Origin of the sequence: Flavihumibacter stibioxidans (assembly GCF_014332695.1) — a bacterium.
Classification (GTDB): Bacteria; Bacteroidota; Bacteroidia; order Chitinophagales; family Chitinophagaceae; genus Flavihumibacter; species Flavihumibacter stibioxidans.
The window spans coordinates 634,571-692,241 of record NZ_MBUA01000012.1 but is presented as its reverse complement, the minus strand read 5'-3'; the positions used below and the strand labels follow the sequence as shown (position 1 = coordinate 692,241).

The 57,671-nt window shown below is 46.4% G+C and carries 59 protein-coding genes, 1 tRNA gene and 1 pseudogene (2 of these 61 running past the window's edge); 27 read left to right on the top strand and 34 right to left on the bottom strand.

The genetic code is table 11. The features are described from left to right. On the top strand, window positions 1-807 hold the 3' portion of the coding sequence (gene uxuA, locus BC349_RS10170) for a mannonate dehydratase (RefSeq protein ID WP_343063679.1). 363 nt of this gene lie to the left of the window's left edge; 807 of the gene's 1,170 nt are visible here — the last part of the coding sequence; the start codon falls outside the window, past its left edge; the stop codon is at window positions 805-807. 371 nt (window positions 808-1,178) lie between these two features. After that, window positions 1,179-2,960, top strand: a complete 1,782-nt coding sequence (locus BC349_RS10165; RefSeq protein ID WP_187256618.1) for a WG repeat-containing protein — start codon at window positions 1,179-1,181, stop codon at window positions 2,958-2,960. 5 nt (window positions 2,961-2,965) lie between these two features. Here BC349_RS10165 and BC349_RS10160 read toward each other — a convergent pair whose 3' ends face one another. From BC349_RS10160 to BC349_RS10080, 17 genes are all read right to left on the bottom strand, one after another. Continuing rightward, entirely contained in the window at window positions 2,966-3,739 is a 774-nt protein-coding gene (locus BC349_RS10160) for a metallophosphoesterase family protein (protein ID WP_187256617.1), read from the bottom strand. Between the two features lie 7 nt (window positions 3,740-3,746). After that, window positions 3,747-4,838, bottom strand: a complete 1,092-nt coding sequence (gene arsB / locus BC349_RS10155) for an ACR3 family arsenite efflux transporter (protein WP_281384567.1) — start codon at window positions 4,836-4,838, stop codon at window positions 3,747-3,749. Between the two features lie 48 nt (window positions 4,839-4,886). Then, a complete protein-coding gene (locus BC349_RS10150) occupies window positions 4,887-5,198 on the bottom strand; it encodes an ArsR/SmtB family transcription factor (RefSeq protein ID WP_187256616.1) in 312 nt (103 codons plus the stop codon). Window positions 5,199-5,300: 102 nt separating this feature from the next. Beyond that, the gene (locus BC349_RS10145) at window positions 5,301-5,882 is read right to left on the bottom strand and encodes a formylmethanofuran dehydrogenase subunit E family protein (protein ID WP_187256615.1); all 582 of its coding nucleotides are present in this window, start codon (window positions 5,880-5,882) and stop codon (window positions 5,301-5,303) included. Continuing rightward, on the bottom strand, window positions 5,879-6,331 hold the full coding sequence (locus BC349_RS10140; RefSeq protein WP_187256614.1) for a DinB family protein: 453 nt from the start codon (window positions 6,329-6,331) through the stop codon (window positions 5,879-5,881). Before BC349_RS10140 ends, BC349_RS10145 begins: the two co-directional genes overlap by 4 nt. Window positions 6,332-6,339: 8 nt before the next feature. After that, on the bottom strand, window positions 6,340-7,314 hold the full coding sequence (locus BC349_RS10135) for a permease (RefSeq protein WP_187256613.1): 975 nt from the start codon (window positions 7,312-7,314) through the stop codon (window positions 6,340-6,342). Between the two features lie 32 nt (window positions 7,315-7,346). Then, entirely contained in the window at window positions 7,347-7,580 is a 234-nt protein-coding gene (locus BC349_RS10130; protein WP_187256612.1) for a thioredoxin family protein, read from the bottom strand. Window positions 7,581-7,585: 5 nt separating this feature from the next. Further along, the gene (locus BC349_RS10125; RefSeq protein ID WP_187256611.1) at window positions 7,586-8,302 is read right to left on the bottom strand and encodes a hypothetical protein; all 717 of its coding nucleotides are present in this window, start codon (window positions 8,300-8,302) and stop codon (window positions 7,586-7,588) included. 54 nt (window positions 8,303-8,356) lie between these two features. After that, on the bottom strand, window positions 8,357-8,662 hold the full coding sequence (locus BC349_RS10120) for an ArsR/SmtB family transcription factor (protein WP_187256610.1): 306 nt from the start codon (window positions 8,660-8,662) through the stop codon (window positions 8,357-8,359). A 147-nt stretch (window positions 8,663-8,809) separates the two neighbouring features. Continuing rightward, a complete protein-coding gene (locus BC349_RS10115; protein ID WP_187256609.1) occupies window positions 8,810-9,709 on the bottom strand; it encodes a cation diffusion facilitator family transporter in 900 nt (299 codons plus the stop codon). A 109-nt stretch (window positions 9,710-9,818) separates the two neighbouring features. Beyond that, complete coding sequence (locus BC349_RS10110; RefSeq protein WP_187256608.1) at window positions 9,819-10,004, bottom strand: hypothetical protein; 186 nt, start codon at window positions 10,002-10,004, stop codon at window positions 9,819-9,821. Between the two features lie 26 nt (window positions 10,005-10,030). Further along, window positions 10,031-11,113, bottom strand: a complete 1,083-nt coding sequence (locus BC349_RS10105; protein WP_187256607.1) for an FAD-binding oxidoreductase — start codon at window positions 11,111-11,113, stop codon at window positions 10,031-10,033. A gap of 463 nt (window positions 11,114-11,576) precedes the next feature. Further along, window positions 11,577-12,011 (bottom strand): rhodanese-like domain-containing protein, encoded by a 435-nt coding sequence (locus BC349_RS10100; protein ID WP_187256606.1) that lies wholly within the window; start codon window positions 12,009-12,011, stop codon window positions 11,577-11,579. Window positions 12,012-12,025: 14 nt separating this feature from the next. Further along, window positions 12,026-12,490 (bottom strand): rhodanese-like domain-containing protein, encoded by a 465-nt coding sequence (locus tag BC349_RS10095; protein WP_187256605.1) that lies wholly within the window; start codon window positions 12,488-12,490, stop codon window positions 12,026-12,028. Window positions 12,491-12,585: 95 nt separating this feature from the next. Next, window positions 12,586-12,894, bottom strand: coding sequence for an ArsR/SmtB family transcription factor (locus BC349_RS10090; RefSeq protein WP_222840135.1), 309 nt, complete (start codon window positions 12,892-12,894; stop codon window positions 12,586-12,588). Between the two features lie 441 nt (window positions 12,895-13,335). Next, on the bottom strand, window positions 13,336-15,747 hold the full coding sequence (locus BC349_RS10085; RefSeq protein ID WP_187256604.1) for a TonB-dependent receptor domain-containing protein: 2,412 nt from the start codon (window positions 15,745-15,747) through the stop codon (window positions 13,336-13,338). Between the two features lie 8 nt (window positions 15,748-15,755). Then, window positions 15,756-16,415, bottom strand: a complete 660-nt coding sequence (locus BC349_RS10080) for a DUF2911 domain-containing protein (RefSeq protein WP_187256603.1) — start codon at window positions 16,413-16,415, stop codon at window positions 15,756-15,758. 75 nt (window positions 16,416-16,490) lie between these two features. Between BC349_RS10080 and BC349_RS10075 the strand changes: the two genes are divergently transcribed. From BC349_RS10075 to BC349_RS10035, 9 genes are all read left to right on the top strand, one after another. Then, window positions 16,491-16,736, top strand: coding sequence for a hypothetical protein (locus BC349_RS10075; protein ID WP_187256602.1), 246 nt, complete (start codon window positions 16,491-16,493; stop codon window positions 16,734-16,736). A gap of 73 nt (window positions 16,737-16,809) precedes the next feature. Further along, window positions 16,810-17,379, top strand: coding sequence for a hypothetical protein (locus BC349_RS10070; RefSeq protein WP_187256601.1), 570 nt, complete (start codon window positions 16,810-16,812; stop codon window positions 17,377-17,379). Between the two features lie 158 nt (window positions 17,380-17,537). Then, window positions 17,538-18,116 carry a Crp/Fnr family transcriptional regulator gene (locus BC349_RS10065; RefSeq protein ID WP_187256600.1) on the top strand — a complete coding sequence of 193 codons (579 nt, stop codon included), beginning with the start codon at window positions 17,538-17,540 and terminating at the stop codon, window positions 18,114-18,116. 112 nt (window positions 18,117-18,228) lie between these two features. After that, window positions 18,229-18,891: an NADPH-dependent F420 reductase gene (locus tag BC349_RS10060; RefSeq protein ID WP_187256599.1), complete on the top strand. Its 663-nt coding sequence runs from the start codon at window positions 18,229-18,231 to the stop codon at window positions 18,889-18,891. A gap of 30 nt (window positions 18,892-18,921) precedes the next feature. After that, entirely contained in the window at window positions 18,922-19,494 is a 573-nt protein-coding gene (locus tag BC349_RS10055; RefSeq protein WP_187256598.1) for a YceI family protein, read from the top strand. Window positions 19,495-19,527: 33 nt separating this feature from the next. Continuing rightward, window positions 19,528-19,971, top strand: coding sequence for a DoxX family protein (locus BC349_RS10050; protein WP_187256597.1), 444 nt, complete (start codon window positions 19,528-19,530; stop codon window positions 19,969-19,971). A gap of 99 nt (window positions 19,972-20,070) precedes the next feature. Then, on the top strand, window positions 20,071-20,982 hold the full coding sequence (locus BC349_RS10045) for a ClpXP adapter SpxH family protein (RefSeq protein WP_187256596.1): 912 nt from the start codon (window positions 20,071-20,073) through the stop codon (window positions 20,980-20,982). A 9-nt stretch (window positions 20,983-20,991) separates the two neighbouring features. Then, window positions 20,992-21,873, top strand: coding sequence for a 4,5-DOPA-extradiol-dioxygenase (gene ygiD, locus BC349_RS10040; RefSeq protein ID WP_246456885.1), 882 nt, complete (start codon window positions 20,992-20,994; stop codon window positions 21,871-21,873). A 28-nt stretch (window positions 21,874-21,901) separates the two neighbouring features. Next, entirely contained in the window at window positions 21,902-22,693 is a 792-nt protein-coding gene (locus BC349_RS10035) for an SDR family oxidoreductase (RefSeq protein WP_187256595.1), read from the top strand. On the opposite strand, the gene BC349_RS10030 is transcribed toward BC349_RS10035, so the two are convergent. Further along, window positions 22,690-23,043, bottom strand: coding sequence for a winged helix-turn-helix transcriptional regulator (locus BC349_RS10030; RefSeq protein ID WP_187256594.1), 354 nt, complete (start codon window positions 23,041-23,043; stop codon window positions 22,690-22,692). The two genes, BC349_RS10035 and BC349_RS10030, sit on opposite strands and share 4 nt — an antisense overlap. 145 nt (window positions 23,044-23,188) lie before the next feature. Here BC349_RS10030 and BC349_RS10025 point away from each other — a divergent pair, with 145 nt between their 5' ends. Then, window positions 23,189-24,262, top strand: a complete 1,074-nt coding sequence (locus tag BC349_RS10025) for an alkene reductase (protein ID WP_187256593.1) — start codon at window positions 23,189-23,191, stop codon at window positions 24,260-24,262. A gap of 294 nt (window positions 24,263-24,556) precedes the next feature. Then, entirely contained in the window at window positions 24,557-25,840 is a 1,284-nt protein-coding gene (locus BC349_RS10020; RefSeq protein ID WP_187256592.1) for an NAD(P)/FAD-dependent oxidoreductase, read from the top strand. A gap of 43 nt (window positions 25,841-25,883) precedes the next feature. Here the strand turns inward: BC349_RS10020 and BC349_RS10015 are convergent, their stop codons facing one another. The 7 genes from BC349_RS10015 to BC349_RS09985 form a co-directional block, all read right to left on the bottom strand. Beyond that, window positions 25,884-26,255, bottom strand: a complete 372-nt coding sequence (locus BC349_RS10015) for an ASCH domain-containing protein (RefSeq protein WP_187256591.1) — start codon at window positions 26,253-26,255, stop codon at window positions 25,884-25,886. Window positions 26,256-26,337: 82 nt separating this feature from the next. Further along, the gene (locus tag BC349_RS10010; RefSeq protein WP_187256590.1) at window positions 26,338-26,985 is read right to left on the bottom strand and encodes a HEPN domain-containing protein; all 648 of its coding nucleotides are present in this window, start codon (window positions 26,983-26,985) and stop codon (window positions 26,338-26,340) included. A gap of 17 nt (window positions 26,986-27,002) precedes the next feature. Then, on the bottom strand, window positions 27,003-30,155 hold the full coding sequence (locus tag BC349_RS10005; protein WP_187256589.1) for a type I restriction endonuclease subunit R: 3,153 nt from the start codon (window positions 30,153-30,155) through the stop codon (window positions 27,003-27,005). Window positions 30,156-30,157: 2 nt separating this feature from the next. Further along, window positions 30,158-30,928, bottom strand: a complete 771-nt coding sequence (locus BC349_RS10000; protein WP_187256588.1) for an abortive infection family protein — start codon at window positions 30,926-30,928, stop codon at window positions 30,158-30,160. Then, entirely contained in the window at window positions 30,925-32,049 is a 1,125-nt protein-coding gene (locus BC349_RS09995; RefSeq protein ID WP_222840134.1) for a restriction endonuclease subunit S, read from the bottom strand. Before BC349_RS09995 ends, BC349_RS10000 begins: the two co-directional genes overlap by 4 nt. Next, window positions 32,042-32,515: a hypothetical protein gene (locus BC349_RS09990; RefSeq protein ID WP_187256586.1), complete on the bottom strand. Its 474-nt coding sequence runs from the start codon at window positions 32,513-32,515 to the stop codon at window positions 32,042-32,044. The genes BC349_RS09995 and BC349_RS09990 overlap by 8 nt, the downstream gene beginning before the upstream one ends. Then, entirely contained in the window at window positions 32,508-34,049 is a 1,542-nt protein-coding gene (locus BC349_RS09985; protein ID WP_187256585.1) for a type I restriction-modification system subunit M, read from the bottom strand. Before BC349_RS09985 ends, BC349_RS09990 begins: the two co-directional genes overlap by 8 nt. A gap of 1,093 nt (window positions 34,050-35,142) precedes the next feature. On the opposite strand from BC349_RS09985, the gene BC349_RS09980 reads away from it, so the two are divergent. Together BC349_RS09980 and BC349_RS09975 are read left to right on the top strand one after the other, a co-directional pair. Then, window positions 35,143-36,105 carry an AAA family ATPase gene (locus BC349_RS09980; protein ID WP_187256584.1) on the top strand — a complete coding sequence of 321 codons (963 nt, stop codon included), beginning with the start codon at window positions 35,143-35,145 and terminating at the stop codon, window positions 36,103-36,105. Between the two features lie 2 nt (window positions 36,106-36,107). Then, window positions 36,108-38,600 carry a S8 family peptidase gene (locus BC349_RS09975; protein WP_187256583.1) on the top strand — a complete coding sequence of 831 codons (2,493 nt, stop codon included), beginning with the start codon at window positions 36,108-36,110 and terminating at the stop codon, window positions 38,598-38,600. Window positions 38,601-38,788: 188 nt separating this feature from the next. Here BC349_RS09975 and BC349_RS09970 read toward each other — a convergent pair. The 9 genes from BC349_RS09970 to BC349_RS09930 form a co-directional block, all read right to left on the bottom strand. Beyond that, window positions 38,789-38,862: transfer RNA gene (locus tag BC349_RS09970), tRNA-Asn, on the bottom strand. A 274-nt stretch (window positions 38,863-39,136) separates the two neighbouring features. Then, window positions 39,137-40,810 (bottom strand): glycosyltransferase family 39 protein, encoded by a 1,674-nt coding sequence (locus tag BC349_RS09965; protein WP_187256582.1) that lies wholly within the window; start codon window positions 40,808-40,810, stop codon window positions 39,137-39,139. Window positions 40,811-40,815: 5 nt separating this feature from the next. Then, complete coding sequence (locus BC349_RS09960; RefSeq protein ID WP_187256581.1) at window positions 40,816-41,421, bottom strand: phosphatase PAP2 family protein; 606 nt, start codon at window positions 41,419-41,421, stop codon at window positions 40,816-40,818. Window positions 41,422-41,541: 120 nt separating this feature from the next. Beyond that, window positions 41,542-41,901, bottom strand: a complete 360-nt coding sequence (locus BC349_RS09955; protein ID WP_187256580.1) for a Rieske (2Fe-2S) protein — start codon at window positions 41,899-41,901, stop codon at window positions 41,542-41,544. A gap of 16 nt (window positions 41,902-41,917) precedes the next feature. Next, window positions 41,918-43,141: a GTPase HflX gene (hflX, locus tag BC349_RS09950; protein WP_187256579.1), complete on the bottom strand. Its 1,224-nt coding sequence runs from the start codon at window positions 43,139-43,141 to the stop codon at window positions 41,918-41,920. 144 nt (window positions 43,142-43,285) lie between these two features. Beyond that, on the bottom strand, window positions 43,286-44,065 hold the full coding sequence (locus BC349_RS09945) for an outer membrane beta-barrel protein (protein WP_187256578.1): 780 nt from the start codon (window positions 44,063-44,065) through the stop codon (window positions 43,286-43,288). 218 nt (window positions 44,066-44,283) lie between these two features. Next, complete coding sequence (locus BC349_RS09940; protein WP_187256577.1) at window positions 44,284-45,585, bottom strand: voltage-gated chloride channel family protein; 1,302 nt, start codon at window positions 45,583-45,585, stop codon at window positions 44,284-44,286. Window positions 45,586-45,598: 13 nt separating this feature from the next. Further along, window positions 45,599-46,654 (bottom strand): Gfo/Idh/MocA family oxidoreductase, encoded by a 1,056-nt coding sequence (locus BC349_RS09935; RefSeq protein WP_187256576.1) that lies wholly within the window; start codon window positions 46,652-46,654, stop codon window positions 45,599-45,601. Between the two features lie 14 nt (window positions 46,655-46,668). Beyond that, window positions 46,669-49,107 carry a penicillin acylase family protein gene (locus BC349_RS09930; RefSeq protein WP_187256575.1) on the bottom strand — a complete coding sequence of 813 codons (2,439 nt, stop codon included), beginning with the start codon at window positions 49,105-49,107 and terminating at the stop codon, window positions 46,669-46,671. A gap of 155 nt (window positions 49,108-49,262) precedes the next feature. Between BC349_RS09930 and BC349_RS20230 the strand changes: the two are divergent. From BC349_RS20230 to nuoK, 12 genes and pseudogenes are all read left to right on the top strand, one after another. Continuing rightward, window positions 49,263-49,307: pseudogene (locus BC349_RS20230) on the top strand (ferredoxin); the annotation flags it as partial. 24 nt (window positions 49,308-49,331) lie between these two features. Continuing rightward, window positions 49,332-49,610, top strand: a complete 279-nt coding sequence (locus BC349_RS09925; protein ID WP_379802393.1) for a 4Fe-4S dicluster domain-containing protein — start codon at window positions 49,332-49,334, stop codon at window positions 49,608-49,610. A gap of 21 nt (window positions 49,611-49,631) precedes the next feature. Continuing rightward, window positions 49,632-51,509 carry a 2-oxoacid:acceptor oxidoreductase subunit alpha gene (locus BC349_RS09920; protein WP_187256573.1) on the top strand — a complete coding sequence of 626 codons (1,878 nt, stop codon included), beginning with the start codon at window positions 49,632-49,634 and terminating at the stop codon, window positions 51,507-51,509. Between the two features lie 3 nt (window positions 51,510-51,512). Next, window positions 51,513-52,553 carry a 2-oxoacid:ferredoxin oxidoreductase subunit beta gene (locus BC349_RS09915; protein WP_187256572.1) on the top strand — a complete coding sequence of 347 codons (1,041 nt, stop codon included), beginning with the start codon at window positions 51,513-51,515 and terminating at the stop codon, window positions 52,551-52,553. Window positions 52,554-52,610: 57 nt separating this feature from the next. Further along, entirely contained in the window at window positions 52,611-52,961 is a 351-nt protein-coding gene (locus tag BC349_RS09910) for an NADH-quinone oxidoreductase subunit A (RefSeq protein ID WP_187256571.1), read from the top strand. Further along, entirely contained in the window at window positions 52,952-53,503 is a 552-nt protein-coding gene (locus tag BC349_RS09905) for an NADH-quinone oxidoreductase subunit B (RefSeq protein ID WP_187256570.1), read from the top strand. Before BC349_RS09910 ends, BC349_RS09905 begins: the two co-directional genes overlap by 10 nt. Continuing rightward, window positions 53,500-53,952: an NADH-quinone oxidoreductase subunit C gene (locus BC349_RS19835; protein WP_222840133.1), complete on the top strand. Its 453-nt coding sequence runs from the start codon at window positions 53,500-53,502 to the stop codon at window positions 53,950-53,952. Before BC349_RS09905 ends, BC349_RS19835 begins: the two co-directional genes overlap by 4 nt. A 9-nt stretch (window positions 53,953-53,961) precedes the next feature. Then, window positions 53,962-55,116 carry an NADH-quinone oxidoreductase subunit D gene (locus BC349_RS09900; RefSeq protein ID WP_222840132.1) on the top strand — a complete coding sequence of 385 codons (1,155 nt, stop codon included), beginning with the start codon at window positions 53,962-53,964 and terminating at the stop codon, window positions 55,114-55,116. Window positions 55,117-55,134: 18 nt separating this feature from the next. Continuing rightward, window positions 55,135-56,211 carry an NADH-quinone oxidoreductase subunit NuoH gene (gene nuoH / locus BC349_RS09895; protein ID WP_187256569.1) on the top strand — a complete coding sequence of 359 codons (1,077 nt, stop codon included), beginning with the start codon at window positions 55,135-55,137 and terminating at the stop codon, window positions 56,209-56,211. 16 nt (window positions 56,212-56,227) lie between these two features. Next, window positions 56,228-56,704 carry a 4Fe-4S binding protein gene (locus tag BC349_RS09890; RefSeq protein WP_187256568.1) on the top strand — a complete coding sequence of 159 codons (477 nt, stop codon included), beginning with the start codon at window positions 56,228-56,230 and terminating at the stop codon, window positions 56,702-56,704. Beyond that, window positions 56,701-57,447 (top strand): NADH-quinone oxidoreductase subunit J family protein, encoded by a 747-nt coding sequence (locus BC349_RS09885; protein WP_187256567.1) that lies wholly within the window; start codon window positions 56,701-56,703, stop codon window positions 57,445-57,447. Before BC349_RS09890 ends, BC349_RS09885 begins: the two co-directional genes overlap by 4 nt. Then, window positions 57,444-57,671: the 5' portion of an NADH-quinone oxidoreductase subunit NuoK gene (gene nuoK / locus BC349_RS09880; protein WP_187256566.1), read on the top strand. 87 nt of this gene lie beyond the right edge of the window; only the first 228 of its 315 coding nucleotides appear in the window; its start codon is at window positions 57,444-57,446; its stop codon lies off the right edge, out of view. Before BC349_RS09885 ends, nuoK begins: the two co-directional genes overlap by 4 nt.

Below are 57,671 nucleotides of genomic sequence, written 5' to 3'. Positions count from 1 at the left end.
CCCGATGGCAGCACCATGCTTTATTTCAACCGGCTCGATTTCCTGGTGTTCGACCTCTTCCTGCTCAAGCGCCCGGGCGCCGAATCTGAATACCCGGCCGATGCGGTGAACAAAGCCCGCACCCGATACGAGTCCATGTCAGAAGCAGCACAACGCTATCTGTTTACCAATATGATGCTGGGATTGCCGGGCAGCGACGATGCTTTCACGGCCGCACAGGTGCTGTCGGAGCTGGATAAATACCAGGGCATCGACGCAAAAAAACTGAAGGACCACCTGTTTTATTTCCTGCGGGAAGTAGTGCCGGTGGCGGAAGCAGCCGGCGTAAAAATGGCCATCCATCCCGATGACCCTCCTTACCCGGTACTGGGCCTGCCCCGGATCATGAGCACGGAGGCGGATGCGGCCGACTTATTACAAGCCGTTCCGTCACCCGCCAATGGTCTCTGTTTCTGTACCGGCTCCTTTGGCGCCAGGCCCGATAACGATATACCTGCCATGCTTAAACGATTTGGCGATTCGATCCATTTTCTCCACCTCCGCAATACCAGAAGGGATGCGGAAGGAAATTTTTACGAGGCCGATCACCTTGATGGGGATACCGATATGGTTGCCGTTATCAGGGAAGTGCTCGCCATCCAGAAAAGACGCGGCATCTCCCTGCCTATGCGACCCGATCATGGTCACCAGATGCTCGACGACCTGAAGAAGAAAACCTATCCGGGTTATTCCGCCATCGGCCGGTTAAAGGGACTCGCGGAACTCAGGGGAGTGGAGTACGCCATCCACCGCGCCGCTATTTATTGATGCCTTTCATGGTTCGGTTGGGCTGCACCTGAATTCAACCAAAGAGGAGTTGTTCGGATATTTGTGCCTGGGTTCCGCCATTTCCATGCCTGCAGGATGATGATAAGCAGTAAAATGGTTTCATTTTTTTTGGACAGGTTGCTGGGATTTCGGCCAATAATCTTGTGCTGCTTTTTGCAGGAAGCATATTCCTGGAAGCCGCGGTATACAGATACAAAAAGAGACCGTGAATCAGGGGGAAAAGGAGCTGGTAATCCCAATACCAAATGAATATTATTTTCGTTAACTGTTTGTAATAACCCTGTGGCAGGGCTTATCAGCCCGAAGCTCAGCTAAATATTGTACATTGTTTCATCAAAATGGTTAAGTAAATGATGGTAGCAAATCGGTCGGCTTTTGGTGCCCTCCTGTTTTTATTTTCCTTCCTCTTTGTTAGTACTATTCCCTCCTATGCGCAGGACCCCGATCCGGATGATTTTGCGGATATAGATAATATGTTCAGCGATTTGCTGGATGCACAGTATTTCACCAAGGCGGAAGAAAAGGGGTATGCTTATTTTGGTCCGCCTACAGGTTTAAAACTGAAAATCCGCCACCAGGGGAAATACGCCTTTATGAATATAGATGGTTCCATCGCAGGTACTTTCTACGACTTCGTGGTGGATTTTAAGAATGGCTTTGCAGGCGTTTCCCGCAATAAAAAATGGGGCTTTGTTGACATGAATGGCGAAGAGATCGTCCAGCCCCGTTATGATATGGCAGACGATTTTTATGGCGGACTTGCCCGGGTGATTCTGAATGGAAAGTTTGGTTATGTCGATGACAAAGGAAATGAAATCACCCCTATGGTCTATGAGTACGCCGGTAATTTCAGTGATGGTTACGCCTGGGTGAAAAAGAACGATGAATGGGTTATACTGGATAAAAAGGGAAAGGAAATAAAATCGCTGAAGGTGGATGGGGTAAAGGCTTTTTCCGATGGAGTGGCCGTGGTGTCCAAATCCGGGAAAGAAGGCCTGGTTGATGCTGCCGGAAAGGCTTTGACGCGAATAAAATATGATAGGATTTATTCCTTCAGGAATAATATGCTGGCCCTGGTGAAAACAGAAAAAAAACTATGGGGCTTTATCGACAAAAGGGGAGAAGAGGTTATCAGGCCGGAGTATGAGGATGCATTTTCTTTTGAAGAGGGACTGGCACGTATCAAAAAAGACGGTAAATGGGGATATATCGATTCCACAGGAAAGCTGATGATAGCGCCGCAGTTTGACTATGTGTTTGATTTCGATAAAAAAACAGGCATAGCCATTGCCGCCCGGAACATGGAATATCTTTTCATCGACCGTACGGGAAAACCTGTTTCCAATTTCAGGTGGATGGTAAAAAATAATGCACTGGATGAACCCGATTATATAGAACCTGTTTTCTCGAAAGGAATAGCCATCGTTTCCAACGGCGCTTCTCTTTATCGGATCCAGTCCAATGGTCTCGGTGCAAAGCCGCTGCCCTACCCGGTTGCGGGAAATTATCACAACGGACTGGCCGTGGTGGGCGATGGAAAGAAATATGGTTTTATTGATATGAATGGCCAGATCGCCATCCCATTGAAATACGATGAGGTCAGTGTTTTTGATAATGATGTAGCACTGGTGGAGGAGGGCAATACCAAAAAATTCATTGACCGGTCGGGGAATGTGGTGGGGGTTATGCCTTCCACCATAGAAAAGTCCTCCGCTGTGATTAAGCACAACCGGGTGGCCGTTAAATCCGGCGGCAAATGGGGTTATATGGATGCCAGCGGTGAGCTGGTCATACCCTGTCAGTTTGAAGAAGCATCCAATTTTGCAGAAGAACTTGCTATGGTAAAAAAGGACGGCAAGTATGGATTTATCACCGATAAGGGAAGGCTGGCGATACCCTTCGCCTTTTCCGATGCGGGTCCTTTTTACAATGGTTTTGCTGCCGTGAAATTACAAAGCGGCTGGGGGTTCATAGATAAAACAGGCAGACTCCGGATTCCGGCAAGGTTTAATTTTCCCGGCAAGTTTTACGACAACGAAATAGAGCTGGAAGTGGCGTCTGGAAAGAATTCCCTTTTTCCTGTTAAGGCAAGATTGAACAAACGCAGTATGCCGGTGCTGGAGGAAGATTAAGGGTATCAATACCCCCTCCTTAACATATCGGCATATTCATTGGGCAGGGGGCTTTCTTCCACCGCCCTTGCCGCTTTCTCTACGTCGTAGTCAAACCGTATGAACTCCGCCTGTATGGCTTCCTTATTGGAAATGCTGCTGTCGGAATTGATTGTTAAGATTACATAACAACCCCTGGGTGTGCCGTCCTTGGGTTTTCCCACAGAACCGATATTGATGGCATGACGGTAATGTGGCTGGTCTCCGGCTTCGGTGGGTAATATCCTGTGATAAGGCTTGTGTGTATGTCCGAAACACATGATGTCGGCATCGGCCTGCTCCATGATGCGCAACAGGCTTTTCTCCTCGCGGTCTTCGAAGAGGTATTCATTGATCTTCCTGGGACTTCCATGCACCAGCAGGAGATTGAGTTTGTCGTTGTTCAGTTGAAACTCCACCCGTATATGCGACGGCAGGGTTCTCAGGTATTTTCTTTCATCGGGCAACACCAGGGAGTTGGTATAGGAGATGGAAATTTTTCCCATGTCCTTTTCCGTGTCGGTCTTATATGCGCAGCCGCATTCATCTGTCATCAACCCGATGCCCTGGTCGTAATTGCCCGCAATGGTAGGAATGCCTCTTTTCCTGATTTCATTGATCACTTCATTGGGCCAGATATTATAACCCACCAGGTCACCCAGACAGTAAATGGCATCCGGCTTTTGTTCTTCCATACTTGTAAAGCAGGCTTCCAGCGCCGGCAGGTTGGCGTGGATGTCGGAAAACAGGGCAATTTTCATACAATGATTATTTAGCAGTGATGGTTGTTGGATAATATTTTTTTCGCAGCCAGAATGCCACATTTACCAGCGCAATCAGTGCCGGCACTTCCACCAACGGCCCGATGACCCCGGCAAATGCCTGTCCGCTGTTGATGCCGAAAACCCCGATGGCCACCGCAATGGCCAGTTCAAAATTGTTGCCGGCAGCCGTAAAGGCAATAGAAGTATTGGTCGAATAATCCGCTCCCAATTTTTTGCCGATAAAGAAACTGACCAGGAACATGATGGCAAAATAGATCACCAGGGGCAGGGCAATGCGCAGCACATCCAGCGGTATCTGAACGATCAGTTCCCCTTTTAAACTAAACATGATCACAATGGTAAACAGCAGGGCAATCAGGGTAATGGGCGATACGAAAGGAATGAATGCTGACTGGTACCATTCATCTCCCTTTAAACGGCGCAACACATACCTGGTGAGGAAACCAGCCACAAAGGGAATGCCGAGGTAGATGGCTACGCTTTCTGCAATCTGTCCGATGGTGATGTTTACTTCCGTTCCCTTCAATCCGATCAGGGGCGGTAAAACGGTAATGAAAAAATAGGCATACACACTGAACATGATCACCTGGAAGATGCTGTTCAGCGCTACGAGTCCGGCTGCATATTCCCTGCTGCCTTCTGCCAGTTCATTCCATACGATCACCATGGCAATGCAGCGCGCGAGGCCAATCAGGATTAACCCCACCATGTATTCCGGGTATCCCTGCAGGAAGGTAACTGCGAGAACAAACATCAGCACCGGGCCAATGACCCAGTTCAGCAGCAGTGATATGCCGAGTATTCTGGTGTTTTTAAATACTTCTTTCAGGTTCTCATACCTGACCTTGGTAAAGGGAGGATACATCATCAGGATCAGCCCGATGGCCAGGGGTATATTGGTGGTGCCCGAGGATAAGGAGTTGATGAATGCTGCCGAGGAGGGAACGAAATAGCCATAAGCCACACCCACCGCCATCGCCAGGAAGATCCACAGTGTCAGGTATCGGTCCAGGAATCCCAGTTTCTTTCTTTCGTGGGCGGGTGCGCAGTTATTGGCGGACATATTTTTCGACATTGTATTATTGCAATATTACGATACGAATAAATAAAAAAAGTTTTTCAATCAGCTTTTTACTGCAAACAGGGAATCAAATTCTTTTTTTACCTGCTTCCATACTTTTTCATCTATACAATAGCTGATGCTCTTGCCATCTGCGCAGCCTTTGATGATGCCGATGTTTTTTAATTCCTTCAGGTGCTGGGATATGGTGGGCTGTGCTAAACCTAATTCCTCCACCAGGTCGCCGCAAATACAGTGTTCTGCCCTGGACAGGTGCTGGATGATGGCAATACGGGCCGGGTGCGCCAGTGCTTTGAGCATGGTGGCGATTTTATTCTGCCTGTCAGTAAATATTTCCGATTTGGTGATACCCATACTTATCGCAATATTACGATGTTAGTTCCGGATCGGATCACATTTTTTTAAGTTTTTATTGACGATGTCAGTTTTCAGGAATGAATTACGTAAAATGGGGTTTCAGTTAAAAATTTTTATTTCATCCACGCTGAATGAAGATGTTGGATTAGTTGCCAGTATTTGCGCAAGAAATTTATTTTCCAGTCTTTGTAAGCTGTCGATACTGCAGGCATCCAATTTCCCTGAATTGGCAAGGCTGCCTAAACTATCAATAGCGGGTGGCTTAATACCTGGTTTTAATTTTACTGCCATGGACTTTCCGTTGTCTATCCGCTGGACAATAAACATATAGGGAATGCTGTCTGAAACATAGAAGCTGTTGAACTGGTAGCGGCCACCAGTCAGGTAAAGGGCTATGTCTGTGAGGCAGGGTGATGATTTGCTTACTATTCTGGTATTTGTCCGGTCAATTGTGCTGTCTGGGTACAGGCGATATAATGCTTCCCTCAGTCCAATGAAGCCTACCGCCAAACCATCACATAGATGGCCGTGCAATTTAGTTACATCGTTTAAGGAAATGGTCTGCCTGTTAGTTAGTCTGCCTTTGGAGAAGTCGGTATCAATTACAAATATTCTAGGGTTTTGTGCCTCAGCTGAAAATTTCAGCACAATAAGCAACAGTAATGTTAACCAGTGTCTCATGAAACATATTTTAAAGTAAGGGCCAATTGTCCTGCATGATAGGCCGTATGGGAAATGATCCGGCCAATGGCTTCTGCCTTGGTTTTGGTGCCAAATTCCCGGGTGCTGATGGTTGCCTGCCAATCTTCCTCTGTCTGTTGCCGGATGATGGCTTTCAGGCTGTCACAGGCATATTGCTGGTACTCCAGCAATTCGGCAAGATTGGTCCATTCTCCCGTATCCTGCTGTGCGATAACAGTTTTGGCCTGGACTTTCACATCTGCTCCGCCAAATACATTTTTGGCGAAGAGCAGTTCCACATCCGCAATGTGCCTGATCAGGAATCCTGCACTGTTTCGGGTGTTGATGAGTTTTTTGGCAAGGTCTTCCGGTTTTACCTGGGGTAATAAATTGGTGAACCTGGTGCGGGCTTCCATCCATGATTGCAGGTAGGCTTCGGTGGTATTCATGGTTTTGTTTATAGAATGATATTAAATAAATACCCTGACAGCATAATGAAGAAAGTAACCACCGCGAAAAAGATGGCAATCATTTTCCAGGTCATTACTTTTTTCAGCAGGGTGGCTTCCGGAATGGACAGTCCCACTACCGCCATCATAAAAGCGATGGCCGTGCCGATGGGTATTCCTTTTTGTACAAAAACCTGGATAATCGGCAGCACTCCGGCAGCATTGCTGTACATGGGCACGCCCAGTATAACGGCAATGGGTACCGCAAATGGGTTGTCTTTGCTGATATAGCGTTCAAAGAATCCGGTGGGAATAAAGCCATGCATGGCGGCGCCAATTCCGATACCAATGATGATATACCAGAACACGCCTTTGATGATGCCCAGGGCCTCCTTGAAAATTCCCGGTAGACGTTGCCAAAGGGTTTGTTTTTCTTCCTCCAGTTCCTCTTCGGCTTGCGCATTGGCCAGGATATTCTGTACCCAGGGTGTCAGGTGTTTTTCGAGTTTGAGTCTGCCGAGTACGATTCCGCCTATAGTACCCAGGAGAATACCACTGGTGGCATATATGATGGTTGCTTTCAGTCCGAACATGCCCACAAACATGGCCAGGGCTACTTCGTTTACGAGGGGTGAGGTAATCAGAAAGGCAAAGGTTACTCCCAGGGGAATGCCACCTTTTACGAATCCGATAAACAGGGGTACGGAGGAACAGGAACAGAAGGGCGTGATGGCCCCGAAGGTGGAGGCCAGGAAATATTCCAGTCCGTATAATTTATTGCGGGATAAATAATTACGGATGCGGTCCACCGGGAAATAGGAGTTCACCACCCCCATGATGGAGGTGATCAGGAACAGCAGCAGCAGGATTTTCAGGGTGTCGTACACAAAGAAGTTAAGGGCATCGCCCCACTTGCTGTGCAATGGCAGGCCTGCTACTGTGTATATAAGCCAGTCTGCGAATGATTGTATCCAGTCAAACATCAGGAATGTTTTAAGATCAGCAAATGAAGTGGTTACGACAGGAGTTCCTTTATTTCCTTAACATCTGCCACCCGTCCTTTCACTTTTGCCACTTCATCAATCATCAATACCGGAGTGGTCAGTACATTGTATTTCATCATCTCCTCTATGTCTTCAATTTTGGTTACCTCTGCTTCGATGCCCAATTGTTTTACGGCTTCCAATACATTGTTGTAAGTGGTTTTGCATTTGGGGCAACCCGGACCGAGTACTTTAATCTTTTTCATTTTATTTATTGTTTATGTGGAAGTAATAGTTTTATGGGTGTGGATACATCAAAGGACACGGCATCCAGGTGTCCGGCCTGGTATTTATTGCGCAGCCGGTAGTGGATGTGCAGAAAGCTGTTTGGGCTGGTAAATATTCGCTGGTGGTGCTGCGAATAAAACCCCAGCATCTGTGCCTCCTGGTGCTGGAATGCCTGGCCGTGATTCGCTGCTTTTATAACGTCTGGATTGATTTGCCTAACAGCGGTATCCCTGTACATGATATGTCCCTTCCCTTCCTGTATTTTTCCATACAGCAGGAAGGGGAAGGCCGATGCGGTGTCTATACCTGCCTGGTGGGCTGCCTTGGTGATGGCATCCTGCAGCGCATTCATGGTAGGAATGTTGGTTGTTAGCAACACCGTATCCCATTTGGGGACATCTGCATACACCAGGAAGATGGCTTTCAGGTCTTTCACCTTTTTCCTTAAAAATGGTTTCTTTTCAGCTGTAACGGCTGCTACAAAGGGCTGGCTGTTCCATACGATGATTTCACCGCGCAGACCTTCTACGGGGCCCAGTGCATAAAGATTTTTGGCCCGGATGCTGTCCACCAGGATTTCGGCGTCAACCCGGTTTTCCTGTCCGATCTTGCTCATTTTACCGCGGTGTTGAACCAGTGGTTGGGCCAATGCGAATTGACCCCAGAGGGTAAACACTACTATATTTAATATAGCTTTCATATTGCTTGGTAAGAGGATATTGTTATTAGTTAATATGCTCATGGTTTTGATGAATCAGGCAAAAAAAAGGGCAAAGTAATTTTTAGCATCTTTCCAGGCCTGCTGGTTGATGCAGTATTTAACCCTTGGCGGCATCACATCCCCCTGGATGAATCCCGCCTCCTTTAATTCCTTGAGGTGCTGGGAAATGGTGGATTGTGCCAGCGGGATTTCCTCTGCCAGGTCACCCGTAAAGCAACAGGCCTTTTCACCCAGTAGCTGAAGAATGCGAACCCTGATCGGGTGCGACAGGGCTTTGGCATACCTGGCAAGGGTTTCCTCCTGTTCAGTATAAAGGATGGCGGTGCAGCTGCGTTGCATAATTTGTATTTGTTCATCGCAAATGAACGATGATTCATGAATTGTTTTTGTGCTTTTAGTCACATTTCAGGATGATTTATATCAGATAATTTAGCGGTAATCAACTGCTGCTTTTATATATCAGCAGCTTAATGATCCAAACGATATTTAAATACCTTCCATACAACTGCCATCGTTAATTTCAAACTCAAGTGTGCTATGTTCAATATTCAGGTGTTCAAGCCTGTGACGGATTTCTTTTTTTATTGCTGTAAGATCTGGCATACTGCTTTTATCCGAAATCACAACATGAGCCGTCATTGCATTATAGGTGGTGCTTATAGCCCATATATGCAAATGATGCACACTGACTACACCAATAACAGATTCTATTTTCTTTTTAACTTCCGGCAGGCTGATGCCTTTGGGAACAGCGTCCATTGATAAAATAATACTATCTCTTAATAAACTAATTGTACTGAGTAAAATCATTAAGGCAATTAAAATTCCGATGGCTCCATCCAGCCAATACCAACCCGTGAAAGCAATAAGTATTCCAGCTATAACAACGCCCGCTGAGACCAAAGCATCGGCGGCCATATGCAGGTAAGCTCCTTTAATGTTTAAATCCTTTTTTCGTCCTTTTAAAAATAGCAATGCTGTAATAGTATTAATTACAATTCCTACGCCCGCAACGATTGCCATGTTTTTACCATTGATTATTTCAGGGTTATTTAAACGTGATATACTTTCCCAAAGAATACTACCTACCGCTATTAATAATACAATGGCATTAATCAACGAAACCAAAACAGTAGATTTCCTGTAACCATAGGTGAAGGTTGAAGTTGTTTTAGTTTTTGCAAGCCTGTAAGCAAATAATGCCAACAGTAAACTGGCAACATCGCTCAGGTTGTGGCCTGCATCAGAGAGCAGGGCTACAGAGTGATAATATAATCCGCTTATGGCCTCTACGATTACAAATAATGTATTAAGAATTATACCGATAATAAATGCTCTGTTAAGATTTTTTATTTCAGTGGTATGAGAATGATTGTGTTCGGCCATGTCTAATTAAATAAATTCCCAATGATTGTTTTGATAATGCTTTTATATATGCTGCTTTCGCCAATATGGTTAACCCGGGCAATTAAATCCAAATAGCCGATAGTTACCATTATTGTGCCCAGTGGGTTTTTGTTTGGTTTTCTATTCTGTCTATTTTTTCTTCCAGAATTTGAAGTTTTTGAAGTATTATAGCCAGCACTTCCTGCTGGTTGTTTTGAATTGCAGCGAAAGAGTTTTTCGGGATATTTTCAATTTCTTCCTTAAGGTGATTTTGTGTTGCCCCATCCTGTTTCATGATGTTTAATTTTATTAGTTATAGTATTACAAGCCAAACGAATCTACATGTATGTTCTCCGATCCAATTCCTTTATTCATCAGCGTTTGCATGATGCCCGGCATCATCACAGGTGGACCGGCTACATATGCGTCTGTTTCCGGTAAACCTTTGCTGTTATCGGAAATAACATTAGCCAGTCTTCCAGGATAAACCAGGATTCCTTCTGGTAGTACAGGTAAATTTCCATGGTCTATTGCCAGGATGCAGTTGAAGTTAGGTGCAACATTTTTCCATCGGATGAGTGTTTCTGTTTCGTACAGGTCTTCAGCACTGGCAACGCCCCAATACAATTCTATCCTGCGGGTTTTATCAAGCAAAAGTTGTTGTTCGATCAGGGCTTTAACCGGAGCAAAACCGGTTCCACCCGCTACAAATATCAATGCTTTGTCGGGAGATGATTTCATGGTAAATCCGCCTCGGGGACCACGCACCTGAAGTATGTCTCCTTTTATTAATTCCTTGAAAAGCCAGTTACTTAGCCGTCCTTCTTCTGTATGTCTTATCTGCAATTCAATTGATCCATCAGTTTGCGGGGCGTTGCCTATTGAATAGGCCCTTGGCAACCATTTTCCACCGGGTGGAATAATTTCAACATACTGCCCCGGAATAAACTGGCAAAAACAATCGCCAGGCAGAACCGGGGTGAGTTTAATGATGATTGTTCTGTTGTTGATTGTATTCATTTCCGCCACCTTCATATTTAACACACGGTCAGGATGTGGAATGCTTTCTGCGAATGCCAGTTGTTCCTGTCTTGCGATAAGCTCATCTTCAATGGAATGATGTACACCTGGTTTTGCTTCCAAAGCGAAGATGGTTGAAATAGAAGGAAAATGAATGGCATGGGTTGGACAGGTATTTGAACAGGTGGTACAGCCTACCATGCAATTCAGCGGGTCAACCACTACCGGTTTACGTTTTTCATAATCGTAACGGTAAACCAGGCGGCTGCACCCGGTAACGCAGGTGCCGCAACCGATGCAGGCATCAACATCGATGGCAGGATTCCACTTAATTTCTTCCCGTGAAATTCCGTGCCATGGTTTCAGAAATTTGGGATCAGGCATGATTGGAAAATTAATACACTTACGCTATAATGGTTGTGATGGCAGTCATTTCATTCGATGATTTCAGTAGGCTGATTTCTAACTTGACAATAGTTACTTTTTACCGACCAGCTTGCTTCTGGCAAGGATATGGTTTATCGAAGGAATATATATTTTCAAAATCAGATTGAATAGATAGCCTCGGGTAACGAAAGCCCGGCAACAGCCATCATAAAGGCAATGGTTGTTCGCATTGCCCCAACTTTTTATACTAACACCTGGATATTGGGTAATATTCCTGCCGCATTACAATAAATAGGTGCTACCTGTATTACTTCCAGTGGTACTGCAGAACAGGAGCAATAGGGCGTTATTGTCCCGAAGGTGAATGACAATAAATATCCCAGGCTTTACAGATAATTCCGGGATAAGTATATATGAATACAGCCAATGAGCAAACGGTTATATCCAGTAGACCTTCCAGCTACTTGTTTATAAAAAATTTTGCTTTATCCCCTCTTAAATATTCTGCTAATCCTGTCAGCCCATCGTCAAGATATTTCACACTAAATCCCCTGGTCTTAAGATAAAGCATACCAATTATTGCCCTGTCTTTGTGGGGACAAGCTGTTACTATGATTTTTGTTTTATCAATTTCCGTCAACCGTTGGGGTAACTCTGGCAGTGGAATGTGTTTAGCTACAGGCATATTCCATGACTTATACTCTTCCAAAAAGCGAACATCAATCAGGATTGCTTCCCCCTTTTTTAGCAGTGCAACAAGCTGTTCACTCCCTATTTTCATTTCCTTCCTGCTTTCATAAGTATAATCTGTAAGGTATTTTTCCAGGCTTAACTCCTGTGAGTAAGCAAAAGAACTGCTTAAAGAGAAAATTATCGCAATAAAAATATATTTCATTTTTAGAGAATTTATTAGCAACAAGCACTGCCATCACTATTGGGCGAATCACAGCAGGATTTATTTTCAATAGTAGTTTTTTCCGGACTTGAAGAGCCGCAACAACCAATTTTGGTATTTGTGCCTAATACAGCGGAGGTATCCCCTTTTGTGGGAAATCCCTTTTGTGCCCAACGTATCATGCCATGCTGCATGTTTACTACTTTAAGCGGATCGTACCCATTATTAATTAAAAAGCCTGCCGCCCTTAAGCTGCGGCCACCACCCCGGCAAACCATTACTATTTCTTTGTCCAGTGGCAATTCTTTGTAACGGATATCAAATTCGCTTAGTGGTATGTTGACGATATGGGGAACATCGTAAGCAAGTTGTTCTACTTCGTCTGCTTCCCTCACATCTACTAGCAATGCCCCTCTTTTTACCCAACTTTGGGTTGTTGTGGGGCATATTTCATTCACTAATTGGTTTTTTGTTTCCATTGTGATTATCTTTTTATGATTGATAAAGTTTGTACTTAAACGTTTTTGATTTGTGTTCGTAGTTCGTAAAACAACGAACTATTAGATATAAAAAATTACGTTAAAAATTCAGTGAAGAGCTTTTTTGCTAAGGCATAATTTTTTCGGTTAATACAATATTTTACCGTGGGAGGGGTGGTATTACCCTGAATCAGGCCTGCGTCTTTTAGTTCGTTTAAATGCTGTGATAAGGTTGATTTGGCGATAGGCAATTCTTCGGCCATGTCGCCATGAAAACAACAAGCCTGAGAACTAAGCAATTGTAAAATGGCTACCCTGACTGGATGCCCCATCGCCTTGGCAAAACGTGCTATTTGCTCCTGTTCTTTTGTATAATAATCTGCCTTTGTTGTTGTGCCCATCATTCTTGGTTGTTCGTAAAAATACGAACAATAATTAATATTAGAATTAAAAAATTAAATACCTCCTACATGCTCCTTCAACACAAGCATTGTTGAAGCCAATGTTTTTTATGTTTTTTTGGTGCTGTGATACGGTTGCTTGCGGCGGCCGCGTATTTAACCAACAGGAATTTTCCTTTCCTTTTTTTGATTTGAAACAGGCAAATGAGTTGGACTTTATCCGGTGGTGGGAGCAGGGGGGTGTGTTTTACCGTGGAGATATAATATAGACAAAGCGGCCAGGCAGCTGCAGGAATTTCTGGCTGGATGGTATCGATTGCTGAGGTATTAGCGACAGGGAAAAAAGTTGTGTGAAAGCTATTTTAGAAATTTCTAATGATTGGGTGAGTTTAGTCAGATGAGCGTTGCGTTCCATACAGGGATTAAGGCATCAGGAGGGGTGAACTACTGGGAAAACTTGTAACTATACCCCAGCCGGAAAACCTGTGTTTCATAATAATCGGTGCTGATAACCCTGAAGTTGGTACCCCGGATATCCTTCTGGATGCGCAGCGTATTGAATATGTCGGTGGCATTGATGAAGAGTTCACCTTTATTTCCCTGGATCGCTTTTTTTGCCCCGAAGTCAACTGAAAAACGACGTGCAATTCTTCCCTGCGGAATTATGTCCGGCGCCAGGTAAATGGCGGTAAGCTGCAGGTCTGTATTCTTTGGAAGTTTGATCAATCCATTCAGTTTAATGTTTCCTGACCAGGCAGTTTCCCTACCCGCACTATAAGTAACCGGAACCGGATATTTGTTTTCAGCGCTAAAAGCACCAATGGTATTTTTATACAGCATGGCATTTACATTGATAGTAAACACCGGGCTTAAAGTTTGATTGGCGATTAATTCCATTCCTGTATTCCACGCCTTGTCAGCATTCTGAAATACTGAGTAGATGATATCACTTCCCGGCGCAGTGGTGCCAATTCTTGTAATGGTGTGATTTGATAATTTATAAAAGAATGCTGTATATAGATATCCAGTGTTCCAACTGGATTTGTACCCGGCTTCTATGGTTTGGGTAAACTGTGGACGCAAGGCAGGATTACCCACTTTTAAAATTTCAGGTTCATCGTATTTGGGGAATATGCGGATGTCTCCTTCATCTGGCCTGTCCACCCGGCGATTGTAGTAGAGCGACAGTTTATTATGTTCATCCAGGTTATAACCCAGCCTTACACTGGGGAAAGGCTGAAAATAATTATATCCATCGCTTTTATAAGTGTTATGATCCGGATTGACGTTGTATTGCAGATTAACATACTCCACCCGCAACCCGGCTTCCAGCTCAAACATTTTGGACTCATAAATATAATTACCATACACAGCCGGTATTACTTCCTGATACTTTGCCCAGCCTGCGGCATTGGTGTCCAATGGAGAATTGATGCCGGGATAAAACCTCATATCGGTGGGAATATAACGCCACCTGAGTTTAGTTCCCGTTTCAAATCTTCCATGCTTCAAGGGCTTTGTATAATCAATAGTAAGATCGGTTACATTTTGATCAGCAATCAGCATGAACGTGTCCCTGCCTGTGTAAGACGGCATGATATTAGTCAGGAAATATTTTTCATCTTCCCGGTTAAAAGTATAATTCAGGCTTATATTCAGTACATGTCCTGCCTGGTTAAATTTATGCTGGTAAGTTGCAGCGACAGTAGAGGCTGTAATTACTTCATCTTCAAAAAATTTCCATAGTCTTTTCTGTTGGGTCAGATTGCTGTTATAATAAGGTATATCCCCATTGTCCTTTATCACTTCCCTGCTGTACAGGCCGGAAATGGTGAGTGTGTTATTGTTATTAATAAACCAGTCAATCCCTGTACGGACAGTACCCGAAGTAGTAATTCTATTTCTCAGCACCTGCTGACGCACCGTATCTCCGTCTGAATAAAACCGCTCCGCAAAATCATTTCTGTTTAATGTTTTGTTGTAGAGATAATCCCCCTGGAAAAAGGCATTGACTTTATTTTTCCGGTAGTTCAGGCTGAGTGATGGATTTACTTTTGGGGTGGCAGCGTATTGTGGCCTTATACCCGGAAGGTTTTTCTCCTTCATCCATAATGCGCCCAGACCTGTAGAAAAACCAATTTTCCCATTCAATCCATTTTGCCTGGATTTTTTATAAATAATATTGATAATGCCTGCGTTGCCGTTGGCATCATACCTGGATGAGGGATTGTTGATGATTTCAATTCTTTCAATGGCTGATGCCGGAATATTATCCAATGCGGCCTGGTTGCCAAATCCTGTCAGGGCAGTTTGTTTGCCATCAATAAGTATAGTTACCCGATTACTGCCTCTTATTAACACCTTCCCTGATTCGTCCGTCGTTACTCCGGGCAGGTTCTTCATTGCCTGGAGTAAGGAGCCGCCTGCCTGGCTGATATTGTCTCCTAATTTGAATGTTTTCTTGTCCATTCGATTGGTTACGGCATCCGGGTTCGCAGTCACCGTCACTTCAGTTAAGGCTGTATTTTGAGGGGTTAATTCTATAATGCCCAGGTCAAAGTATTTGTTGAGCTTGCCAGCAAGGAAGGGGAGACTTTTTGTATTAAAGCCAATCCTGCTGATTTCAAGCATGTATTTTCCTTCTGAAATATTCTGGATAGTAAACTGCCCTTTTTCATCTGTTACCACACCTGTAACAAAGCTGCTGTCTCCTGATTTTTTTAGAACCACATTGGCATAGGCAATGGCACTTTTATCGGTTTTGTTTTTGACAGTGCCGGACAGTACGGCATTCCCGGACTGCGCCCTTGCCATCCCCCCAAAACATATAAATACCAATGCAAAAAAATATCTCATCAAACTGATTAATTCTTGAGTACAAAAGGAAGCGCCACCCTGATCTTTTCCCATGCTACTGCAATTGTTCCGGTATCGTCTTTTGATGTTTCAACGAAGTATTGCAGTCGCTCTGTATGGGCTGTCGTTTTCGGTTGCACACTGATTCTGATGATATCATCTTTTTCATCGTATTCATCAGCAAGATGCTGTTTCCAGTGTTTGTTGATGATCAGTATCCATTCCTTTTCACCGGGAATGGTGAAGAAGGCATACTTGCCGGCCGGTATTTCTTTGCCATTGACCACAAATGCCCTGGGCATTTCCAGTGTGGTGGCGTTATGTGCCCCGGTTACCCATACTTCACCATATGGAATCAATCCGCCCCAGATCATTCTTTTGCGAACACCCGGGGAATAGTAGCTTACTTTGATGCTGTCCCTTCCAACGATGGCATACGCCATGGACTTGATACTTTTCTTCGAGGAATCATTGCCGAGGTTCGGGTTGTAAGAAACTGCCGGTGTTTTCACGGCGGACTCCAGTTTCATACCGCAAATGGAACAGTTGCCTGGTTTTTTCGAGGTCTCTGTTTTATGCATGGGGCAGGTATAAATATTTTCCTGTGCAGAAACTGAAAGGGCCAGGATGGCAAACACTGCCATTAACAGCATCTTGAAATACTTCATATTAGTTACGTTTATTTACAACAGGATTTGTATTTTCTTCAACAGGTGCATTATTGCAGCAAAGAAACTGCAATTGTGAATGCTGGCCTAATAGCACCAACGCCCGATTCGTTTTTCGTGGTGGCCAGGATACGAGGCAACCGAATAGGTTTTCGGTTTTTGGGAAACGGAAAATATGATTCTGCCAACGAATTGGGCGCAATAGCCACCTACTTACCCAAGACCTGGGACGAGTTATTGCTGGAACAGTTCGGGTTGGGCCGTAATGGTGCTGACATGGTGCTGTCATGGTGCTTTCATGGTGCTTTCATGGTGCCTTGAAAGACGTGAAAAGTCGTAAGATAACGTAAGATGACGAATGGCTGGATAGTTGTAAATTGTAGAAAACAGCTTTATGGCCAAGGTTAGAAGAAACCTGCTTACTGAAAATACCAGCGGGGCAGTGGGAAAGGTAATCGTCTTCAAGCAATTTAACAACCAGACCCTGGCTACCAAATACCCCGACAGATCAGCGGTTAAATTAACGATCTCCCAGCAATCCTGCCAAAATATTTTTCGCGAAGCAGTGGCATTTGCCAGTTCAGTTATGGCCGACCAGCAGCGGCACCAGGAATGGGTAAAGAAACTCAGCAACAAAAAATCCACCCGTGGCACAAGTGTGTATCATGCTGTTATTCAGGATTATATGAAGCGAAACAGCCCCAAAGCCAGGGAGGAAAAAGTAATCGCTGCCCTGGAAAATTGGCACCTTTTACACTGGCTTTCCGACCGGCAGATGAAGGGGATGGATTTCCTGCTACGCTACCACCACCTCAGCCATTCCATCTATAAAGACCTGAACGAGGTATCCAAACCCACCGCCACCCGCGACCTGCAGGACCTGGTGGCAAAGGGCCTGCTGAAAGTTTCAGGAAGGGGTGCAGGCACCTGCTACACCCTGCCGGCTGCTGAGAACGAGGGTTGAAATCCCTGACCTGCCAGCCCTCCTTTAAAGGCCGATAATAGGCTCATTTACACTGATAATAGGCTCAAAATTGCCGATAATGGGCTCAGGACATTTATAATGGGCTCATTCATCTTCGCCCGGCGCCCGGCAGTAATGGATTCATTAATTTGCCCATTATGTACGAAGAATATTTCAGGAGTTTTAATAAGAAAGTTCCACTTACACAGGAGGAAGAGGCGCTCATTAAAACCTACCTCACGCCAAAGAAGCTTCGAAAGAAACAATACCTGCTGCAGGAAGGTGATGTTTGCAAGTCATTCGCATTTATTGAAAAGGGCGCATTAAAGTCATATTCTGTGGATGATGCCGGAAATGAATACATCATCCAGTTCGGTATTGAAGGATGGTTTATTTCTGACCTCTATAGTTTTATTACCGGTGAACCTGCCACGTATAATATTGATGCCATAGAAGATTCCGAACTGGTGCTAATCAGCAAATCAGCGAACGAAGAATTATTGCGGATACTTCCCAAATATGAAACCTTCACCAGGCTGAATATTACCGGCGCCTACCTGGCCATGCAAAAAAGACTGACCTCCATTATAAGTTCCCCGCTGGAAGAACGATATGAAAATTTCATAACACTCTATCCGGATATTGTGCAACGGGTGCCACAGCACATGATTGCCTCCTACATGGGACTTACTCCTGAAACATTAAGCCGCATCAGGCGAAGGATTTCCACGAAATAATCTATATAGACCACCTTAAAAGGATTGATCAGAATCAATGCTTTTTCTTGCTTGCACGCAATGGGGCAGGGCTGTGTCCCGGCGTAGCTTTGTGATATCAAAAACAGTCAATATGCACGCAACACAAACCATAGCCATCATCGGGGCTACCGGAAATATGGGTTCAGCCATTTCAAAAAGCCTCTCTAAGGGCAATTACAGGTTGCTGTTAAAAGGCAACAGGCAGGAAGACCTGGATGTATTGGTAAAGGAAATCGAAAGCGGTCATCCGGTAGCTGAAATAGAAACGGCTGTTTGTCCGGTAGAAGCAGGCTGGGAAGCGGACATTATTATTCTTGCCGTACCCTTTGCTGCGGAAAAGGAAATCGCCACCAGTATAAAAGAAGTGGCCAACCAGAAAATTGTGATCTCCATTTCCAATCCTTTAAATGAAACATATGATGGATTGGTTACTCCACCAGATACAAGTGCCGCTGAAGAGTTGCAAAAACTATTGCCTAATTCCAAAGTGATCAAAGCCTTCAATACAACGTTTGCGGCAGATTTTACCACCCCGGTACTGGATGGTAAACAGGTTGATGCTTTCATTGCAGGCAATGATGAAGAAGCTTTGCAAACCGTTGCTGAACTGGTAACCACAGCAGGATTCAACCCGATAGCAGCAGGCAATTTGTCTGTAAGCAGAACACTGGAGAACATGCAACTCCTGCTGATTCAATTGGGCATGAAATATAATTACAACTGGCTGGCCGGATGGAAAATCTTACACAACTAATAATTTAATTAATACAAACAAACAATCAACATGAAAAGAATCGCCTTAATTCTCGCCGCATTTATTTCCCTGACAGCCTTTACGGTTGCTGTATCAACCTGGCAAAACGATGACGCCCATTCCCAGCTTGGTTTTACGGTAAAGCATCTGGGTATTGCCGATGTCTCCGGCTCCTTCAATGATTTTGACGTAACTGTTAAATCATCCAAACCCGATTTTAGTGATGCTTCCGTAGAACTTACAGCTAAAGCCACTTCCATTTACACCAGGGTTGATGCAAGGGACAACCACCTCAGGAGTGCAGACTTTTTTGATGTGGCCACCTATCCCGAATTGACTTTCAAAAGTACCTCGATTAAAAAAGCCGGCAAGAACAAGTTTAAACTCACCGGCGATCTCACCCTTCACGGTGTAACCAAACAGGTCACCATGGACCTGAAGTATACAGGATCCGTTGAAAACCCGATGAGCAAAAAACAAACAGCCGGTTTCCAGCTCACAGGTGTCATCAATCGTTCAGATTTCAACCTTGGAAATGGATTTCCCCCTCCAATGATCAGCAATGAAGTCCGCATTAAAGCAGATGGTGAGTTTGTGCAATAATTCAACCGGTAACAACCAATACAATATAGTACGATGAAAAAGATATTAAGTGTGAATAGTGCGGCTGCCACCACGGATATGGCCTTGTTGGTAGCAAGAGTAGGAATAGGGGCCATTATGTTAACACATGGCATTCCCAAAATGATGATGCTGTTTTCAGGAGCACCTGTACAATTTCCACCGGTAATGGGTCTGACCCCGGAACTGTCCCTTGGCCTTGCCATTTTTGCTGAAGTGCTGTGTTCCATATTTCTCATGGCAGGATTTGTCACCCGGCTGGCAGTGCTTCCGCTGATCATTACGATGTTGGTTGCTGCACTCGTCTTTCATGGTGCCGATCCTTTTGCGAAGAAGGAACTTTCCCTGCAGTTTTTGCTGGCTTATGTAGTGCTTTTACTGGCGGGAAGCGGCAAGTATTCGGTTGATTACTTGCTGCAAGGCAATAGACCGGAATCGGTTACGCCGGATAAGAAATAACGGAACCAGCCCCCGACCTGTTGAATGATTTTTATGAGGTTCACAGTGGCCTGGTAAGCTGAAGTTTAAAAGTTTATAAAATATTACAAAATTCAGAACATGCAGGTTGATAATAAATATTCGATGAATTGTGATATGGACACAGGGATATGTGAAATACCCCAACAATCCAGTAAGCAAACGGATGAACTCAATAACAAACCAGTAAAGCTTTTATATTTTACTGATCCCATCTGCTCTTCCTGCTGGGGCATAGAGCCACAACTACGGAAACTAAAGCAGGAATATGGCGCATATTTTGACATAGAATACCGGATGGGCGGATTATTGAAAAGCTGGAATGAATATGGGGGAAGTGATGTAAACGGACCAGAAAGCGTAGCACAACATTGGGAAGATGCCAGCGCGTATTATAACATGCCCATAGACGGGGATGTGTGGAAGGAAGACCCGTTGCATTCCTCATACCCGCCTGCAATTGCCTTTAAAGCAGCGCAATTGCAAGGCAACCAGAAAGCGGATCAATTCCTCAGGAGAATAAAAGAAATGGTTTTCACTGAGAAAAAAAATATTACACACCTTGAGCACCTGGTGCAGGCGGCAAATGATGCAGGCCTGGATACTGTTCAGTTTGAGCATGATTATAAGCATAAAGCAGAACATTTCTTCCAGGAAGACCTTTTTATGGCAAAAGAATGGGGCGTAAGAGGCTTTCCCACCATTTATTTTATTGACGGAGACGACAACCGTTTTAAGGTGTACGGCAGCAAACCCTACCAGGTATATGAAGAAGCTCTATTAAAGTTAGTACCAGGGAAAGTAATTAAACAACCTGCTTCAACTTATGAAGATATTCTTAAGGGATACAATACCGTTACCCGGAAGGAGTTTGCGATATTCTATGATAAAAATTTAGCCGAAGCTGATGCCATCTTGCTTGAACTTGAGCAAAATTATAAAGTGAAACGAATGGAAACAAAAGCCGGACCTTTATGGAAAGCAGGCTACTAACTGTACAGTATGAAAAGGGAACATTTCATTAAAACAATCTTAACAGCAGCAGCAGGTATGACAACTTTATCAGCATTTAAAACTTTTACCAGCGGCCTGAAGGAGCAGGAACAATTAATGCCCGTTCTCTTTATCGGGCATGGTTCTCCCATGAATGGAATTGAAGACACAGAATTCAGCCGCCGGTGGACGCAAATGGCCAGGGAAATTCCAACTCCACAGGCAGTATTGGTAGTGTCAGCCCACTGGTTTACCAGAGGCACGCAAATAACAGCGATGGATTTTCCGAGAACTATTCATGATTTTGGTGGTTTTCCCAAAGAACTTTTTGCAGTTCAATATCCTGCGCCGGGAAATCCGGCACTGGCAGAAGAAACAGCCTCTTTGATACAATCTGCCAAAGTGGAGCTGGATCATGACTGGGGATTGGATCATGGCACCTGGACAGTGGTAAGGCATATGTACCCTGATGCAAAAATTCCTGTGTTGCAGTTAAGCATTGATTATACAAAGGGGCCGCAATATCATTATGATCTTGGCAAAGAATTGTATGCGCTGAGAAAGAAAGGGGTTTTGATCATTGGCAGCGGTAATATGGTTCATAACCTGCGTATGGTGGCCTGGGACAGGTTGAATGATACCGGTTTTGGATTCGACTGGGCTTTACATATGAATGACAGGTTTAAGGAACTGATTTCCGCAGGGGATCATCATTCACTTATTAAGTATGAAAGCCTGGGCCGGGAGGCACTGTTAGCCATCCCAACGCCTGAGCACTACCTGCCCTTGTTATATACACTGGGAGTCAAAGGCAGTAAGGATGATATTTCCTTTTTTAATGACAAGGCAGTAGCTGGTTCACTTACCATGACATCCGTTAAGATGGGGTAGATATTTTTAATAAACTAAAATTATTATCATGGAAAACATGAAAAACAAAGTAATCATTATTACAGGAGCTGCCATGGGTCTCGGCTTTGCAGCAGCTAAAGAACTGGCATCATTGGGAGCAAATATTGTGCTGGTTGATTATAACGATAAGAGTTTGAATGATGCGAGGGCAGAACTGGGAAAAGAGTTTCCCGATGTGAAAATCATCACCATTGTGGCTGATGTGTCAAAAGAAGAGGCGGTTAAGAATTATGTGGATGAAACCGTAAAGGCTTTTGGAAGAATTGACGGACTCTACAACAATGCTGGCATTGAAGGAAAGCAGGCAAGCATCACTGAATATGATGTTAACATCTTCAAAAAGGTAATTGATATCAACCTGATGGGCGTTTACTATGGAATGCGTTATGTTATTCCTGTGATGCAAAAGCAAAAGTTTGGACGCATTGTGAATGTTGCATCCGTGGGCGGGATTCGTGGAGTGCTCAATCAAATGCCCTATGTGGCAAGTAAACATGCTGTTTCCGGTATGACAAAGAATGCCGCATTGGAATATGGCAGGGATGGGATTCTCACCAATGCTATTGCCCCCGGCGCTATTCTTACTCCCATGGTTGCTGAGGCATTCAAAGAGGTTAATCCGGCAGACCCCAAAGCCGCTGAAACTGAATATGCCCAGAGAAACCCAACCAGGCGATTGGGACAGCCACATGAAGTAGCCAAACTGGTTGCCTTTCTGTTAAGTGAAGATAACGGATATGTCAGCGGTCAGACTATTGCGATAGATGGAGGTGAGTCAAACATGTATGGTAACTCTTAATCCCGCATGATTTTCCTGCGGTGTGCAAGGCCCCACTTGTGCATGGAGAGAATGACCTCCGATAAACTCTTGCTGTAGGTCGTTAATTCATATTCAACGGTCACTGGTTTGGTGTTACAGACGTTCCTCCTCACCAGTCCGTTGATCTCCAGCTCCTGCAATTCTTTCGACAGGATGCGCGGACTGATACCTGCTTCCCGCGATAATTCGTTGAATTTCCTTTTGCCGTTGCGCAATATGGAAATCAATACCAGCTTCCATTTGCCGCCCACCACATCCAGGGTATCCTGGATGGCCAGTCTCGCTTTTTTACAGGAGTCATCCGTATGTTCTTTAGCCTGCTTCTTCATGTTAGTATCATTTATGTAACTACTATTCAAAGTGTAACTAGTAACAAAAGTATAGTAATACGTACTAGTTTTGATAAAAATTTGGAAGAACGATTATTTGATAAATAAGCTGTGGCTTGAATACCGTAAACATTAAACTATTTATATGAAATTATTTGAAACAGTACAACTGGGAAACCTCCAACTGAAGAACCGCATGGCGATGGCGCCTATGACCAGGAGCCGCGCCGACCTGAATGGGGTGGTGGGTGATTTGACTGTATTGTATTATACACAAAGAGCTACTGCCGGACTCATCATCTCTGAGGCCATTAATATTTCCAAACAGGCTTTGGGAAGTCCCTTTACCCCGGGTATCCATTCCCGTGAACAGATCGAAGCCTGGAAAAAAGTAACGCAGGCAGTGCACGACAAGGGTGCTGTTATTTATGCGCAACTCTGGCATACCGGCCGGGTTGGCCATTCCATCGACAGGGGTGGTGAATTACCGGTGGCTCCTTCAGCCATTGCCATAGAAGGTGCACAGCATTTTACCTCACAGGGACTGAAACCTTATGAAACACCACGGGAACTGACGGTTCCGGAGATCCGGCAGATTGTTCTGGATTATGCACAGGCTGCCCGTAATGCAATGGAAGCCGGATTTGATGGCGTGGAACTGCATGCGGCCAATGGTTATTTACCCAACCAGTTCCTGGCCGAATCGGCCAACCTGCGAACAGATGAATACGGCGGGAACATAGAAAACAACAGCAGGTTTGTATTGGAAGTGATGCAGGCACTGGTGGCAGCTATCGGCCCGGATAAAGCAGGCATCCGGATTTCCCCCACCCAGCCCTATGGTGGCATTGCAACCAAAGATCCGCTGGCTACCTTTGGTTACCTGATCGGGGCCCTGAATAAAATGCCCCTGTCTTACGTGCACCTGATGCGCAAGAGTCCCATGTTCCCCCTGTTGCCCGGATATCCGGAAGATATTGTGGAAACTTTTTCCAAACAGATACAGCATACAGTAATCGCAAATGGATCCTATGATAAGGAAAGTGGCGAAGCTGCCCTGCAAAGCGGAGTGGCGGATTTGATTTCCTATGGTGTTCTTTTCCTGGCCAATCCCGATCTGCCCAGGCGTTTTGAATTAAACGCTGTACTTAATGAACCTGACATGGCAACCATGTTCGGCGGGGGAGAAAAGGGGTACACGGATTATGCTTTTCTTTAGGAAACATTGTTCAGAAGGGCTGATGTTATTTATGCCGAACCATGATAAGTTTGTAGCCGTTTTGTTAAAAACAGTATTGGCCTGAGGAGCTATTTGCCGAAATAACCAGTTCGTTCTTTTTGCTTACTTTGCAAATGAGCAAGGCAATACAACCTGAATCATGAATTCACATGTAATATTCCCGGGTGCCAGCAATAAAAATCGACTAATCCATTTAACCGCCTGCCAACGAAATGGAAGGACTGCCAGCATTGGGATTGAGATGGTTTTATTGCAGACACCAAAATGATCAGCATGAAAAAGCAGATTGTAATCATCGGAGGCGGTTTTGCGGGCATTACCCTGGCAAGAGATCTGACAAATACTGCAACATTTCATATTACACTCGTTGATAAGAATAATTATAATTTCTTCCCACCTCTCTTATACCAGGTAGCCACGGGATTTCTTGAAGTTTCCAGTATCAGTTATCCCTTTCGTAAATTATTTCATGGTAAAAAGAATATACACTTTCGTTTGGCGGAATTGCAAAAAATAGTTCCGGAAGAAAACAAAGTGATATTATCAACAGGCGAACTGTCCTACGATTATCTTGTATTGGCTACGGGAACCGAAAGTAATTTCTTTGGCATGGAAAATATCCGGAAGAACGCTTTGCCAATGAAGACGGTGGATGATGCGATTGAACTTCGTAATGCATTACTTCAAACAGCGGAAAATGCAACCATTACTACTGACAGTGCTGAAAGAAGAAAACTGGGTACAATTGTGATTGCAGGTGGCGGACCTACCGGCGTTGAAATAGCGGGCATGCTTGCTGAAATGAGGATGAATATTATGGAAAAAGATTATCCTGAATTAGCGGGAAATAAATTGCGCATCATCCTGGCAGATGGTGCGCCGGTGTTACTAACACCAATGAGCGAACAATCGCAAAAATACACCTACGATGTATTGGTAAAGATGGGAGTGGAAATAAAGCTGGGTGCGCAGGTAAAAGACTATGTGGATGATACCGTGATCTTCGCTGAAGGTGAATCCATTCAATCGAGGTTACTGGTTTGGACAGCAGGAGTAACATCCAGGGTATTCGATGGCGTTCCGGAAGAAAGTTATGGTAGAGGCAGGAGATTATTGGTAGATGAATACAATAAAGTGCAGGGCACGCAAAATATATATGCGATTGGCGACACCTGCTTACAGGCAACGGATATAAAATTTCCGCAGGGACATCCGCAATTAGCGCAGCCGGCCATTCAGCAGGGGAAAAACCTGGCCAGGAATTTTAAAGCCATGCAAAACGGGAAACCGCTTACAGTATTCTCCTATTATGATAAAGGATCAATGGCGATTATAGGAAGAAACAAGGCAGTAGCCGAAATTCCAAAGCCCAGGATGAAATTTAAAGGTTGGTTTGCCTGGGCCATGTGGCTATTCGTGCATCTTTTTTCATTGATCAGTTACCGCAACAGGATTATAACCATGTACAACTGGACGGCAGCCTATTTTACCAAAGACCAGTCCCTGCGAATGATAATCCGGCCGGGCGTTAAGGCTCGATTCAATAAGTCGGATTAGTTTTTACAGTATAAACTCTGGTAGTGTGCAAACGGTAGAAATGCTAATCCAGAGGATGGAGTCTCAGGCAAAAGAACCCTGGTGAGGCTGGAGTGGAGTGTCTGTGATACGCTCGATCCTGAAAAAAGTATCCACGGAAATACTGATCTATATAAGAATGAAATGTTCGTGGGTGGTTTTTCTGGTCTGGATGGTTATTTCCGGTGGTAAATCCTTCGAATCCGGTTACCATTCTGCGTGCATTAATGTTGTAGCCGTTGATGAACTCGATGCGCTCATACAATTTTCGCTTCCCATTTTCATCAAATAACCGACTGGTCCAGAAGGGAGTGACATCCCGGTATTCAATTGTCTTTTCCCCGGATGCAATCAGGTCGAAGTACTGGGCTTTAATGACGATCTTCAGGGTGTTCATGGGTATATATTTACATGTTTTATGCGTTACTATGTAAAGTGTATTTATTAAACAGGGTAAAGTCCGGTGGGTGGTGTGCCTCTCACTCATCCATCCTACGAATTTTTATTTCAGTTGTTAGAGTTGCTGATCTGCTCTCCGGATTTGTGTACCATTCAAGCGGGTGAGCAAAGTAGTTGATGTATTTCTCGTACGCTCTGTTTCCTGTTATTACGTGGCCAACTGCTTTTGCCCATCTGGATATTTTAAGATACCCAAGGATTCCGCATCTAACTTTTACGGGATCTGGCAGTGGGAGCCGAATGTAAAGCTCAATGAACATTGAGTCAACGTCATGTATTAGAGCGGTGGAGAACTTTCTGTAAGGCAACTTCATTAAGTAATCTGCAGATGGGTACCGAAAATATGGATAGGTTGCAGTTAACACTGCACAAAGTTCCTTGTATTGAGATGTGTCAAGTTTGGAGAACTCATGTAATTTCTCGAGCAGGTAGTTAAGATCGTGACTGGGATAGTGTCTTCTATGATGTACTTTTTCCTCCGGTTTAAGTAACAAAATGTACGCTTTTAAGAGCTTCTCAACAGCTTGTTGGGAAAAAACATAACCCTGGTTTATGAGTGCGTTTGTGAAGCATACCCGAGCACCAACGTAATCATCTGAAGCTGTTTGTACAAATTGCATTGCCGGTTTGTTACGAGCAAAAAAACTGTCAATTTCTTCGTATGTCATGGAGAAAGCTATTTTGGTTAAACAAGTTCTCCTGCATGCATCTCCGCCTGTTCCAGCACGGTATCTGTGGCGCGACGTTCATCATCCGGCGGATACTGGTACTTGCGTAGAATCCGTTTTACCTCCAGTTTAACCCGATCCTTAGCGGATTGCCGTATTGTCCAGTCGATTGTTGTGCTTTTGCGAACCCGTTCCACCAGTTCTTTTGCGATAACCATCAGTTTTTCATCCCCCATCAGATCCCGGGCAGAACCATTTGCTGCCAGTGCATCGTAGAATGCTTTTTCCGCTGCATTTAATCCCAGATTGTTTGCACGTTTACCTTCCTGTTCCACGTCGTTGGATATCTCCAACAGCAGCTCAATCATTTCCAGCGCGGTAATTGATTTGCTGTTATACCGGTTAACCGCATCCTGTAACCGTTCGCTGAATGTCTTATTCTGTACGATGTTTTTCTTGAAGCTGATTTTTATCCGGTCAGAAAGTAGCTTTTTGAGGATCTCAATCGCGACATTTTTCTGCTTCATCTTTCGGATTTCCTGCATGAAGTCTTCACTAAAGATGGAAATTTCAGGTCGGTCCATTCCTGCTACATCCAGGATGTTGATCATTCCATCCGTTGCCACTGCACTTTCCACCAGTGCTTTTACCGTTCCTTCGAAATCTTTTCGCTGTTGTCCTGTGACCAGGATATCGTACTTGGCCAACCGGGCACGGATCGCCTGGAAGAAGGCAACTTCGTGACTGATTTTATCTGCTTCCCGTTCAGCTTTTGCTAATGCGTGGGCTTTACTTAGGGCAGTTACCTCTGTAATAAATCGTTCTTTGCCTTTTTCCAGGGTTAAAATGTGTTCCTCTGCCTCTAGGATGATGTTCAGTTTTCGGTTCATATCGGCAGTGAAGTATTCCTGGTAATCAAATCCGTAAAGCATAGCCTGTACCACTTCAAGTTTTGACAACATAACCTGAACTGCCTGCTCGATGTCCAGGGTCGGCTCACCCTTACCCTGGTTGTCTGTGTATGTTTTTAAAGCTGCTTTCAAGCTAGCTGTAACCGGAACGTAGTCAACTACCAGTCCCCCGGGTTTATCATTGAAAACCCGGTTCACCCTGGCAATCGCCTGCATCAGGTTATGTCCTCCCATTTCCTTGTCCAGGTACAGTGTGTGCAAAACCGGTGCATCGAAACCTGTGAGCCACATATCCACGACGATTACCATTTTCAGTTCATCGGTCGGTTCTTTCAGCCTCGCTGAAATCCTGGTTCTCCCTGCCTTGTTCCGGATATGAGGTTGCAGTTCCTGTTCATCCGATGAAGATCCGGTCATAATTACCTTGATCTTCCCTGTTTCGTCTGTGTTGCCATGCCAGTCAGGGCGCAGCGCTACGATCTGGTTATACATTGAAACCGCGATTCTTCTGCTCATGCAGACAATCAATGCTTTCCCCTCCAGGGTAGAGGATCGATCTTCAAAGTGGGTGATTAAGTCCTGTGCGATCAATGCAATCCTATCGGGATGACCAACAATCGATTCCTGTCGGGTGGACTTATCGATGGCTGCCTGAACCGTATAGTCGGGTAAACCTTCTGCGGCCGCTGCCAGGAGGTGTTCCAGTTCATCCGCAGTCTGGTATTTAAGCTTGAGTTTAGCGAAGCGGTTTTCATAATAAATAGGAACCGTCGCTCCATCCCTGACCGCTCGTTCGATGTCGTAAATGTCGACGAATTCACCAAAAACTGCTTTGGTGTTTTTATCGGAAGATTCAACCGGAGTACCAGTGAAACCAATGAAAGTAGCGTTGGGGAGAGCGTCCCGCATGTGTTTGGCAAAACCATAATCGTGATCAGCTCCGATTTCTTTCCCCGCTTTGTCCTTGATGTATCTGACTTTCGCTTCTAGTCCGTATTGTGTCCTATGGGCTTCGTCCGCAATGACGATCACGTTTTTGCGATCGCTTAACTTTGGAAAGGTGTTACTTCCTTCTGCAGGTATAAATTTCTGGATGGTAGTAAATATTACACCCCCGCTTTGACGGTTCTTCAGTTCCTGCACGAGTTTTTCCCGGCTGTCAATCTGGATGGGTGTTTGTCTAAGTAACTGGCTGCAGTTGGCGAAGGTCTCAAAGAGTTGATCATCCAGGTCGTTTCTGTCCGTTATGACCACTATGGTTGGGTTATTCAAGGCTTTGACAAGCATCCCGGTGAAAAAAACCATACTCAGGCTTTTGCCAGAACCCTGCGTATGCCAGACTACCCCACCTTTACGATTACCGTTTTCACCGCTGGCGACACTTGTGGATGCAACAGCTTTTTTGACAGCGTAGTACTGGTGATACCCGGCAACCTTCTTGATAGTTACAACTTTCAGGGTTTTTGTTTTGGGATCTTCGGATGTTGCCCGCTCAAAAACGATGAAGTTCAGGAATAACTCCGCTAATACTTCCGGTTGAAATAGACCATCCAGCATTACCGACAACTCATTGACCTTGTCGGATGCGGTGGTTTTACCGTCTGCCGTTTTCCAGCTCATGAACCGGGATATGGGGCTGGTGATGGTGCCAACTTTTGCTTCCAGTCCGTCTGATATTACTTCCAGTAAGTTATACGTGAAAAGGGTTGGGATTGCTTTGTGGTAGGTTTGAAGTTGTTGGTATGCTTTGTCAATGGTTGCGTTTTCGTCGGCTGCGTTCTTTAGCTCAAAAACAATCACGGGGATGCCGTTCATGTAGACAATCACGTCCGGTCGTTTATTCTGGCCATTCTCCAGTATTGTTACCTGGTGGGTTACCAGCCATTGATTATTTTCCGGGTGTTCTACATCGATCAGCCAAACTTTCTGGGTGCGTTCTTCTCCCTTATCCATGAAGGTAACATCAACGCCCTCGGTCAGAAGGCGGTGGAAGTATTGGTTGGATGTGGTCAGGTCACCCTGGCCAGGAGCGCGAAGAACTTCCCGGACAACCGAGAGCTGAGCATTTGCCGGGACTGTCGGGTTGATGCGGTTGATGGCTTCGTGCAGGGGTTCAACCAATATGACATCGGTGTAATTGGCACGTTTGCTGCTGGTGTGGTCCGGGTCCATGTACTCCGGGATCAGGTACGTGAATCCTTTGTCGGTCAGTGCCTGAACCACCCATTCTTCGATAAGGTTTTCTGCGATGCGGGTCATGGTTAAAACGGTAATTCGTCTGGGTTAATATTGTTTTGGTTGCCCATAGGAGGTGGAAATTTTGCTTTGTAGAAGTTGATTAGAAAAACACCTACAGTCGTCACGGAGTTTACAGTGAAATATGCGAGTAACGGATCATTAACTATCTTGTCATCATCAGCCTTACCGTGAAAATATGTTTTTGAACTTCTTAGTTTTTCAATTTGGTGGGCGATCTTCAGTAACCCACTAGCTATGTTTCTAACCTCTTCTGGTAGACTATTATTTGGGTAAATTCCAAGTGCCTTTAGCAAGTTCTGAGCTAAGTCATAAAGCGTATTCCGCTCATCCGCAACGACTTTCAACCTGTCATCTTTGCAGATCTCTTTTATAATACTTTCTAACGCTGAATTTACTAACCCCACAGCAATATTTGGATGTTCTTCGACATCTCGCATTGCCTTTTCGAATGTTTGGTATGCGGTTTTGTAACTCGATTTTATCTCATTCCTAAATGTTGCCACCATTGGGATGTAATCTGGCGTAGCGACTCCAAGGTCAACTGCGATTTTGAGTAAAAGTTCGCCTTCCATCCCGTTTAAAGTTTTCAAAACATCGATCTTCCCGTCATCTCTATTGAATAATTGAAAGTTTTGATAATTCCACCCGTTCGAATCATGCCATCGCTCCAGGTACATTCTCACATTATCATAGGAACCAAAAGAATCGAATAGCTTTTCCTTTACTTCTTGGATCAGTCGGTATAGATATAACGGTGATATTAGTGGTTTCATGATACCAGACTTTGTGGCAGTTCTGTTGATACAATAATTTCACCTGCAATGAGCTTGGGTAATAGGCTGTCCCGCAGCTTTCTTATGGATTCCATCTGTTGACTGTTAAGAAGCATCTTTTCAAAAAATGGAGATACGATCTCGTTAAAGTTTTTTACAAGCTCATGAGGCGGGAGAGGGACTTTAATATCTGAAAAAGTCCTTGTAGTAATTGTGTCAAAAACTGTTCCGTAAGAAGCAGCTTGAAGTTCTTTAACTAAACTTGCCACCAAGAGATGAGTGAAAAAGAAGCTTTCATCATCAACCGGTAGGATTCCATAGTTAGATTGACTAAAGCACATTGGCTCAGCCAGCATGCAATATTTTCCCACGGTGCCTCGCGCGCTGATTACTGTAGCAAACTTTGGAAGTATTTTAGTAGAACTGTTCTGAAGTCCAGAAACTGTAATGGTCTTCTCTGTGCTAAGGATGAAACCTTTATGTGCTTCAGTTATATCTTTTGCTGACATCCATTTGATGTTGCCTCCCCAAAAAGCTGATTGAGTTGTTGCTGGTGTACCTCCTCCTATTAAGCGAAAACATTCCATTGCCGAAACACTTTCCCAGCTGTCGTTAGTATCTAACCCAAAAAAATGTCGGAACAACGTCTCCGCCATCTGCTCCAGAGTTTTGTTATTCCGGTGTAACAGATCGATTTTGTCATCGAGTGAGCTGAGGACTTCAGCGATGTCACATTGTACCTTTGGATTTGTGCAAATTGAAAATTCCAAGGATTTTAGTAATGTTTGGGTGACCAATGGATGACTTGACCCACCAGCCCATCGATTTAAATCAATGTGCTTTAAAAAGTAATAGATAAATTTTGCATCATAATTTTGTTTCGGTTTTGCTGCCAGAGCGTTGTCAGATACCCATATAGGTCTGTTTTCATAATAAACACTACCACAATAAGCACCCACTCTTCCAATAATAATTGTTTCGTTCTCGTAGTTAAAATCATTCCCGAATCCTAAAATTCCATTGCCTCCATAAATTGGGATTTTACCTACTCTTTTCGGTTTTACTTTACCATTTCCGAATTCAAGTACTTTACCAAGTGGAATTTCTTTCCAATCACTCATGTTCTGAACCATTTATAAAATAACGATAAGTTGCTTCTGTTTGACCAATTTTGACAAATACACCAATCAGATAATGATAGTTATCGTTTGGATTAGTTAAGTCTTCCAATTTCTTTAAATCATCTTCAATATTGTTATTCCACCAACCTTTAAACTCGGCAACTAACATATTCTTTTTGTTAGAATCCCGTTGATGAATAATCAGATCTGGTCTCAATCCATTTTGGAACCTTATTGATGTTTTGGTGTTTCCATGATTTTTATTGTATTCTGAATCCAAATCCAATGATGCGTAAGTGGTTTCTCTTAGCAGATTGCTTAATTGTATCCCTACCCTGAAAACAAAAGCTTGCTCTAAACCTTCTCTGTCACCTTCGGAGTAGGTCAATAAAAATCTTTCTTCCCGGTAAACATTTTCAACCGCACATTTTAATTTACTCACCAGAAAGGACTGCTCTTCATTCATTTATTTTAATTTTTAGAAGGTTAGCAGAGATGATTTCATTTATCCGAATTTCATCTAAAAATTGTTTTTCTAGTTCTAGTTTCAATTTCGAAAAATGCTCAGTAAAATCGAACTCATCCTCATCATCCAGTAGCCCGATGTACCTTCCAGGAGTTAGAACATAGTCCATCGCAGCAACTTCACTGATAGCTACACTCTTACAAAACCCTGGAATGTCTTCATAGTTCTCACGTTCATGGCTCCAATGGTGGTAAGTGTCGGAAACTTTTGCAATATCCGCATCACTAAGCTCACGTGTTCTGCGGTTGATTAAATGCCCGAGATCCCTGGCATCAATAAACAGGATCTGACCAGCGCGTTTCCGCGATTTATCACGGTTCAGGAACCATAAGCAAGCGGGGATCTGTGTGTTCAGGAACAGTTTTGCAGGTAGGTTAACGATACATTCCACGATGCCATCCTCAATCATTGCTTTCCTGATCTCGTATTCCCCGGATTGTTTGGTAGTCAGTGCACCCTTTGACAACACTACCCCTGCTTTTCCTTTCGGAGCCAGGTGGTAGATCATGTGTTGTAACCAGGCATAGTTCGCGTTGCCAGTGGGTGGAACTCCGTATTTCCAACGCGCGTCTGTGCGTAGCTGTTCCCCGGACCAATCCGAAATGTTGAATGGGGGATTGGCGATAATTGTGTCAGCTTTTAGATCCGGGTGTGCGTCTTTCAGGAAAGATCCTTCATTGTTCCATTTTACCATTTCCGGGTCGATCCCGCGGATGGCAAGATTCATCACACATAGCCTCCATGTTGTCTGGTTGCTTTCCTGCCCGTAAATAGTAAGGTCATCGATACGCCCCTGGTGGTTCTGCACGAATTTTTCACTCATCACAAACATCCCACCAGAGCCACAACAGGGGTCATATACCTTACCCTTGTAGGGTTCCAGCATCTCCACGAGCAGCTTTACCACCGATAATGGCGTGTAGAACGCCCCTCCCTTTTTACCCTCAGCCAGGGCAAACTGTCCAAGGAAGTATTCGTACACCACGCCCAGCATGTCTTTCATGCGAGCTGCAGCACTACCCAGGTCGATGTTATTGATCAGGTCTACCAGTTCACCCAGGACAGTTTTATCCAGTTGAGGTCGGGCGAATTGTTTGGGCAAAACCCCTTTGAGCTTGTGGTTCTCCTTTTCGATCAGATCCATTGCATCATCGATTTCCTGACCAATGGTAGGAAGTTTCGCCCTTGTGACAAGGTAGGACCACCGGGCTTTTTCCGGTACGAAAAAGACGTGATTTGCGGAATAAACTAAACGATCTTCGGGATCATCGTAGGCGAACTCACCTTCTTTGTTATTGATTTTCTGATACAGGTCATTGAACGCATCAGAGACATATTTTAAAAAAAGCAATCCGAGAACAACGTGTTTGTATTCAGCCGCATCGAGGTTCTTTCGTAGTTTATCAGCCGATGCCCAGAGTACCTGTTCAAATGGTCGTTGGTCTTGTTCTTTTGTCTTTTTTGCTTTAGCCATTCGTTTTCAACGGTTTAAGGTTTGTTTGGGCGCCTACAAAATAAGCAAATTTCCGACTAATACAAGTGCCAGGTGATGAAACCTTTTATCCTGGCCAGGAGCTGTCGTTTTACCCAGGACTGATGTCTGAAGTTCCTCGGATTGTACATCAGGAAAGGTATTTGGCATTAAAGTGATTTATAGCGCACTTATGGTTGCTCCTGGAAAGTTTTCTTTAACACTCCCTGGTAAGTTAATCCCTCTGGCTAATCGGTTTGCAAATCCCTGTTCATTAAAATCACGGTTACAGCGATTATATAGGGCAGCGGAAGGATTGTATTTGCAAAAGGTTTCGTTAAACAGATTTGGTAAATCAGTTCAGATATTTATGGGCTGGTTAAAAAAACACTTTTGCAAAAAAGTGCTTTATTTAGTTGATAAACAATAATATAGGTAATTCATAATTATTCCATATTTTAAGTGATTTTAGGAGATAATGAGGGTTTGCTCCTAATTTTGTAAATAATTGGGCATAATTATGAAAAAACCGGAAAAGCCGCCTTTTATTCCTAAAGCCTATCATTACGGCGATGTTCTGGATGAATTAATCAGGAAGGGTAGATTCAGCGATTTTGTGTCAACCTGTGCATCTTGAACAAAATAAACAAAGAAGGTTACGTAAGATTGTTGGCGGGTTAACAGTATTTGTCAGCAAATGAGACTACCAGCTTAAAAATATCCAATAAAGAATCAAGACATCTTAAAGATTGTAAATGCCAGAGAATCATTGAAAGGAGTACAGTACTAGGACTAACCATTGGAAGGTATTGAGTCGAAATGCAAAAACAGGTTGTTAAAGTATGACATACTTAAGTTTTATTTTCTGAGGGCATAAAATGGACTGAAAAAAAATAAAAATTGAACCTTTGATGATTGAATGTGTCGGAGTTGTGTCGGAATAAGTAAAACGAAAAAGGGATAATTAAAAGGCTGCTAATGGATTTTATGCCTTTTTGTTGAGGTACAGGTACTTACTGCAAAAAATTTCAAATAGGTTTAATTACTTTGCATTGAAAGAAAAGAAGTATATTAATCTTTTTGAAGAAAATCTCTTATGGCCAACGCAGAACAGGTAAAAAGTCTGATTAAGGCACACATAAACAATGACCAAAATCGTTTTACGACGTTGGTCCTGCAGATTGCTGCCTACGAAGCCAAGTTAGGCCATTCTGAATTTGCGTTTGAAATCCGGGATTTAATTGACAAAAGCAAGGCAAGTAAGGTCGTTAAATTAAAGCCTTTTGCCAGCGATTTTGGCGACTTGATTTTAGAAGTTGTACCAGCCGAAAGAAAAGCTGAATTAATAGTATCAGAGGAAGTAACTGAAAAGATTGATCGCATACTGCTGGAATATAAGCAAAGTCATAAGCTGTATAAATACGGGATGACTAATCGCAGGAAGATTTTACTGGTTGGTGTGCCGGGTACCGGAAAAACGATGACGGCCTCCGTGATTGCACAGGAATTAAAGCTCCCTTTATACGTCATCCTCATGGACAAGCTAATGACAAAGTTCATGGGTGAAACGGGAAATAAGCTGAGGCAAATATTTGAAGTAATAGAAGAAAAAAAAGGAGTTTATTTCTTTGATGAATTTGATACCATTGGTGGTGAAAGGGCGAAAGACAATGACGTAGGTGAAATGCGAAGGGTACTAAACTCGTTCCTTCATTTTATTGATAAAGACAAATCGGATAGCTTGATATTGGCGGCCAGCAATAACCTTTCGCTTTTAGATCAGGCACTTTTCCGAAGGTTTGATGATATAATCACATACAGCCTGCCATCCGAAAAGGAAATAATAAAACTTCTAACAAATAAACTTTCATCCTTTAAATCCACCTTTATACTCGAACCTCTTGTGAAAATAGCATTGGGTTTAAGCCATGCTGAAATTACTTCTGCTTGTCAGGATGCCATAAAAGACGCAATTCTGCGTAATAAAACGAAAGTTGAGAAAGCTAAACTGATCAAGTTCTTGGAGCAAAAGAGGAGTGTTTATGCTGGTAAGAAATAACGATGGCCGATAATAATCCTCACATATTCCTAAACAATATTGCTGTTTCTTACGATTTCCAACCGAGACAAGGTTTCGGTTCAGACAAAATACCTGTTCGCAACAGGAATCAGCATAGCAATAAATTGTTGCAGGAGTTTACCAATACTGAAAGTGCTATTCAGCAAACCAAACAAGAAAGAATTCAGAATCAGTTGCCTTTTAAAAGCGGCTCCTATTGGGAGTTTTCTGGTAGAGCAGGGTATAGTTTAGTAACAAAAAGCCTTGAAAATCTTCCGAAAAACATACGGTTATTAAATATCAAAACCGAAGGAGATACTCCCGATAACACAACGATTAAGGCAGTTGTATATGTGCCGGAGAATGAAGAAAAAATATTCAGAAAGAAAATAACTGACTATAAGTTTAAAAATACAAAGGCAGAAAACCCTAAGAACGCAAATCTTGTAAATAGTATAGAAAGTATAAGTCTTGCATCTGTTTTGTCACTTTGGACAGATAACCCTTCTTTAATTCCAAATGAAAACAAGGCGTGGTGTGAAGTTTGGCTCTACACGGGTAAGAATGCAGGGGAAATAAATGCAGAAATCCAGCGAAGTTGTGAATTAATAGATATACAGTTAAGCAGTCAACAACTGGCATTTCCTGAAAGGATGGTTCGACTCATTAGAGCAAATCGTGCGCAGTTAATGGAATTAATTGAACAATGCGACTTTATAGCCGAGATGCGATTGCTTAGAGAAACAGCAAGATTTTGGCTTACTGAAAATAATGCGGACCAGGTAGCATGGGTACAAAACCTGTTACAACGAGCTTCTTTCTCATTTCCCAACGATATAGGTGTATGTATTCTGGATACGGGAGTCAATAATGCTCATTTGCTTCTTGCCCCTGTGTTACATGATAACGATAAGCATTCAGTTGAACCCGGATGGGGACCGAATGACGATGATGGGCATGGTACGTTGATGGCAGGTATTTCAGCTTATGGCGATTTACAAATCTTATTAGAATCTCAGGAGGCACTTGAAATAAATCACAAACTGAGTTCAGTAAAGATTTTGCCACCTGTCGGGCAAAACGATAGGGAATTGTATGGAGCTATAACAAGCCAGGGCATTAGCCGTTCTGAATTGGCAGCACCTAACCGAAAACAGGTTTATTGCATGGCGGTAACTTCCCAGGAAAAAATATACAGGGGAAGACCCACTTCCTGGTCATCCGCAATTGACCAGTTGGCTTTTGGGGAAATAGAAGGCGAAAAAAGATTGATAATAATCTCTGCTGGCAATGTGAGAGATGATGTGGAATATCAAAACTATCCTGACAGTAATATTTCCATTTCAGTGGAAGATCCGGCTCAAGCCTGGAACGCTTTGACTATCGGAGCAGTTACGGACAAGATTATCATTACAGACCCTGCATACAATAACGGACATTCACCCATTGCCAACATTGGTGAGCTATCTCCTTACAGCTCTACCTCCACAACATGGGAGCGTCGAAAGTGGCCATTGAAGCCTGATATAGTTTTAGAAGGCGGAAATATTTTGAAAGCGCCTGATAATAGTATTGTGGGATGTATAGATGATTTTGCGATTTTATCAACTTCACGCAGGCCATTGAATAATCAGTTCGATGCATTTTCGGGAACCAGTGCATCTACTGCATATACTTCATGGATGTGTGCTAAGATTCTTACTGCATATCCCAACTCCTGGCCTGAAACCATACGTGGTTTACTTATCCATTCTGCCGATTGGACAGAGTCCATTATCAACCAGTTTTCAATTGATCTAACAAAGAAGCAACACATAGAAAACTTGATGCGCATTTGTGGCTACGGTGTTCCAAACATTGCCAAAGCTATCCAGAATACTCAAAGTTCATTTACGCTTATTGCTGAGGAAGAAATCAAGCCTTTCACTGTTAATGAAGCTGGTAGGGTGATCGCAAAAGACATGCACTTTTTTAAGCTGCCTTGGCCGAAAGAAATGCTGCTCGGGTTGGCTGAAACAAAAGTGAAGTTTAGAATTACCCTTTCTTACTTTATTGAACCGGCTCCAGGTGAAATTGGCTGGAAAGATCGGTACAGATATCAATCTTATGGTTTCCGGTTTGAAGTAAACAATCCAACAGAAACAGAAGAAGAATTTCTCAAACGAATAAACCTTGCTTTACGTGACGAAGAAGAAGTTGTTGAAACAGAAAGCGGATCAGACAGATGGAAGATCGGACCTAACCTTCGGAATTTAGGGTCTGTGCATTCGGATATTTGGGAAGCAACGGCGGCAGAACTTTCGACCTGCAATTTCATCGCTCTATATCCGGTAACAGGATGGTGGAAGGATAGAAAACCATTGGATAGATGGCAACAAAAAACCCGCTACTCATTACTCATTTCTCTTGAAACACCGGAACAAGAAATTGATATTTATTCTCCGATTTATAATCTTGTTTCAACGCCGGTAACCATTCAGGTAAATCAACAGTGAGTTTATGATGCCTTGTGATTTTTTGAGAAAACTATCAATTGACTGAATGGTTTCCTACTTATTTTAAGTCGTAACTTTAAAGTGATATTAATTTTATTTAACTGCTTTTTCCACGTTGGTATGTTCACAGTTTTTGAGCAAATGGCAAAAAAAAGCAGCTACAAAGTTTGTAACTGCTTCATCTTCAGCTCCCCCTGCTGGACTTGAACCAGCGACCCTCTGATTAACAGTCAGATGCTCTAACCAACTGAGCTAAGGAGGAATATGTCTGCCCTTTTAAACCAGGCCGGTTCCCTGTTTGGGGAGTGCAAAAATAGGATTTTTTACACTCGAACAAAATTTTTAACCGATTTATTTAATGGCTTGCGAATCTTTTTCCCCCTCAGGTTGCTTTGCTGCCGATGTCTGTCCCCAAACCCTCACCAGCACCCGCTTTTGAAGGTATTTTTCCCGCTTGCCGGGCAACAGAAATCCTATTTTTAATTTCGATATATGATAGTGCGGGAAACTTTTTACAAGTATAGTTTTGCTGTTCATCACCAGCGTGTCGGCCTGCTCACGGGAGGTGTACACCAGGCGGCTGATTTCTCCCGCATACCCGGCAATTCATCCCGGTCGGCATAGAGAACCGGCGATTTGGTATATAATTCCAGGGAATAAGAATGTGGGTCGATCATGTAAACCGGCTCACCCGGATAATGCGTGTTGACCCAGTTTGCAGCCGCGGTGCCAGACTGGTATTCCAGCAACACCGGGTAAAAAAACAGGTTCAGGTAACCATAAAAAAACATGGCTGCAATACTGGTTCCCGCAACCAGCCTGGCCAGTCCGGTTGCTGTCTTTCTAACAACCAGCAGCCAGCCCGCCATTGCCGCCAACAGCCAAACCAGTGGCCACCATCCCTTTCCCGCATTCATCATCATCCAAAGGACTGCCATCCCCGCAAACAGCAGGATCGCGATAGCTTTCTGGATCCTTCCTGCCAGTCGGAATGGCTTTCCATCCGGGTTAAACTCTGCCAGCCAGGAGGCGGTCAGGATGGCGAGGAAGGGGAATACAATATTCACGTAGTGCGGCAACTGGAACCGCGAGGCCGAGAATAGCAGGAAAGAGATAAGGGCAACAAAGAGGTTGATCAGCCCGGGGTCGGTTTGCACCGATGTTAGAGAAGATGCTTTTCCGAAAAAACCGGCCACCCGTTGGTAAACTCCCACGTACAGAAATAGTGACCAGGGCAGGAAGGCCCAGAGCAGGGTATGGATAAAAAACAAGGGATCGCCCTTGCCTTTAATGGGACCATTGTTCAGAAATCGCCCGAACTGGCTGTCCCAGAAGAAAAACCGGATGCCTGAAACGCCCGTCCGGCCAAAAACCATTTTCTCGGGATGCAGATCAAACTGCAGGTATAAACAATAGAGTTCTGGCAGGATGGCCAGGGACAGCAGCAATATCGCCAGCCACCAGCGGCTGCGGCGCAATTGCCACCATTCGCCCCTGACGGCCCAAATGGCCAGGAATCCCCCCGCGAGGGGAACCAGGATGAAAATGCCCTTGGTCATAACTGCCATCGCGGTAAAGGCGGTTCCCGCAACGAGGTGTGCCAGCCCACCCCTCCCGTCGGGTGCCACCCGACGGGTGAAATAGTCAAAAATACCGGAGCCGGGGGCTTGTTTGTGCGGAAAACCTGCTGAAAGTGACCCCCACCCGTCGGGTGGCACCCGACGGGTGGGGGTGGGGGTGAGGCGCCGGGTCGAAAGGGCGCCTGCGCGGGCGAAATGGTAGACGGCAGCCACCAGCATGCCGGTGAGGTAGGGCTCGGCACGTACATCATTGTTGGAAATGACCAGGTGCAGGGCGGTCAGGTAGATCAGCAGGGCCACCTGTGCCACGGTTTCGGAATACTGCCAGCGGGCCAGCTTCCAGGCGTACCAGCCGCCGAGGGCCCAGAAGAGCAGGGCCGGTAATTTGTAGGAGAAGGAACTGATTCCGAATATCTTGTAACTGAGGGCCGCGGCCCAAAAGGGGAAATGGGGTTTGTCAAGCCAGTCGCGCCCATGGGCATAAAGGTTTACCCAGTCCCCGCTTAACACCATCGTTTTGGCAATACTGGCATATAATGCCCCATCGGGTTCCATGATGGTGCCGGCTATCGGAAGCAGGTTGACTAAAACCCCGAAAGCGACCAGTAAGCGAAAGAGCTGTTTCGGCATAGGCTTCAGGGCAGGGGATAGGGTTCTGTTGTTTTGCGCACCTGGTTCCTGTTGTGCCACCATTCAAACAACTTGGCCCCGCCGGTTCCGATAAAGAGGCCAAGCGCCGCGCCGCCTATAATGTCTACCGGATAGTGTTTGCCTACATAAATCTGCGCATAACCTATCAGGAAGGCCCAAACGAAGAGCCAGTTCCAGCGTTGGCCGCGAAGGATATAGATGGACCAATACCAGAAGGTGGCCAGGGCAAAATGATTGGAAGCATGTGAGGAGGGAAAGCCATACTGGCCGCCGCAGCCTACCAGTTCGCGGACAAGCCCATCGAGAGCGGGTTCATAACAGGGGCGCGGCCTGCCGATCAATGGTTTGAAGATGGAGGCCGAGGAAAAATCCGCCAGTCCGGCACACACGGCTGTTACCAGTAAAAACGGGAGGGCATAGGGGCGGGCATACCGGATCACCCAATAGAGGAGGAAGGCATACAAGGGAATCCAGGTGGCGGGCTTGCGCAGCAGCAACATCAAGCGGTCGGTTAATTCACTGGCGCCCGCCTGCTGCACCCATAAAAATAGTTCCCGGTCGGCGTCAAGTATCCCCTGCATCCATTCCATGTGTCAGAATTGAACCATGAAAGTGCTCCACTTATATTACCCCCCGGTAAATTTCCTGTTATGTTAAAATGAACTTATCCTGGTTCACCCGTCGGGTGCCACCCGACGGGTGAACCAGAGTTACCAGCCGAAGAGGCCCCTGTCTTCGGCGCCAACGAATACGCCTTCGTCGCGGAGTTCGATGGGCCAGTGTTTCAGGTAGTAACCTTCGCCGCTGACGTTGCGGCCGTTGGACATGCTGAAGCGGTAGCGGTGAAGCGGACAGACCACATTGCCCAGGGCATCAATGAAGCCCTCGGCCATCAGCCCGCTGGCATGCGGACATTTGTAAGCGAAGGCAAACAATTGCTCGCGGTACAGGCCGATACAGATATCCTTACCGTCCATCCGAGCTACGGCGATGTGGTTCGGACCGAATTCGAGTTCCGCTACCGATTCGGCCACCTTATGCCATTTGTATTTTTTGGGATTGCTACTCATAGGGCAATAAAAAAACTCAGCCTGCAGTTTCCTCCGTCGCAGGTGGTTCATCACTCCAGTAAAACTCTGTCTTGTAGGGATACCGCTCGCGGTACAGTTTCCGCACCCGGTTCAGGATGGTCGCCCGCAAGCCTTCCAGGTTGCGCCGCTCGATGGCGGAGATAAACACACAATTGCCAAGGGTCTCGTTCTCCCATTTCTCCCTTAATTCCTCCAGGATATGGTTGCGTACCTCGGGCTCCAGCCACTCGTCGAAGGTATTCTTCTCGTATTGATCCAGCTTGTTGAAGATGGTGATCATCGGCTTCTCGGTCACCTTTAGCTCCTGCAGGGTCTTGTTCACCACATTGAACTGGTCCTCGTACTGCGGGTGACTCAGGTCCACCACGTGCAGCAGGATATCGGCCTCGCGTACCTCATCCAGCGTGCTTTTGAAGCTTTCCACCAGGTGGTGGGGCAGCTTGCGGATGAACCCTACGGTATCGCTCAGCAAAAATGGAGTGGTGTCGAATACTACCTTACGGGTAGTGGTATCGAGGGTGGCAAAGAGTTTATTTTCTGCGAACACATCGCTCTTGCTGAGCAGGTTCATGATGGTGCTCTTGCCCACGTTGGTATAACCAACCAGTGCCACGCGGATAAACTCGCCACGGTCCTTGCGCTGGGTGAAAGCCTGTTTGTCAAACTCCGCCAGCCTGCGGCGGAGTAGTGCGATCTTCTCCTTTACGATCCGGCGGTCGGTTTCGATCTCGGTTTCACCGGGACCGCGGGTGCCGATGCCACCACCCTGGCGTTCAAGGTGTTTCCACATCCCTTTGAGGCGGGGCAGGAGATACTGGTACTGCGCCAGCTCCACCTGGGTCTTGGCCTGGGCGGTCTTGGCGCGGCGGGCGAAAATATCCAGGATCAGGTCAGACCGGTCGATGGTCTTCACGCCCAATGCCTTTTCTATATTGGTGATCTGCGAGCCGGTTAGCTCATCGTCAAAGATGACCAGGTTGATATCGCGGCCGGTGATATAGTCTTTGATCTCTTCCAGCTTTCCCTTTCCCACAAAGGTTTTACTGTCGGGATGCGCCAGCTTCTGCATGAACCTGCGGGTGGATATCGCGCCGGCGGTTTCCGCCAGGAATGCCAGCTCTTCGAGGTATTCCTTTACCTGCTGCTCGTTCTGGTCCTTCTGCACCACGCCCACCAGCACACACTTTTCTTCTTCCTGTATCTGTTTCCTTTCTAGCAATGAATCGAAATATTAATGTTATAAATGGTCAGCAAAATTAATATAAAAAGCGGGCCATCATGACCCGCTTCTTTTTTTAAGCTCTTTATTATTAACCAGCGCCTTTTGCACCGATACGCTCGCCCGCACTTCATCCCTCACAACTCAGAGTCCGGACACAGTCAGGCCTATCGACATCGGGTGCACCTGCGGCCCCGCGTTGTCCTTGATCGGACTGTTGATCTGGTATGCGGCATGGATGCCGAAAGCACCATAGCTGATCCTGGCAGTAGCCGCCAGTCGCATGTTGTTGAAATACCGCTTGGAATTTTCCTTCAGAGTGTAGTTGTTCAGGGTGCCACCGGTTTTGTTCTGCCAGTTCTTACCCTTGGTATGGGCATTGACCATGGTTCCTACCTTGGCGCCCACTGCGAATTTCCAGCTGGCATTGGTGTTTTCGGGATTCAGTGCGAATCGCAGTTCCACCGGAATTTCAGCCCACACGTTCACCAGTTTGTATTTCTTGAAATGGTTGGTATCGGCCACATTCCTGAACTCCAGGTTCTGGGAAGTATTGGTAATCTTTACTTCCTGCTTGTCGAAAAACAGGTTGGATGATCCGACTCCCACACCCAAAGCCACACTGAACCGTGGGTCGGTCTTGAAGGGGAAGTCCATCATCAGGTAGATATTCAGGTGGCGACCCAGTCCGGTAAGTTTAATGGTATCGGGTACCTGGGCCCAGGTTTCATATCCCACCTGGAACATGAAATGATCATTGGGCCTGCCGGTCAGGTTCAGTTTGCTCCAGTCTTTTTTCTTTTTGGCCGGCGCCGCTTTGGCCGGTTCTGCTACTGCTGTTGCTTCATTGTTGCTTGAATCGGTCTGCGCTTGTGCTCCCATCGCCAGCATCACAGCAGCCAGGGCAACTATAATTTTTCTCATATTGCTTGATAAAGGGCAAATCTATCGGTATGGCTCTATGTGCCGCTTACCGATACTGTTAATGTTAATAAAAATCCCGCTTTTCGCGGCGACCGCAAAAATAGGGGCTTTTATTCCGCTGTCAAAACTCATCTGCCGGTTAACTGGTTTCTCCGGAAAACAAAAAGAAGCCCCGGGCATTGCTGACTCGAAAAACGTCTCATCAAGGGTGTGAATGGCTACCCCGATGGGTCCGGGTTAATGGGATTTGATTTGGATACCCCGAGCCGCTGTGCCTTGTAAATGCCGGAATGGCCGCTGAAATAATAAGCGGTAAAGCAGGCCACCGCATAATAGATGATATTATCGGACCCGAAGAGTTCTATGCCCATGATGGTGCAGGCCAGCGGGGTATTGGTTGCCCCGGCAAAAACGGCGATAAAACCCAGTCCGGCCATCAGGTCCGTGGGGGCACCACCCACCCAGGCAAGGGTATTACCCAGCGTGGCGCCGATAAAGAAAAGCGGCGTGACTTCCCCGCCCTTAAAGCCCATGCCTATTGTGATGGCCGTCAGCAATAATTTCCAGAACCAGCTGAAACCTGTGGCGCCACCTTCCTTAAATGCGTTTACAATACTTACCCCGGTTCCATCCGCGGTCGTAACACCCAGTCCGAGGTAATCAAAACTTCCCAGTGCATAACTGATCCCGATGATCAGCACCCCGCCTATGGCCGGGATCAGCCATTTAACCGGCACCAGTCGGTTGCTTTGTTCCTTTATCAGGTGCGATAATTGAGAGAAGAGCCAGCTTGCCAGTCCGAACAATATGCCGGCGATGATCACTTTTCCCAGGAGTAAAATATCAAAGGATATATGCGGGATCAGTTGCTCACTGCCACCCTTAAACGCAATACTGTAATGGGTGTGATGGATACCCGCGGAGGAGCAGGTTATATCTGCAATGATACCGGCAATAAGGCAGGGGATGAGGGCATCGTATTTGATGCGGCCAATGGTAAGCACTTCCAGCGCAAAGATGGCACCGGCCACCGGGGTGCCGAATACCGCGCCGAATCCGGCGGACATACCGCACATGAGCAGTATCCTTTTCTGGTCGTGGTGTATGTTGAACAGGCGGGAAAAGAAGGCTGAAATGCTGCCACCCATTTGCACTGCAGTGCCTTCGCGGCCTGCAGAACCGCCAAAGAGATGGGTCAGAACGGTGGTGAGCAGTATCAGGGGGGTCATCCTGGCCGGTACGCCACCGCCGGGTTTGTGGATCTCCTCCATGATGAGGTTGTTGCCGGCATCTGCGTTTTTACCGGCAGCGCGGTAGGCATAGTGTATGAGGATGCCTGCCAGGGGCAGTCCGAACAGTAACCAGGGATGTTCCCAGCGGGTTACCGTGGTCTTTTCCAGCATCCATAAAAACAAGGCAACCAGGAGACCTATGGCCACCGAAACCGGAATGATCAGCAGGGTCCATTTCAGGAGTTGTACCGCAATATTTAGTTGTTCCGGAGTTTTTTTTGCCTGCATGGGTTGGCGGGAATTATTTCAGGGGATTCAGGCGGATCACGGATTGTTTTGCCATGCTCTCCAGTGCCGCGTCTATGATCTTCATCGACTTTACAGCGTCTCCGGCCGGCACGGGGTTGGGGCCGATTCCTGTCAGCGCTTTCCATACATCATCATAAAAGCCCATATAATTACCGGGTTTTGACCAGGTTTCCTCGCGGATATCTTTCCCGTCAATGGTGGTATGCAGCAGGCCATCAGGCTTGCCAGCGGGCGCGCACCAGCTTTCAATGGATGGTTCCACACCCGCCAGCAACTGCGCTTCCTGCAGGTCAGATCTCTCCTGCAAAAAACTGCCCTTCATACCGTGAAGGATAAAGGCCGGTGGGGTTTCGCGCGCTACCACAGTGGCTTTGAGCCTTACACGCATCCGGGGATAATAGAGTAATAATTCAAAATAATCGTTGGCCGCTACCTGCTCGCGCATGGTCCAGATATCGGCGAATACCGCTTCCGGCCAGCCGAATAACTGCAGGCTCTGGTCCACCAGGTGTGCTCCCAGGTCGTGCAATATGCCGGCCCCGGGCAGGGCGCCTTCCTTGTGTTCCTTGCCACTGGGCTGTACGCGGTATCTTTCATAACGGAATTCCACTTCGCGGATATCGCCCAACTGGTTTTCCTGCACCACTTTTTTAAGGGCGCGGAAATCACCGTCATATCTTCGGTTCTGGTACACCGTTAGCAGCAGGTTTTTCTTTGCCGCCAGCGCTTCCAGCTTCCCCGCCTCCGCGGCATTTACCGTAAAAGGTTTTTCCGCCACTACGTTCTTACCCGCTTCCAGCGCTGCTTTCACGTATTCGAAATGCGTTTGTACGGGTGTATTTACGACTATAAGTTGAAGGGTGTCATCTTTCAGCAGTTCTTCAAAGGAACGGACCAGTGCGGATTGAGGGTAACGTTCCCTCGATTCGGTTTTGTGCCGCTCCACAATGGCCGCCAGTTCAAACCCGGGGTGGTTCTGGATAAATGGCGCATGGAATAATTTCCCGCTCATGCCATAGGAGCAGATACCTGTTTTGATGATACTCATGCTGACAAAGTTGGTTATTTTATGGTAAACTTCAGGACAGATTTAGCTTCCTTCTGAATGGTTTCTTTGTGCATCATCTGCGGTCTGTATTTCCCGGTAGCATACAGTTCTGCCTGGTCGTCATAATGCCCGCTGAACAGGTTGCCGCTCTGGCCGGTGGGCAGCACACTTTCCGAGGCATCCACATTGGCAAAGTCAAGGATGATGCGCAGTGCCGGTCCGCTGTTTACCACATATTTACCATCTCCATTCAGTTTGAAGGCAAGTTTATTCACCCCTTCGCCATTGGCTTTCAGGGTGGATGTGCTTACGTTAAAGATCCTGTCCAGCGGCTTTTTGGCCCCAAGGGGATGCGGGTGTACTGATACAATGGAGCTTTCCCATTTCCAGTCTGCTGCGTTGCTGCCCAGCTGCTCCTTCAGTTCTTTCAGCGAGGTCACCAGCGCTTCGCTGATTATGTCGCGGTTGGTTTCCCTGGCTTCCGTTCCCTTATCATCCCACCAGGGCGATTCGGCTGTGCGTAACAGTGAGGGCAGGCTCCTGATCTTGAGAAATGTCTCCAGGAAACTGTTGAAATAGGCTTCTCCCAGTTCGTCGACCATCATATTCCTTAATACATGGTAGGTCCACTTATAATATAGGGTGGGGGCGGTCTCAGTCAGTTCATGCGTGCCTTTCCAGTTACGCAGTGCAGTCAGTATGGCTTCGTCTTCCTTAAAATCAGCCGGGTTGATTGCATTCAGCAGGACCTGCGCATTTTTCGGGTGGTTGATATTTACAGCCTCCAGTTGGAGGGCCTTGATATTTTCCTGGTCCCAGTCTTTTCGGCTACTGATGGTCGTTGCAATGCGGTCGTAGCGGTCGCCGGGGTAATAATATCCGGGGAAGAAGATCTTATTCTTCATGGTGTCGGGCTGATTATTGGCTGATGCCACAAAACCGGAGGGCGGATTCACGCTCATGGGATTCTCTTCAAAGGGGTACCATCCCAATGGTTCATCAGCTCCGGTGGACCCATCCAGGAAGAGTTTGGTATTCACGTGTGCCGGGCGGATCGGCAGTTTGGCCGAAGCCCACCAGGCAATGTTTCCGGCCTTGTCGCCATACATCACGTTGAGTCCGGGTGCATGAATCAATCTGGCCCCGGATTCCGCTTCCTGCAGGTTGCGTGCATGGCTGAGTTTCCAGGTGGCTTCCAGCGCTCTGGTGGGTTCTTTCAGGTACACCCACCAGGCTGCCACAGGCTGTTTGGTGACTTCTTCCAGTTCGGGCATCACTTCGTTCATGATGCCGCCATGGTGGCTTTCCCGAATGGTGAAGATCTGCGGTGCGGCATCCTTGATCCTGATGGTATCCTGTCTTACCCTCATGGGTACACGTAAATTGCCGCTGATGGTTTCGTTCGGGTTTTCGGGGCTTATTTTTTCTTCGAACATATCCATATCATCATTGATGAACATGGTGAGCCCGTAGCTGTGTTCCCTTGAATGACCCACCAGTCCGAATGGAAGTCCCGCCAGGTGGTTGCCGTAGAATGAAAACCCCGGATATTCCAGATGTGCTTCATACCATACAGAGGGTTGTGCGAACCCGATATGCGTATCGTTGCAGAACAGCACCTGTCCGGATTTTGTGCGTGATGGCGCGATCACCCAGGCATTGCTGCCCATGATCTGGGGTACGGGCAGTTTTTCGAGCATGGCAGATACGGTGGAATCGGAACTGGTGGCAGCAGGGGGCGTCAGGATGCTGCCGGCACTGTCGCGCTGCGGATAGAATACAGAGATCTTTTTATGCTCGGGCAGGGTATGCACCGAAAGTACTTTCAGGTATTCCGGTCCCAGTTCGCGGGCGATCTTCGTCACCAGTGGCTCGGTCTTCAGTGTCATCGCAAAGGTGAAGCTCATATAACCCACGATGGCATGCATGTCGGTAAGGGTGAACTCGCGGGGTTTTGACCCCAGCAGCATATATTCCGCCGGAAGCTTGTCATCCTTTATAAACTGGTTCACACCTCTTATATATGCAAGCACTGATTTTTTCCATTCGGGCATTTCAGCCGGTGCGCCATTCAGGCTGTCCGGCTTCATCCATTCGGCCGTACTCATGGCAGCGTGCTGCGGAATGCCAAGGGTGCGGAAGAATTTGTCTGCCTTCACCAGGTCTGCGCCCAGGAACTCTGCCAGGGTACCGGTTCCCACGCGACGCATCATTTCCATCTGGAACAACCTGTCCTGCGCATGTACATAACCGAGAGCCTGGTAGGCATCTTCGGCATTGGAGGCATAAATATGCGGTATGCCGAATGCATCGAAGTATACATCAGCGCCTTTCTTCATGCCCTCAGATATGCGGGTGCCCGAATAGTCGGGTGCCGTTTTGTATCTGATGTAGAGGTAGCCGCCAGATACAATTATGCCAAGGATCAGCAATGCAATCAGGAATTTTTTCATATGTGTTGTGGTCAGAATGGAATTATATGGGAATATCGGATAAATCAGGGGGAATCCTGATAAAAAACATAGCCTGCTTTGACTTTTCTCATGCTTATTAAGGCTAAACATTGGTCACTTAGAGGTTCAATTCCGAACGTCAAAAAATCAATATCATGGCTATTAAAATCACCGAAGAATGTATCAACTGCGGCGCTTGTGAACCCGAATGTCCGAACAATGCCATTTATGAAGGCGGCGCCCAGTGGGCCATTTCCGACAAAACATCCGTTTCCGGAACTTTTGTGTTAATGGATGGAACGGTGGTGGATGTGAACCAGCGTTTTCCTGCACTGGCAGACGATACTTATTATATAGTCCCCAACAAATGCACTGAGTGCCAGGGATTTCATGAAGAGCCCCAGTGCGCAAGTGTTTGTCCGGTTGATTGCTGTATCCCCGACACCCTTTACCAGGAAACAGTTGAACAATTGATGGCCAAAAAAGAAGCCCTGCACCCCTGACCAGGGCATTAATTTATTATTATGGAAACAATTGAAAAGCAGCACGAAAAGATCGTTGCAAAAAAAGAAGTGGACCATATTGTGGTGAGGTTTTCCGGCGATTCCGGAGATGGTATGCAACTGACGGGCATGCAGTTTACTGATACTGCCGCACTGTACGGCAATGACCTCAGTACCTTCCCGGACTACCCCTCCGAGATCCGTGCCCCGATAGGTACGGTGGCGGGTGTTTCCGGGTTCCAGGTGCATTTCGGCAGTACCGAAATTTTCACCCCGGGCGATAACTATGATGTGCTGGTGGCCATGAATGCTGCGGCATTGAAGGTCGATCTGCCCAAACTGAAAAAAGGCGGCATCATCATCACCAATACCCAGGGATTCGACAAGAAAAACCTGGGATTGGCCAAATATCCTGCCGACGTGAACCCGCTGGAAGACGGCTCCCTGGCCAATTACACGGTTCATTCCATTGATATCACTAAACTTACGAAGGAATGCCTGGTTGATTCAGGCCTGGGCACCAAGGAAATGGAGCGATCCAAGAACATGTTTGTACTGGGACTGCTGTTCTGGATGTTCGACAAACCGATGGATCATACGGTGAAATTCATCACGGAAAAATTCTCCAAAAAGCCTGAGATCGCTGAAGCCAATATCAAGGTATTGCAGGCGGGATGGAATTATGGCGATAATACCGAGATCTTCACTACGCAATTCAAGATCGGTCCGGCCAAACTGCCGGCCGGCACCTACCGCAATATCACCGGTAACAATGCCATCGTGGTTGGTTTGCTGGCGGCTTCTGAAAAATCCGGACTGCCATTATTCATCGGGTCCTATCCCATTACACCCGCAACGGATATCCTGCACGAATTGTCCAAATACAAGGCCAATGATGTGAAGACCTTCCAGGCGGAAGATGAGATCGCCGGTATTGCCAGTGCGATTGGTGCTTCTTACTCGGGCAGCCTGGCAGTGACCACCACTTCCGGTCCGGGTATGGCGCTGAAGACTGAAGCGCTGGGACTGGCAACTATGCTGGAAATTCCCCTGGTGGTGATTGATGTCCAGCGGGGCGGACCATCTACGGGCCTGCCTACAAAAACGGAACAGTCAGACCTGCTGATGGCCATGTTTGGCCGGCATGGTGAATCCCCTGTTCCGGTTATTGCAGCCACTTCGCCCTCCGATTGTTTCAATACGGTTTTTGAAGCCTGCAGGATTGCGGTGGAACACATGACACCGGTTATCTTCCTCAGCGATGGGTATATAGCCAACGGTTCCGAGCCCTGGCGTTTCCCGAATGAAGAAGACCTGGCTTCGATCAATACCAGCTTTATGGAAGAGCCCAATGCGCCGGATGGGGAAGTGTTGCCCTACAAACGCAACGAGTTTTTTGTAAGACCCTGGATCAAACCCGGCACAAAGGGACTGGAACATCGCATAGGCGGTTTGGAAAAGCAGGATGAAACCGGTAACGTGTCATATGATGCGGCCAATCATGAAAAGATGACCAGGCTGCGTGCGGCCAAGATCAAAGCCATTGAAGACTTCATTCCGCCCGCCAGACCGGATACCGGTTATGATCAGGGTAAGTTGCTGGTGCTGGGCTGGGGATCCACCTACGGCGCCATCAAAACAGCCGTGAAAGAAATGCTGGCAGAGGGTTACAGCGTAGCGCATGTTCATCTCCGTCATATCAATCCTTTCCCCAAAAACCTGGGCGAAATACTGAATGGGTACGACAAGGTGCTGATACCTGAAATGAACAGCGGGCAGTTGCTGCAGCTGATCAGGGCCAAATACCTGGTTCCCGCCATCGGGTTGTCAAAAGTGCAGGGCCAACCCTACACTACAACCGAACTGAAAGAAAAAATGCTCCAATTACTTAATGCATAAATTATGGAAACGCTCTCATTTGAAAAGCCCGCCGCGTTAACCTCAAAGGATTTTGCTTCTGACATGGAGGTGAAATGGTGTCCGGGATGTGGCGATTACTCCATTCTCAAACAGGTACAGACAGTGTTTCCTGACCTGGGGGTTCCCAAGGAAAATTTTGTATTCGTTTCCGGTATAGGTTGTTCCGCCCGCTTTTCCTATTATATGGATACCTATGGCATGCACAGCATCCACGGCAGGGCCGCAGCCATTGCTTCCGGGGTGAAAGCATCCAGGCCTGAACTGAGTGTTTGGGTGGTTTCGGGTGATGGTGACAGTATGTCCATTGGTGGTAACCACTTTATCCACCTGATGCGGAAGAATTTTGACATCAATTACCTGATGTTCAATAACCAGATATACAGTCTCACCAAGGGACAATATTCCCCCACTTCCGAAAAGGGAAAGATCACCAAAACCAGTCCCTATGGAACCATTGAAGAGCCCTTCAATCCATCCGAACTGGCGCTGGGAGCCAAAGCAGGTTTTGTAGCGCGTACACTTGACCGTGATCCAAAGCATATGCAGGCGGTGCTGAAACGTGCGCACCACCACAAGGGAACTTCTTTTGTGGAAGTGTACCAGAACTGCCCGGTATTCAATGACGGCGCTTTCTTTGCGTTCTCCGAAAAAGAAACAAAAAAAGAGGAAGCTATCTGGCTGGAACATGGTAAGCCACTGATCTTTGGCAACAACGAAGACAAAGGCATCATGCTTGATGGGCTTACCCCGATCATTGTTGACCTGAAGGATCCGGAAATCTCCGTTGACAACCTTTGGATCCATGATGAAAATGACAAGACCAAGGCCAACCTGATCGCCCGTTTTTTTGATACGACCTTTAACGATGAGCATTTCCCAAGGCCATTTGGCGTGATCTATGCAGATGAAAGACCTACCTATGAAGACAATATGGCCGAGCAGATCGGGATGGTGAAAGAAAAAAAAGGCCGGGTGCCATTACAGAAGATCCTGTCAGGGGATAAAACCTGGACCATTGTTTGACCTAAAAATGGTATATTAACGTGCCTGTCTTGAGGCAGGCACCAAAAATCACTGCATATGGGCTCCGTCTCATTGATCGCGCTGACCATGGCCGCCATATTATTTTCTGCCGGCGGAATACTGATAGCACAACTATTGGTAAAGGGGACTGTAAACCCTCAGAAGGGGCAGGCATACGAATGTGGCATACCAACCACCGGCTCTCCCTGGAACCAGTTCAATATCGGGTACTACCTGTTTGCACTGATCTTCCTGATTTTTGATGTGGAACTGATCTTCCTCTATCCATGGGCGGTAGTTGTTAAAAAAATCGGCTGGGTGGCATTGGCAGAGATTCTTGTATTCCTGTACATATTGTTCATGGGCTTCCTCTATGCCCACAAAAAAGGAGCGCTCAAATGGATGTAAGAGAACAGATACGTGAAACCAACAAGGATTTTCCCGGCCAGGTTCACCCGCTGCCAGGCGGTGGCATCATCGTCAGCACGTTTAATGATATCGTCAACTGGGCAAGGTCGAATTCGCTCTGGCCCCTGACATTCGCTACCAGTTGCTGTGGTATTGAAATGATGTCGGTGGCTTCCTCCAAATATGATTTCAGCCGCTTTGGATTTGAGGTGGCAAGGGCTTCCCCGCGCCAGGCCGATGTGATCATTATTGCGGGAACCATCGTAAACAAAATGGCACCTGTACTGAAGCGCCTCTACGACCAGATGCCGGATCCCAAATATGTAGTGGCCATGGGCTCCTGCGCCATCAGCGGCGGCCCCTTTTTCTATAATACCTACTCCGTTGTAAAGGGTGCGGACCATATCATTCCCGTGGATGTATATATCCCGGGTTGTCCGCCCCGGCCCGAAGCCTTGCTGCATGCACTCATAGCACTGCAGGAAAAAATCAAGAGCGGGCTTACCAGGGAACAGATCCGCGGAGAAAAACCACAACTATGAGAACGGAAGCATTCAAGGAATACATAAGTTCAATCCTGCCGACAGCTTCTTACGATGAAAGCGGAGAGTGGCTGAATGTGCTGGTTACGCCGGCAGACTGGCGGAACCTGGCTGAAAAACTGCGCCATTCGGAACACAAATTTGATTATCTCTTCTGCCTCACCTGTGTTGACTGGAAGACCCATCTCACCATGGTTTATCATTTATCATCTACTGATCACCGTGAGACCATCGTGATTAAATCAAATCTCGACCGCAACAATCCTGAAATTGAAACCGTATCAGATATCTGGCGTACGGCTGAATTCCACGAGCGGGAAGTATATGAATTGTTCGGGGTAAAGTTCCTCAACCACCCTGATCTGCGGCGACTGATACTGACCGATGATTTCGAGGGATTCCCCCTGCGCAAGGATTTTGAAGACCCGGTAAACATGATCAAACTTTAAACGCACCCCATGTACACCGAAACCCAGGTCATACGCAATAATACAAAAGTCACCGTTGACGGCGCACTTGATGGCACCGGCGAAATGGTGATCAATGTGGGTCCACAGCACCCCGCCACCCATGGTGTGCTGCACCTGGTGATCACCTTAAATGGTGAAACCATACAAAAAATTGAACCCCACCTCGGATATATCCATCGCTCCATCGAAAAGATGAGTGAAAGCCTCAGCTACCGGCAGTTCATTTATGTAACCAGCCGGATGGATTACCTGTCCTCTCATATTAACAACCATGCCTGTGCGATGACCGTGGAAAAGGGACTTCAACTGGAAGTGCCACCCCGTGCGCAGGTCATCCGCGTGCTGATGGATGAACTTACCCGTGTTGCCTCCCACGAACTCTGGTGGGGCGCCATGGCCATGGACCTGGGTGCATTCACACCTTTTTTCTATGCCTTCCGCGAAAGGGAGGCCATCAGCGATATCATGGAAGAAACCTGCGGCGCCCGCCTCACGATGAACTATATGGTTCCGGGCGGTGTGATGGCCGACCTGCATCCCAATTTCCAGCGGCGGGTAAAGGATTTTATCAAACTCTTCAAGGCCAAGATCCACGAATACGATGAACTGGTTACCGGAAATATCATATTCCAGAACCGCATGAAAGGGGTGGGCGTGCTGTCTGCAGAGGACGCCGTAAGCTTCGGCTGTACGGGACCGGTAGCCCGCGCAAGCGGGGTTAAATCAGACATCCGTAAACTCTATCCCTATGAGATTTATGACAAGCTCGAATTCGATGAGGTAACGGAAACAGCGGGTGATTCCTTTGCCCGTTACATGGTCCGCATGGGAGAAATGCACCAGTCCATCCGTATCATAGAACAACTGATCGATAATATCCCGGAAGGCGATTTCCAGGCCAAGACCAAGGCCGTGCTGAAACTGCCAAAGGGAGAATTTTATACCAGGGTGGAAACGGCCCGCGGTGAACTGGGCGTGTACATCGTGAGCGAAGGCGGCACCACCCCTTACCGGATCAAGTACCGGTCTCCCGGGTTTTCCAATTTGTCCGCCCTCGATCATATGGCCAGGGGCAGCAAACTCGGCGACCTGATGGCCACAATGGGAACCCTTGATCTCGTGATACCCGATATAGACAGGTAAACTAAAAATATTTTAACGATGTTCAGCTTAGAAGGCCTGACCAATTCCTTACAGCAATGGTTAAACGCACACCTGAACCCAACCTGGGTGCTGGTGGTGGAAAGCCTGATCGTAATCTTGCTGGCCATTGCCCTGTTCGCCGTACTCGGCCTGGTGCTGGTACTGATGGAAAGAAAGGTGGCAGCGCACATGCAGATCCGCCTGGGTCCAAACCGCGTTGGTCCGCAGGGCATATTCCAGACCTCCGCCGACACCCTGAAGCTGATCATGAAAGAAGGCCTTACGCCCGATGGCTCTGATAAGTTCCTTTTCAACCTCGCACCGTTTATTGTGATGATCGTGGCCATGCTCCTGCTGGCTCCAATTCCATTCGCCAGGAATTTCCAGATCTGGGATATTAATATCGGCGTGCTGTTCGTATCAGCGGTATCCTCTATCTCGGTGATCGGGGTGCTGATGGCCGGATGGTCGAGTAATAACAAGTATTCCCTGCTCGGCGCCATGAGAAGTGGCGCGCAGATCGTGAGTTATGAGTTGTCGGCCGGATTGTCCATCATTTCCATCGTGGTACTGACCGGCAGCCTTCGGTTGTCTGAAATAGTGGCCTCCCAGCAGGATGGATGGTGGTTGTTCAAGGGACATATTCCCGCCATCATCGCCTTCGTAATTTTTATTATCGCCGTAACCGCCGAAACCAACCGCGCGCCGTTTGACATGGCCGAAGCGGAATCGGAGCTGACAGCAGGTTTTCATACCGAATACTCGGGAATGAAATTCGCGCTCTTTTTCCTGGCGGAGTACATTAATATTTTCATTGTCTGCTCTGTCGGGGCCACGCTCTTCCTGGGTGGATGGATGCCCCTGCACATCGGCAACTGGGAAGGATTCAATCATATCATGGATTATATTCCCTCTTCCATCTGGTTTTTCGGAAAGGTCTTCTTCCTGATATTCCTGATCATGTGGTTCCGGTGGACATTCCCCAGGCTGCGGATCGACCAGTTACTCAATCTTGAATGGAAATACCTGCTACCAATCAGCATGCTCAACCTGCTGCTGATTACACTGATGGCTATCATGGGATGGCATTTCTGACGATTAAACGAAACTCATGTTCATAAAAGAATACATATCGGATGTGTACAAGGCGGTGAAGTCGCTGCTCACGGGCATGAAGACCACCGGCGGCTATTTTATCCGGCCCGGCGAGATCATCACCCAGCAATACCCCGAGAACCGCGACCAGCTTAATCTGCCGGAGCGCTTCAGGGGCGAGGTGGTTATGCTGCACGATGAAAACAACGAACATGCCTGCACCGGTTGTACGGCATGCGAACTGGCCTGCCCCAATGCCACCATCAAGATCATCACCAAATTTGATGTGTCGCCCGAAGGCAAAAAGAAAAAGGCACTGGATACATTTGTCTACCACCTCGAGCTCTGCACCATGTGCAATCTCTGTGTGGAAGCATGCCCGACAGGCGCCATCACCATGGCGCAGAATTTTGAGCACAGTGTATTCGACAGAAGTAAACTGACCAAAAAACTCAATCAACCCGGATCAAAAATAAGGGAGGGTGTAGAATGAATGCCTCAGCAATTATATTTTATTCGATAGCGGCTTTTATCCTGGGTACGGGTTTACTGGCAGTGACCACCCGGAAGATATTCCGCTCCGCCATCTGGCTCCTGTTCTCACTGATAGGTATAGCCGCATTATACTTCTGGATGAATGTGACCTTCATCGCTGCTGTTCAGATTGTGGTGTACGTGGGCGGTATCGTGGTGCTGATCATCTTCTCCATCTTCCTGACCCAGCGCTCGGGCAAAAAAATGCCCGCCCCTGCATTAAAGCGAAATGCCTTCGCCATACTCGCCGCCCTCTTCGGGTTCGCCTTTTCGTGGAACCTGATCCAGGGTGCCCTGCCGTCTGACGTTTCCCGCGGCCTGCCGTCTGACGTCTTCCCGAAGGGGACGTCAGACGGCTCCTTGAAGGGGTCGTCAGACGGCTCCTTGAAGGGGTCGTCAACCGGCTCCCAGGTTTCTGACGACCCCTTCGGGAAGACGTCAGAAACCGTTCCGTTCATGAAGACGTCAGAAACCATGACGTCAGAAACCTTTGCCGATGTCTCAGACATTGGCGAACAAATGCTCAGCGTCACAGACCATGGTTATGTGCTTCCTTTTGAAGTAGTCAGCATCCTGCTGCTGGCCGCCATGATAGGTTGTATCGTCATCGCCATGAAAACGCCCGTGGAAAAGAAACCCGAAGGAAGTCCCCTTACCATCAAGGAACCAGTTACAGAAACACAAAAGGAGGTAGTATCATGAGCAGTGTACCATTGGAACATATCCTGTTTGTCAGCACGGCATTGTTTTTCATCGGCATGTATGGCCTCTTCACCCGGCGGAACCTGATCACCATGCTGATGTCCATCGAGCTCATCCTGAACAGCGTGAACATCAACTTTGTGGCCTTCAATAAATACCTCTGGCCCGGTAAACTGGATGGAATCTTTTTTACCCTCTTCATCATCACGATAGCGGCAGCAGAG

Bases quoted from the DNA above. Each gene is read 5' to 3' on its own strand.
- BC349_RS10165 (WP_187256618.1), top strand. From the start codon at position 1,179: ATGATGGTAGCAAATCGGTCGGCTTTTGGTGCCCTCCTGTTTTTATTT.
- BC349_RS10160 (WP_187256617.1), bottom strand. From the start codon at position 3,739: ATGAAAATTGCCCTGTTTTCCGACATCCACGCCAACCTGCCGGCGCTG.
- arsB (WP_281384567.1), bottom strand. From the start codon at position 4,838: ATGTCGAAAAATATGTCCGCCAATAACTGCGCACCCGCCCACGAAAGA.
- BC349_RS10150 (WP_187256616.1), bottom strand. From the start codon at position 5,198: ATGGGTATCACCAAATCGGAAATATTTACTGACAGGCAGAATAAAATC.
- BC349_RS10145 (WP_187256615.1), bottom strand. From the start codon at position 5,882: ATGAGACACTGGTTAACATTACTGTTGCTTATTGTGCTGAAATTTTCA.
- BC349_RS10140 (WP_187256614.1), bottom strand. From the start codon at position 6,331: ATGAATACCACCGAAGCCTACCTGCAATCATGGATGGAAGCCCGCACC.
- BC349_RS10135 (WP_187256613.1), bottom strand. From the start codon at position 7,314: ATGTTTGACTGGATACAATCATTCGCAGACTGGCTTATATACACAGTA.
- BC349_RS10130 (WP_187256612.1), bottom strand. From the start codon at position 7,580: ATGAAAAAGATTAAAGTACTCGGTCCGGGTTGCCCCAAATGCAAAACC.
- BC349_RS10125 (WP_187256611.1), bottom strand. From the start codon at position 8,302: ATGAAAGCTATATTAAATATAGTAGTGTTTACCCTCTGGGGTCAATTC.
- BC349_RS10120 (WP_187256610.1), bottom strand. From the start codon at position 8,662: ATGCAACGCAGCTGCACCGCCATCCTTTATACTGAACAGGAGGAAACC.
- BC349_RS10115 (WP_187256609.1), bottom strand. From the start codon at position 9,709: ATGGCCGAACACAATCATTCTCATACCACTGAAATAAAAAATCTTAAC.
- BC349_RS10110 (WP_187256608.1), bottom strand. From the start codon at position 10,004: ATGAAACAGGATGGGGCAACACAAAATCACCTTAAGGAAGAAATTGAA.
- BC349_RS10105 (WP_187256607.1), bottom strand. From the start codon at position 11,113: ATGCCTGATCCCAAATTTCTGAAACCATGGCACGGAATTTCACGGGAA.
- BC349_RS10100 (WP_187256606.1), bottom strand. From the start codon at position 12,011: ATGAAATATATTTTTATTGCGATAATTTTCTCTTTAAGCAGTTCTTTT.
- BC349_RS10095 (WP_187256605.1), bottom strand. From the start codon at position 12,490: ATGGAAACAAAAAACCAATTAGTGAATGAAATATGCCCCACAACAACC.
- BC349_RS10090 (WP_222840135.1), bottom strand. From the start codon at position 12,894: ATGATGGGCACAACAACAAAGGCAGATTATTATACAAAAGAACAGGAG.
- BC349_RS10085 (WP_187256604.1), bottom strand. From the start codon at position 15,747: ATGAGATATTTTTTTGCATTGGTATTTATATGTTTTGGGGGGATGGCA.
- BC349_RS10080 (WP_187256603.1), bottom strand. From the start codon at position 16,415: ATGAAGTATTTCAAGATGCTGTTAATGGCAGTGTTTGCCATCCTGGCC.
- BC349_RS10070 (WP_187256601.1), top strand. From the start codon at position 16,810: ATGGCCAAGGTTAGAAGAAACCTGCTTACTGAAAATACCAGCGGGGCA.
- BC349_RS10065 (WP_187256600.1), top strand. From the start codon at position 17,538: ATGTACGAAGAATATTTCAGGAGTTTTAATAAGAAAGTTCCACTTACA.
- BC349_RS10060 (WP_187256599.1), top strand. From the start codon at position 18,229: ATGCACGCAACACAAACCATAGCCATCATCGGGGCTACCGGAAATATG.
- BC349_RS10055 (WP_187256598.1), top strand. From the start codon at position 18,922: ATGAAAAGAATCGCCTTAATTCTCGCCGCATTTATTTCCCTGACAGCC.
- BC349_RS10050 (WP_187256597.1), top strand. From the start codon at position 19,528: ATGAAAAAGATATTAAGTGTGAATAGTGCGGCTGCCACCACGGATATG.
- BC349_RS10045 (WP_187256596.1), top strand. From the start codon at position 20,071: ATGCAGGTTGATAATAAATATTCGATGAATTGTGATATGGACACAGGG.
- ygiD (WP_246456885.1), top strand. From the start codon at position 20,992: ATGAAAAGGGAACATTTCATTAAAACAATCTTAACAGCAGCAGCAGGT.
- BC349_RS10035 (WP_187256595.1), top strand. From the start codon at position 21,902: ATGGAAAACATGAAAAACAAAGTAATCATTATTACAGGAGCTGCCATG.
- BC349_RS10030 (WP_187256594.1), bottom strand. From the start codon at position 23,043: ATGAAGAAGCAGGCTAAAGAACATACGGATGACTCCTGTAAAAAAGCG.
- BC349_RS10025 (WP_187256593.1), top strand. From the start codon at position 23,189: ATGAAATTATTTGAAACAGTACAACTGGGAAACCTCCAACTGAAGAAC.
- BC349_RS10020 (WP_187256592.1), top strand. From the start codon at position 24,557: ATGAAAAAGCAGATTGTAATCATCGGAGGCGGTTTTGCGGGCATTACC.
- BC349_RS10015 (WP_187256591.1), bottom strand. From the start codon at position 26,255: ATGAACACCCTGAAGATCGTCATTAAAGCCCAGTACTTCGACCTGATT.
- BC349_RS10010 (WP_187256590.1), bottom strand. From the start codon at position 26,985: ATGACATACGAAGAAATTGACAGTTTTTTTGCTCGTAACAAACCGGCA.
- BC349_RS10005 (WP_187256589.1), bottom strand. From the start codon at position 30,155: ATGACCCGCATCGCAGAAAACCTTATCGAAGAATGGGTGGTTCAGGCA.
- BC349_RS10000 (WP_187256588.1), bottom strand. From the start codon at position 30,928: ATGAAACCACTAATATCACCGTTATATCTATACCGACTGATCCAAGAA.
- BC349_RS09995 (WP_222840134.1), bottom strand. From the start codon at position 32,049: ATGAGTGATTGGAAAGAAATTCCACTTGGTAAAGTACTTGAATTCGGA.
- BC349_RS09990 (WP_187256586.1), bottom strand. From the start codon at position 32,515: ATGAATGAAGAGCAGTCCTTTCTGGTGAGTAAATTAAAATGTGCGGTT.
- BC349_RS09985 (WP_187256585.1), bottom strand. From the start codon at position 34,049: ATGGCTAAAGCAAAAAAGACAAAAGAACAAGACCAACGACCATTTGAA.
- BC349_RS09980 (WP_187256584.1), top strand. From the start codon at position 35,143: ATGGCCAACGCAGAACAGGTAAAAAGTCTGATTAAGGCACACATAAAC.
- BC349_RS09975 (WP_187256583.1), top strand. From the start codon at position 36,108: ATGGCCGATAATAATCCTCACATATTCCTAAACAATATTGCTGTTTCT.
- BC349_RS09965 (WP_187256582.1), bottom strand. From the start codon at position 40,810: ATGCCGAAACAGCTCTTTCGCTTACTGGTCGCTTTCGGGGTTTTAGTC.
- BC349_RS09960 (WP_187256581.1), bottom strand. From the start codon at position 41,421: ATGGAATGGATGCAGGGGATACTTGACGCCGACCGGGAACTATTTTTA.
- BC349_RS09955 (WP_187256580.1), bottom strand. From the start codon at position 41,901: ATGAGTAGCAATCCCAAAAAATACAAATGGCATAAGGTGGCCGAATCG.
- BC349_RS09945 (WP_187256578.1), bottom strand. From the start codon at position 44,065: ATGAGAAAAATTATAGTTGCCCTGGCTGCTGTGATGCTGGCGATGGGA.
- BC349_RS09940 (WP_187256577.1), bottom strand. From the start codon at position 45,585: ATGCAGGCAAAAAAAACTCCGGAACAACTAAATATTGCGGTACAACTC.
- BC349_RS09935 (WP_187256576.1), bottom strand. From the start codon at position 46,654: ATGAGTATCATCAAAACAGGTATCTGCTCCTATGGCATGAGCGGGAAA.
- BC349_RS09930 (WP_187256575.1), bottom strand. From the start codon at position 49,107: ATGAAAAAATTCCTGATTGCATTGCTGATCCTTGGCATAATTGTATCT.
- BC349_RS09920 (WP_187256573.1), top strand. From the start codon at position 49,632: ATGGAAACAATTGAAAAGCAGCACGAAAAGATCGTTGCAAAAAAAGAA.
- BC349_RS09915 (WP_187256572.1), top strand. From the start codon at position 51,513: ATGGAAACGCTCTCATTTGAAAAGCCCGCCGCGTTAACCTCAAAGGAT.
- BC349_RS09910 (WP_187256571.1), top strand. From the start codon at position 52,611: ATGGGCTCCGTCTCATTGATCGCGCTGACCATGGCCGCCATATTATTT.
- BC349_RS09905 (WP_187256570.1), top strand. From the start codon at position 52,952: ATGGATGTAAGAGAACAGATACGTGAAACCAACAAGGATTTTCCCGGC.
- BC349_RS19835 (WP_222840133.1), top strand. From the start codon at position 53,500: ATGAGAACGGAAGCATTCAAGGAATACATAAGTTCAATCCTGCCGACA.
- BC349_RS09900 (WP_222840132.1), top strand. From the start codon at position 53,962: ATGTACACCGAAACCCAGGTCATACGCAATAATACAAAAGTCACCGTT.
- nuoH (WP_187256569.1), top strand. From the start codon at position 55,135: ATGTTCAGCTTAGAAGGCCTGACCAATTCCTTACAGCAATGGTTAAAC.
- BC349_RS09890 (WP_187256568.1), top strand. From the start codon at position 56,228: ATGTTCATAAAAGAATACATATCGGATGTGTACAAGGCGGTGAAGTCG.
- BC349_RS09885 (WP_187256567.1), top strand. From the start codon at position 56,701: ATGAATGCCTCAGCAATTATATTTTATTCGATAGCGGCTTTTATCCTG.